We start from the raw sequence: 51,522 nt of genomic DNA, 5'->3' as shown, positions 1-51,522 counted from the left end.
TACCCCCCCCCCCACCCCCTCCCCCGGGGGGAAGGGGCTTTTTGCCCCCCCTCCCCCCCTCGGGAGAAGGTGCCCCGCAGGGGCGGATGAGGGTACGGCCGCACGCCAACCACACGTGCGACGCACCTTCCCGTCAGCGCGACTTCGCGGGCTTGCAATTCCCGCAGATCCGCTCGACCTTGTAGCCGCGCGCGCGCAGGCCATCGACCACGCCGTCCGGCCCGAGCAGGTGCAGCGCACCCACCACCACCAGAGTGTCGCCGCCGCCGTCCTTCAGGCGCTGCTCCAGGCGCGGCAGCCAGGCCTGGTTACGCTCCACGTCGATGCGCTGGTACAGCCGCGGGTAGTCGCGCTTCATCTGCGCGCCGATCTCCTGCCACAGCTGGCGCTCGTCGCCGCGGCGCCAGGCGTCGTGCAGGCGCAGCGTCTGCGCCGCGCCCTGCTCGGCATCGTCCAGCGCCTCGGTCAGCATCTGCTTCTGCTCCACCGGGTCCATACCGTCGAGCAGGTCGATCTGCGCCTGCGCGGTCTCCAGGCCCTCGGCACTCTTGCCGTCCTGCAAGGCCAGTGTCATGAAATGACGATCCAGCCCGGCATCGGCCTCCAGGCCCTGCGCCTTCATGTCGGCGATGCTGATGCTGAGGCCGACGAACCACGGCTCGAAGCCGCTCATCTGCGCCAGCGGCAGGCCGTGACCGGCGGCATAGCGGCGCAGCCGCTCCCAGGTCGCCGGGTCCAGATCGTCCTGCAGCCGCTTGCCGTCGTGGCGCTGCGCCGCCTGCAGCATCTGCGCGCCCAGTTGCGGCGCGTCCACGTCCTTCGGCGCCAGTTCGAACAGCAGCCGCGGCGACGCCGCGTAGGCCGCATCGACTTCGCGCGCCAGCGGATAGTCGTCGGCCTTGAGCATGTGGAACGAGCCCAACAGGTACAGCGTGCCGCGCGGGCCGCTGACCTTCCACAACAGCGGCGTGGGCGGCACCACCGTAGGCGCTGCGGCGGCGGGAGCGACAGGCGTCGCGGCCACCGGCGGCGGCGTGCGGGCCAGTGCCGGCAGCACCAGGCACAGGGACAGGCCCAGCAGCAGGCGGCGCAACAGGCGCGGGAACGGGGTCATCGGCATCCTCGGGTCAATGGGCAGCGGCGTAGGCCTTCTCGCCGGCATCCACCGCCAGGTCGAGGCGGTTCTCCGGCGGCGGCAACGGACAGGTGGCGAACGGGGTGAACGCGCACGGCGGGTCGTAGGCGCGGTTGAAATCCAGCACCACGCTGCCGTCGGCCGCGGGCGGGTCCACATCCAGGAAGCGCCCGGCGGGGTAGCTGCCGTGGCCGCTGGTGCGGTCGGCAAACACCACGAACAGCGGCTGGCCGGGTTCGCCGATCGCCTGCAGGCGGTAGCGCTTGCCGCCGCGCTCGAACTCCAGCGCACCGGGATTCGGCGATGGCGTGGTGACGCCGATGATGTCGACGATGGGCAGGGTCGTGCCCGGTGGATTGGGCACGAAACGCCCGCGCACGCGCCAGGATTCGGCCAGCGGCCAGTACGGCACGCCTGCGAAACCGAGCCGGGTCGGCGCATCGGCGTGCTTGACCCGCAGCGCATAACGGCCGCCACGTTCGATCAGGCTGAGCTTGCCCTTGCCGTCGTCGAAGTCGATCACCGTCGGCTGCGGATCGTGGTCGCTGTACACGCGGATCCGCCCCTGCACCGGCGCGCCGGCGACGCTGAGGGCGGCGCCGCGCTCGGGGGTCAGGTACACCTCGCGCTGCGCCTGCGACACCAGCGCCATCCGCGCCGGCCCCACCGCCAGGCGGATGCCGCTGTCCGGGCCGCTGCCGATGTAGTGCTCCTTCAATTCCAGCCAGTGCAGGCCGACCAGGCTGGTCCAGCCATCCGGCGCCTGCAGTTCGCGCTGGCGCTGCGCGCGCCAAGCCTGCTCATCGGCCACGAACCGTGCGTCCATCGCCTTCGGCGCGGCCGGTGCCGGCGCCTGCTTGCCGCAGCCACTCAAGGCGACGAGCGCCGCCAGCAGCGCTGCCGTCCACATCCGCTTGTCCATCACCGCCCCCGCAGGAACCAACGATCGATCTCGCCCAGGGTGAACCGTGCCCAGGTCGGACGCCCATGATTGCATTGTCCGGAGCGCTCGGTGGCTTCCATGTCGCGCAGCAGTGCGTTCATTTCCGGAATGGTGAGGCGGCGGTTGGCGCGCACCGCGCCGTGGCAGGCCATGGTCGACAGCAGCGCATCGCGCGCGCCGGCGACACGACCGCTGTGACCGTGTTCGCGCAGGTCGGTGAGCACGTCGCGCAGCAAGGCCTCCGGCTCGGCCTGCGCCAGCAGTGCGGGAATGCTGCGCACGTGCAGCGATTGCGGTCCGCTGCGGGTGATCTCGAACCCGAGCGCGGCCAGCGTCTCCGCCTCGCGCTCGGCGGTGTCGGCATCGCGTTCGCCGACTGCCAGGGTGATCGGCACCAGCAGCGGCTGCGCGTGAAGGCCGATGCCATCGTGCGCGGTCTTCAGGCGCTCGTAGCCGATGCGTTCGTGCGCGGCGTGCATGTCGACCACGATCAGGCCGTCGGCGTTCTCGGCCAGGATGTAGATGCCGTGCAATTGCGCGATGGCGTAGCCGAGCGGCGGCACGCCGCTGTCGGCGGCAGTCGGCGGCAGGCCGCCGGCAGGGTCCTGGGTCTGCCGCGGCAGGCTGGCGGCGCTTCCCGCGTCGGCGGTGGGCGCGTACAGCGCCGCGTACGCTGCAGGCGCCTCTTCCACGCGCAAGCCCAACGGCGATTGCGCCGGGCGCCACTGCGCGCCGTAACCGTAGCCCTGCCCGCCACCACCACCACCACCACTGTTCGGCGCGCCTGTGCCCGCCCAGGCCGCAGTACCCGCGGCTGGCGGCGGCAGCGCGGCGTCGGCGCCGATCGCGCCGGGCAGGCTGCCGGCACGGGTCTGCGCCAGCGCATCCTGCAGCGTGCGGTAGACGAAATCATGGATCAGCCGCGCATCGCGGAAACGCACCTCGTGTTTGGCCGGATGCACGTTGACGTCGACCCGCGCCGGCTCCAGTTCCAGGAACAGCACGTAGGCCGGCTGGCGGCCATGGAACAGCACGTCGCCGTAGGCCATCTTCACCGCATGGGCGACACTGCGATCGCGCACCGAGCGGCCGTTGACGTAGAGGTACTGCTGGTCGGCGCTGGCGCGCGAGTAATGCGGCTGCGCGATCCAGCCATGCAGGCGCAGGCCGGCACCGCCGTGGTCCACGCGCAGCGCCTGCTTTGCGAAGTCTTCGCCGAGGGTCTCGCCCAGGCGCGCGTCCGAATACAGATCGCCCGGCTTGTAGCGCCGCGACGGCTTGCCGTTGTGCGAGACGCGCAGCTCCACGTCGGGGCGCGCCAGCGCCAGCGAACGCAGCCACTCCTCGATGTGGCCCAGTTCGGTGCGCTCGGCACGCAGGAACTTGCGCCGCGCCGGCACGTTGTAGAACAGCTCGCGGACCTCGACCAGGGTGCCCGGCGGCAACGCACGCGGCTGCACCTCGCCGACCTTGCCGCCGTCGACCTGCAGCGCCGCACCGTGTTCGTCGCCGGCACGGCGCGAGGCCAGGGTGAAGCGGCTGACCGAGGCGATCGACGGCAACGCTTCGCCACGGAATCCGAGCGTGCCCACCGATTCCAGGTCGTCCAGCGACGCGATCTTGCTGGTCGCGTGCCGCGAGATGGCCAGCGGCAGTTCCTCGGGCGCGATACCGCCACCGTCGTCGCGGATGCGGATCAGGCGCACGCCGCCTTCTTCCAGATCGATGTCGACGCGGTGCGCACCGGCGTCCAGCGCGTTCTCCACCAGTTCCTTGACGACAGAGGCCGGACGCTCGACCACTTCGCCGGCAGCGATCTGGTTGATCAGGATCTCGGGCAGCTGACGGATGCTCATGCCTTCCTCGCTCCATGCGCGCACAGACGCGCGCCGGTCGTGGCGACAGGACGAAAACGACAGCAGAAGAAGAACATCGGCACGGCTCGCGGCGCGGACGCCGTCATCGAGGATCAGCCGTTAATGATAGCGCCTCAGCGGCTGCCGCCGGCCACCGTGCTGGCCGCTTCGGCCTCGGCCTGCGCGCGCGCGGCGAACAGCGTGCCCGGCGGCGGCTGCCGGGTGAAGAAGGTGCTGACGCCATCGAGCACGGCACCGGCGATGCGGCGCTGGTAGGCCGGATCGGTCAGCCGGCGTTCTTCGTCCGGGTTGGAGATGAAGGCGGTCTCGACCAGCATCGCCGGCATGTCCGAGGTGCGCAGCACCGCGAAGTTCGCGCGCTCGATCTCGGGCTTGTGGTTGTTGCCGATCCGCTTGAGTCCGCCCAGCACTTGCTCGGCCGCATCTTCGGAGGACTTCATGTGGCCGCTCTGGGCCAGGTCCAGCAAGACGTTGGCCAGGGTGCTGTCGGTCTTCTGCAGGCGCACGCCACCGATCAGGTCGGCGGCGTTTTCCTTGTCCGCGAGCCAGCGCGCGCGCTGCGAGGACGCGCCCTTGGTCGACAGCACGTACACCGAGGAACCGGTCGCGCTGCGGTTCTCTGCCGCGTCGGCGTGGATCGAGATGAAGATGTCGGCCTTGGCCGCGCGCGCCTTCTGCGCGCGCATCGGCAAGGGAATGAACACGTCGGTAGTGCGGGTCATGTAGGCCTTCATGCCCGGCGTGGCGTTGATCTGGCGCGCCAGTTCGCGGCCGATCGCCAGGGTCACGTCCTTCTCGTGCTTGCCGGTCGGACCGCTGGCGCCCGGATCCTGGCCGCCATGGCCGGGATCGATGGCCACGATCAGCGGACGCATGCCGGGCGCCATCTTCACCCGCGAGGCCGCGCTGGGCATGACCGGCCGCGCTTCGGCGGCAGCTGCCACCGCCGCATCGTCGTCCGCGTCGTCACGCTCGGACGGCGCGTTCGCCGGCGGCGCGACTGTCGCAGGCGCCGGCGTCGGCACAACGCCGGGCATAGGACGGCCGGCCACCGCGGCAGCAACGCTCGGCGCAGAGGCAGCGACGGTCGGGGCTGGCGTGGGCGCGGCGGGCGGCGGCACCGGGGTCGGCGCTGGCTGGCTGGCACGCTGCACCACCGACGAGGTCAGTGCCGCGGTCGCGCGTGCGGCTTCGGCGCGCGCATCCACCGCCGGCTTGGGCGCTGCGACAGGCGTGGCCTGCGGCATCGGGGCCACGGCTGCCGGCGCGTCGGCGGCGACCACCTTGCCCGCCGGGGCCTCGCCCGGCCACTCGATCACCAGCACCGAACTGCCGCCGATGGTCTGCATCTGCGGCTTGAACGCCACCACCGAACTGCTCAGGTCGAACACGATGCGCAAGGTGCCCGGCACCGGATGGCCGGTGCGCACTGCGCTGACCACGCCGCCGCCGGCCGGCAGCTTCAGGCCCTTGGCAGCGGAGGAATCGGGAAGATCGACGACCAGGCGATTGGGATTGGCCAGCGACAGCGTGCTGAAGCCACCGCTGCCCTGCAGACGGATCTCGGCGCGGGTGCCGGTGGCGCCGTTGTCGAGCGAGACCGACTGCACCTGCCCGGCAAACGCCGTCTGCGCCGCCAGGCACCAGCCTGCGGCAGCGGCGAAACTGGCGAAAAAACGGGTCCCCGGGCGCATAACGCGATTCAAACATCGCCGGGAGTCAAAGGCAAGCGGTTTTCCCTTAATAATCCATAACCTGCCTTCACTTTCTAGCGTCAGCCGGCAAAAAGTCCCTGCAAGTCGGCCTGCTGGGCCAGCTGCGCCAGCCAGGCGGTCCCCACATCGGTACGTGCCTGCAGGGCGACACGACGCCCGTCGCCGTGCACCGCCAGGCGCACGTCCAGATCGGCGGGCGCCAGCACGTCGCCGCCGCGCTCCGGCCATTCCACCAGCCACAGCGTGGCCCCGCCCTCGTCCAGCCCGAGGAAATCCAGTTCGCCCGCCGCGCCGATGCGGTACAGATCCAGGTGCCAGGCCTCGCCATCGGCCAGCGGGTAGCGCTCCACCAGGGTGTAGGTGGGGCTGCGGATCGCGCCCTGCACCCCGAGCGCGCGCAGCAGCGCCCGTGCCAGGGTCGATTTGCCGGCACCCAGATCCCCGTGCAGATGCACCGAGGCCTGCGCCGGGCGGGTCGCGGCCAGCGCGCGACCGAGCCGTTCGGTGGCCTGGCTGTCGGGCAGGAACAAGCTGAGGCTCATGGTTCGGATTCCGGATTGGACAGGCGCCGCAGCGCCGGCAACAGGTCGGTGGGCAGCAGGCCGCGCTGGCCGTCGGCGGCCGCGCGATCGCCGGCGCCGGCATGCAGCAGCGCGCCGACGCTGGCCGCCTCGAACGCCGGCAGGCCCTGCGCGCGCAGCGCCGCGACCACCCCGGTCAACAGATCGCCCATGCCGCCGACCGCCATGCCCGGATTGCCGGCGGCGATCACCCGCGGCGTCTGCCCGGGCGCGGCGACCAAGCTGCCGGCCCCTTTCAGCACAATCGTCGCCTGATAGCGTTCGGCCAAGGCCGCAGCGGCCGCGAAGCGATCGCGTTGCACCTCGGCCGTTGAAATGCCGAGCAGGCGCCCGGCCTCGCCCGGGTGCGGCGTCAGTACCGCCTGCGGGACGGGCCGCGGCGCCTGCGCAAGCAGGTTCAATGCATCGGCGTCCAGGATCAGCGCGCGGTCCGAATCGGCCAGGACCGTCTGCCACAGCGCCTGCGCCCAATCGTCCTGGCCAAGCCCGGGCCCGAGCGCAACCACACTGGCCTTGCGCAGCAACGGCGCCAGCGCCGTCGCATCGTCGACCGCATGCGCCATCGCCTCCGGACAGCGCGCCAGCAGCGGCGCCACGTGCGCGCCACGGGTGGCCACGCTGACCAGGCCGGCGCCGCTGCGCAGGGCCGATTCGGCACTGAGCATCACCGCTCCGCCGCTGCCGAGATTGCCGCCGACGCACAGCACATGCCCGGAGTCGCCTTTGTGGCTGTCCTGCCGGCGCGGCGCCAGATGGCGGCGCAAGGCGCCGACGGTCCAGGCCTGTGCGCGCGGCACGCAACCGGCGAACGCAGCCGGCGGCACCTCCAGCGTGGCCAGTGCGCGCTCGCCGACATGGTTCAAGGCCGCACCGGTATGCAAGCCGGCGTGGGCCACGATGAACTGCAAGGTCAGCGTCGCCGGCAACACCGCGCCGGGCACGCTGCCGGACTCGGCGTCCACGCCACTGGGCACGTCCAGCGCGAGTACCGGCGCGCCAAGTCCGCCCAGCGCGCCGAGCAGCGCCGCCAGTTCGGCGTCCGGCGCGCGATTGAGGCCGATGCCGAGCAACGCATCGACCACCACGTCGGCCGGCGCCAGTGCCGCGTCGAACTCCTCGATACGGCCGCCGACGCCGATGTAGTCGGTGCAGGCGCGTTGCGCCAGCGGCGACTGCGGACCGCGCCCGGGCAACTGCAGCACGCGCACCTGGCGTCCGGCGCGATGCGCCAGCCGCGCCAGCACGTAGCCATCGCCACCGTTGTTGCCGCTGCCACAGGCCACCAGGATGCGCTGCGCCTGCGGCCAGCGCTGCAACAGCGTCTGCCACGCGGCCTGACCGGCGCGCTGCATCAGCGTGTAGCCGTCGCCGCCCAGCAGCGCGGTGGCCTGCGCATCGATGCGGCGCGCGTCCGCGGTGGCATAGAGATCGAAGCAGTCGTACATGCACGGGATTCTATACTTGCGCGATGTCCGCCCGCCTCGACATCGCCGATCCCCACACCGCGGCCGCGCGCATCCGCGCGCTGGCGCGCACGTTCGGCTTCCAGCGCTGCGGCATCGCCGGGATCGAGCTGCAGCAGGACGAGGCGCATCTGCGCGACTGGCTGGAACAGGGCCTGTACGGGACGATGCACTGGATGGCCCAGCATGGCGACAAGCGTTCCCGCCCGGCCGAACTCATTCCCGGCACATTGCGGGTGATCTCGGTGGGCCTGGACTACGGCCGCAACGACGACGATTCGGCCTGGGACACGCTGCGCGACGGCGAGCGCGCCTACGTCGCGCGCTACGCGCTGGGCCGCGATTACCACAAGCTGATGCGCAACCGCCTGCAGAAGCTGGCCGAGCGCATCCAGGACGAGATCGGCCCGTTCGGCCACCGCGTGTTCGTCGATTCGGCACCGGTGCTCGAACGCGCCCTGGCGCGCGACGCCGGCCTGGGCTGGATCGGCAAGCACACCTGCCTGATCGACCGCAACGGCGGCTCCTGGTTCTTCCTCGGCGAGATCTACGTCGATCTGCCGCTGCCGATCGACCCGCCGGCCAGCGCCCACTGCGGCACCTGCACGCGCTGCATCGACGTCTGCCCCACCCAGGCGATCGTCGCGCCGTACCGGCTCGATGCGCGCCGTTGCATCGCCTACCTCACGATCGAGCACGACGGCGCGATTCCCGAGGAACTGCGCCCGGCGATCGGCAACCGCATCTTCGGCTGCGACGACTGCCAGCTGATCTGCCCCTGGAACAAGTTCGCCAAGCGCAGCGACGAGCCGGACTTCCGCGCGCGCAACGATCTGGACAAGGCCACGCTGGCGCAGTTGTTCGCCTGGGAGGAAGACGAGTTCCTTCGCCGCACCGAAGGCAGCGCGATCCGCCGCAGCGGGCACGAGCGCTGGCTGCGCAATATCGCCGTAGCGCTGGGCAACGCCCCGACCACGCCGCAGGTGCTGGCCGCGCTAGGCGCGCGCGCGCAGCATCCCTCGCCGCTGGTGCGCGAGCACGTGCAGTGGGCGCTGGCCCGGCATGCAGCCACGTCGACGCAGCCGGCCACAGCTGCCGACGTGCGAGGATAGGCGCCCGTACGCCCTGCACTGCCCGCATGTCCGATCGCGCCGACCAGATCCTCAGCCCCAGCCAGCTCAACACGCTGGCCCGCGACCTGCTGGAGAGCGCCTTCCCGCTGGCCTGGGTGGAAGGCGAACTGGGCAACGTCACCCGCCCCTCGTCCGGCCACCTGTACTTCACCCTGAAGGATGCGCGCGCGCAGGTGCGCTGCGCGATGTTCAAGCCCAAGAGCCAATGGCTGCGGTTCGTGCCGCGCGAAGGCCTGCGGGTGCTGGCGCGCGGGCGCCTGACCCTGTACGAAGCGCGCGGCGACTACCAGTTGGTGCTGGATCATCTGGAGGAAGCCGGCGAAGGCGCGTTGCGCCGGGCGTTCGAGGAGCTCAAGGCCCGGCTTGCCGCCGAAGGCCTGTTCGCCAGCGAGCGCAAGCGCGCCCTGCCCGGCTTCGTGCGGCGCCTGGCGGTCATCACCTCGCCCAGCGGCGCCGCGGTGCGCGACGTGTTGAGCGTGCTCGGCCGGCGCATGCCGCTGCTGCAGGTGGACATCCTGCCGAGCCTGGTCCAGGGCGACAGCGCCGCGGCGCAGATTGCCGCCTTGCTGCGCCAGGCCGACGCCAGCGGCCGCTACGACGCGATCCTGCTGACCCGCGGCGGCGGCTCGCTGGAGGACCTGTGGGCGTTCAACGACGAACACCTGGCACGCACCATCGCCGCGGCAGTCACCCCGGTGGTGTCGGCCGTCGGCCACGAGACCGACGTGACCCTGGCCGATTTCGCCGCCGACCTGCGCGCGCCCACCCCGTCGGTCGCCGCCGAATTGCTGGTGCCCGACCAGCGCGATCTCGGCGCGCGCCTGCGCTCCCAGCATGCCGCGTTGCTGCGCTGGCAGCAGCACCGGCTGCGGCAAGCGCAGCAACGCGCCGACCGCGCCCTGCTGCGCCTGCAGGCGCAGAGCCCGCAGGTGCGCCTGCAGTTGCTGCAGCGCCGCCAGCACGAGATCGGACGACGGCTGGCGGCGGTGTGGCGGCAGCAGCAGGAACGCCGGCATGCCCAGTTGCGCCATGCCGCCGCGGTGCTGCGCGCCGCGCAGCCGCAACGGCGGCTGGCGATGCTGCGGGTGCGCCTGCTGGCGCTGGGCCGACGTCCGCAGGCGGCGATGGCGCGGCAACTGCAGACCGATGCGCAGCGCCTGCGCGCACTGGCGCGTGCACTGGAGACGGTCAGCCCGCTGGCGACCGTGGCGCGCGGCTACAGCATCCTGACCCGCGTCGACGACGGCAGCGTGGTGCGCTCGGCCGCTCAGGTCGCCCCCGGCGATCGGCTGCGCGCACGCCTGGCCGACGGCGAACTGCAACTGCGTGCCGAGCGCGAAGAGTGACCCGTCCACCCGCATCGCCTCGCCGCCCATGACCGACAGCATTCACGAAGGAAGGATCAAGGCGATCCTGCAGGGCATGCGTCGCGCCGAACGACGCCGGGCCGAGCGGCGCGCCGACAGCAGCGACCTGCTGTCGCTGATCGACGGCGCCGCCTATGGCGCACCGGAGGATGCGCAACGCGCACTCGCCTGGCTGGCGCATGACGGCACCCTGGAGCATCTGAACCACGCCGACCTGCACAATGTCGGCGACACCATCTGCGTGGCCTGGAACGGCTGCGGCAGCGATCTGGCGACGCTGGCGCAATGGCTGCGGGAGGTGCGCCTGGCCGATGGCCGCAACGCCCTGCAGGCGCTGCGCGACGGCGACAGCGCAGACCTGCTGGCCGCGGCACTGACGGCATTTCCCGGCTGACGCCGAGCGGTTGCAGCGTCCGTCACACAGGGTGGCCTGCGACGCGTCACCCGGCATGCACGATGCACTGCCAGACAGCAGGCGCCAAGGCGCATCTTCCAGGGCAACGGCCACCGCCGGCGGAAGCAGCCGGCCACAGCGAACTGCAAAGTCGCTGCCCCAAGCGTCGCGCAACGCGCGGCAAAGTCCCAGCGATGGCCCAGTCTTCAGCGCCTGTCGCCCATGCGGCACCGGTTTGCCCGCAAAGACGCGCCGGCAGCGCCCCACTCAGTCCAGCGGCGCGACCACCAGCAGCGGGTCGAGGTCGTACCCCATCGCCACCGCCTTGGCCTTGATGCCCTCGAACACGCTGCGCTGCATGCGCGGCGAGCGCGACAGCACCCACAGGTACTTGCGTCCGGGTTCGCCGATCAGCGCCCATTGATAATCCGGGTCGAGCGCGATCACCCAGTAGTCGGCCCACACCATCGGCAGCCAGGCCAGCCAATCCGGCGCGAAGCGCACCTGCAGCCGCCCGGGATGGCCCTCCACCCGCCGGGCCACACCGTCGGCCGCCAGCGTGTCGCCGCTGGCGGTGCGGCAGGCGTTGCGCACGCCGACCTGACCGTCGTCGCGCAGCACATAGGCCGCGGTGACGTCGCCGACGCATTTCTTCTGGAAGGAGACCGGCAGATGCGCGATCTCGTGCCACTGCCCGGCATAACGGCCGAGATCGAACGCGGCGACCGAGCTCACCGGCTGCGCGGCGCGCAGCGGCGGTGCGAGGCACAACAGGCACGCCAGCAACAGCAGCGCGATCGGCGAAAGGCGCATGCGCAGGTTCCGATGGACGGGAAGCAGCAGCTTATGCAGGAGCGACGCAGCGATGTAAAGCGCGGCGCAAGGCGCCGGCCGTCATGGCGCTGCGGTCAGTTGCTCAGATCGGCCATGGAGTGCTGGTCCGGATGGCTGGCGCACTGCACCGGCTCGCGCAGCACCACGCGCTCGACCACCCCGTCGCGCCGCTGCAGGTAGGTATTGACCATCACGCACTCGGAACCGACCTGCTCGATGTAGGGCGCATCGGCACCGTGACCGCCCTGCTCGCCCGCATGCTCGGTCCGGTCGGAAGGGGCTGCCACGGCGTTGCCGGCCATGGCCAACAGCAGGGCCACGCCGCCATATCTCCGTCCGAATCCGCTGGTCATTGGCAGGTTCCCCCGATTGCCCGTGCCTATGATTACGACAGCCAGCGCCGTTGATTGAGCGGAAGATCCCGAAAAACCGTGAACTGGGTGCAGTTGTCTACGCACGTTGACACGCCTTCTTCACACCCGATCAGGGCAGAGGACAGTCGCAACAGGCCTCGCGCATGCGGAAATCTGCACAGCGCGGGAGATCGGCCCGGACGCCGAATGACGACGCCGTACGCCACCTTCGACGACGGCGACCAAGGCAGCACAACACACCGCCAAGGCATGCAGATGCCGCAAACCCTCGCGGCAAAAGAAAAGGGCCTGCATTGCTGCAAGCCCTGAAAGAATGGTGGCCGAGGACGGAATCGAACCGCCGACACGGGGATTTTCAATCCCCTGCTCTACCAACTGAGCTACTCGGCCACTGCGCAACGCGGCAGGACCGGTGCGAGGACGCGCATCATAGCGAGGTGATCGGGATTGGGCAAGCGCAATGTTGCAGAATTTTCCTACCGACCGCCGCGGCCTGCGCCGACTGCGTCCGATCCGAGGGCACGCGATGCTGGACACGTCCTCGGCATCCGGCCGGCGCACGGCAGGGACGCCTTGGTGATGGCCGCCGGCCGGATCGCCGAGGACACCGACCGGACGCCCGGCCAGCCGCGGTCATTCCGCCGTACCTGAACGTCCGCAGGCACGTGCGGGTCAGCCTGGATGATCTGGTGGGTTGCTGCGCCAAGGGCGATCGGAGGAGCAGCAACGGAGGTGGATGGCATGACGGAACGGGGTGATGGCCGGCCCACAGGCCGGCCGCATGCCGGATTGAGGGCTGACGGCAGATGGCACGACGCGGACGACGCCATCGCGCAGCTAGGTTGGGCGGGCCTGCCATTCCAGTGGCGGAAGCGCTCGACACCAAGCGAAGGCGCCAGTAGAGCGTGTCCGCTGTCCGCCTTGCGTCACGCCACGTCGCGCGCGACCGCCGGCATGCCGCCAGCTTTCCGTAGCCCGCGCAGTCCGGGGGAGGCTCCGCCATCGCTGCGCCACCACGGCAGACAGGGGTGTGGTGTAGTCTTCGCCGGTCTTCCTTTCCGTGGATTCCGCCCATGCGTCACCCGCTCCGCCTCGGCTTGCTCGTGTTGTGCACCGCGTTGCTCGGCGCCTGCAGCGACGGCATCGTGCGGCGTGTGTCGGACCCGGCCGCCAGCGTGCAGCAACTGACGGTCAACATGGACGGCAGCTGGAAGGTGGACCTGCGCCTGCAGAACTACAGCAGCATTCCGATGCGCTACGACACCCTGCGTCTGGACCTCGGGGTGGGCGGCGAAGCGGCCGGCAGTCTGCAGGCCGCACCCGGCATTTCGATCGGCCCGGAGACGGCGGACGTGGTGAGCGTCGCGCTGAAGCCCAGCTCCAGCGCGCGCATGGCCGTCGCCGATGCCCTGGCCGGCCGCCGCAGCCTGGAGTACACCCTGAAGGGCAGCATCGCCGCGACGCCGGAAGACAAGAAGCAGCGCAGCTTCGAGATCGACACCCGCAACATGCTCTCGCCCGCGCCCGGCCTGGACGGCGTGCTGCGTTGACCCGACGGTGGCGCTGAGGCGCCACCTGCCCCCGCTCCCTCCAACGCGACGTCCCGGCTTCCGGGGCGCGGAACGCGCCTGCGCGTCGACCCGCGCTTCACCGGACACAGGCGCTGCCTCGACCTGCCGCGCGGCACGCTAACGCACGGCGCCCTCGGCGCAGACCTGTCCGTGCGCTTTTCCTGAGGCACACCTCCTCCAGCGGGCCGCGTTCAGCCGGCGTTACCGCAAAATTAATACATAAATGTATTATTTACACATGTACAAATCATCGAGCCGCGCATGAGCCGCTTCGCCGCCACCGAGCAGCGCCTGGACGTGACCGCCCGCAAGCATCCGCACTTCCCGCGGCAAGCCGCGCTGGTCCTGCGGTTGATCAAGCTCCTGCACAAGCTCAGCCTCGACCAGAGCAACGAGGTGTTGCGGCCCTATGGCCTGAGCTACGCCGAATACAACGTGCTGATGATGATCGACGCCAGCCCCGACGGAACCTTGAACCCGTCCCAGCTGAGCGACGCGGCGGGGGAAAAGTCGGCCAACATCACCCGTCTGACCAGTCAGCTGGTCGACAAGGGCCTGATCCAGCGCATGCCCAGTGCCGAGGATCGGCGCATGCTGCTGCTTCGGCTGACCGAGGCCGGCGAGCGCCTGATCGAGGCGTTGATCCCCGACCTCTCCGCCCAGCTCAACACGTATGTGCAGCATCTGGATCCGGCGGCGCTGGCGCAGTTGCAGGCGCTGCTGAAGACCCTGCTGCGCGGGGTCGAGGACGCCGCATGAGCGCACAACACCCCAACGCCGCCGCCGCTGCCGAGGCAGCGCCAGGCCTGCGCACCCTGCTGGCCGACGCCCTGCGCGGTGAAGGCGAGGCCTGGCTGTTCGTGCTGCGCACGCTGCTGTCGATCTATCTGGCCGGCTGGATCGCCCTGCGTCTGGACCTGGCCTCGCCGATGACCGCGATGATCACCGTGGTGGTGGTGATGCACCGGCAGACCGGCATGGTCTTCGCCAAGGGCTTCTACCGGGTGCTGGGCACGCTGATCGGCAGCGTCGCGGCGCTGACGATGGTGGCGCTGTTCCCGCAGGAGCCGGTGCTGTTCGTGCTGGCACTGTCGCTGTGGATCGGCGCCTGCACCGGCGGCGCGCTGCTGTACCGCAACTTCAAGGCGTATGCCTTCGTGCTGTCCGGCTACACGGTGGCGCTGATCGCGCTGCCGGCGGTGAACCAGCCGCAGAACGTGTTCAACCTGGTGGTGGCGCGGGTGACCGAGGTGGTGCTGGGCCTGCTGGTGACCGGCATCGTCAGCGACGTGGTGTTTCCCAGCCGGCTGCGCCAGACCCTGCGCGATACCGTGCGCCGTGCGTCCGACGGCTTCCTGGACTTCGTCCGTGACGCCACCGGCGGGGAGCTGCCCCGCGAGGCGATGGAGCAGGCGCACCTGCGCTTCGTGCGCGACGCGGTTACCATCGAGGACCTGCGCAGTTCGGTGGTGTTCGAGGATCCGGAGGCACGGGTGCGCAGCGGCCGCCTGCGCCTGCTCAACCAGCGCTTCATGGCGGTGTCGACCAGCTTCCAGGCGCTGCACCACTACATCAACCGGCTGCTGCGCAGCGGCGATGCGGAGGTGGCCGAGGCGCTGATCGGCCTGTATCGGCCGCTGAAGGCCGCGCTCAGCGACCGCGGCGGACGCGAGGGCGCAGCCGCGACCGCGCGCAAGCTGGCGGCGTGCCGCGATGCGCTGGCGACGCGTGCGGCCGAAGCGCGTGCGATCCTGCCGGCGGCACGGCACGAGGGATTCGACACCGGCGTGTCGCTGCTGCGGCGGTTCTTCGCCGACCTGCACGACTACGTGGCCACCGAGGCGACCCTGGTCGCGCCGCAGCAGTGGCGCACGCCGCAGGACCGCGGCGACACCGCGGTGTTCGTGCGCGGCAACGACTACGCCGCGGCCGCACTGACCGCGCTGCGCAGCGCGTTGCTGGTGGCGACGATGTGCTGGCTGTGGATCCAGGCCGGCTGGATCAGCGGTGCCACCGCGGTGTTCCAGGCAGTGGCGCTGAGCGCGATCCTGTCGTCCAGCGCCAACGCGCCCGCTGCCGCGCGCTCGCTGTTCAAGGGGTTCGTGTTCGGCATCGTACTGGGCGTGATCTGCCAGTTGCTGGTGCTGCCGCAGATGGACGGCTATGTGCTGTTCGTCGCCGGCACCCTGCCGTTCCTGCTGGTGACCCTGTACCTGGCCTCGAAACCGGCGCTGTACGGCTTCGCCACCGGCGCCAACCTGGCCTTCGTTTCGATCCTGGCGGTCCAGCCGACGCCAAGCTTCAACGCCGCGGCCACCTTCAACAGCGTGGTGCCGCTGCTACTGGGGACGCTGGCGGTGAGCGCGACGTTCGTATTCGTGCCGCCGGTGATCGGCACCCGCTGGCAGCGCCGGCGCCTGCTGGAGCGGCTGCGGCGGCAGACCACGCTGGCCGCGCGTGCGCCGCTGCCGGGGCTGGCGCTGCAACTGGAGAGCGTCAACCGTGACCTGTTCCAGCAGATCGTCGCGCACACCCCGCCGGGCAGCGACGAACTGCGCGACCTGCTCGGCTGGGCGCTGTCGGTGCACGAAACCGGGCGCACCCTGGTCGAACTGCGCCGCGATGCGGCCGAAGGCACGCTGCCGCCGGCCCTGGCCACCGCGGTGGAGGCCGCCGTGCAGGCGCTGGCCGACCTGTATCTCGACCCCAGCCCGCAACGGCACCGACACGCCTTGCAGCGGGTGGAGGCAGCGCTGGCCGCCAGCCAGGTGGAAGGCGCGGTACCGCTGCGCTGGAAACCCACCCGCGAGCACTTGTTGTTGCTGCGCGGCGCGCTGCTCGACGCCGATTCCGTTCTCGCCGCGCTGGCCGATACGCCTGCGCCGACCACCGCCACCCCAGGAGCCGACGATGCTGCTGCCCGCTGAACTCTCGATCGCCGGGGTGTACGTGCCCGGCCTGCTGGTGTTGGGCCTGGCCCTGCTGCTGGTGGCCTGGGCGCTGGACGCGGTCGCCGGCCGCGCCGGCCTGTACCGCTACGCCTGGCATCCCTCCCTGTTCCGTCTGGCTATCTACGTCGGCGCCTTCGCCGCGCTCGGCCTGCTCCTTCTTCCGTGAGTCCCGCCATGAAGACCCCTGCCCTGATCCGTTTCGCCCTGACCGCCGTCGTGGTGCTGGTCGCCGCCCTGCTGGCGCATGCGCTGTGGCGCCATTACATGCTCTCGCCCTGGACCCGCGACGGCCGCGTGCGCGCGGAAGTCGTGCGGATCGCGCCGGACGTGTCCGGCCTGGTCGATGCGGTCGCCGTGCGCGACAACCAGCACGTCAAGCGCGGCGACCTGCTGTTCAGCGTGGACCGAAAGCGCTACGAGCTGGCCCTGGAAAAGGCCCGCGCCAACCTTGCGGTCGCGCAGGCGCAGGCGCGTGCGGCCGGCGCCAGCCTGTCCGCGGCGGCCGCCACCCAGGCGGCCAGCGAAGCGGAATTCCAGATGCGCCGCGCCCAGGCCGAACGGCGCGCGCGTGCCGCCGCGGTGATCTCCGCCGAAGCGCGCTCGGATGCAGAAGCCACCGCGCGTTCGGCGCAGGCCGACGTGCACCGCAGCGCGGCGCTGCGCGGCCAGGCCACCGCGGCACAGGCGCAGGCGGTGGCATCGGTGGAACAGGCGCAGGCCGCGCTCGACCTGGCCGAGCTGGATCTGCAGCGCACCCAGGTCCGCGCCACCGCCGACGGCTACATCACCAATCTGGAAGTGCGCGTCGGCGACTACGCCCAGGCCGGCAGTGCGCGCCTGGCGCTGGTCCGCGACGATGCGATGTGGGTCTACGGCTATTTCGAGGAAACCAAGCTGCCGCGGGTCCACGTCGGCGACCGCGCCGACATCCGCCTGATGAGCGGCGGGCTGATGCTGCACGGCCAGGTCGAGGGCATCGCCCGCGGCATTTCCGACAGCGACAATCCGACCGGCACCTCGCTGCTGGCCAACGTCAGCCCCACCTTCAACTGGATCCGCCTGGCGCAGCGCGTGCCGGTGCGCATCCGCATCGATCCGGCCAGCGTGCCGCAGGGCACCCTGCTCGCTGCGGGCATGACCGCCACGGTCAGCGTGCATCCGCGGGAAAACTGATGCCGCGCCTATGGGGCCTCCAGCGATCAGGCGGGCTCACGTGTAGGAGCGGTTTTCGGGGCAGCTCCAACAACGACGAAACGTCATTTGCAGGAGCGGCTTCAGCCGCGACGCGCATTCCTGCTACACCGCGTCGCGGCTGAAGCCGCGCCCACACGTTGCAAGGACAGATCCCGCCGAGCCGCGGCAACAACGGGTTGCCAGTGGCGCGCTCGCAGCGGCAGCAGACGCCTACCGCAGCAAACCAGCACGGCGCAGGCCTTGCGCCTGAGCGCATGCTGTCGCCGCGGTCACCGCAGTCCTCAGTCCTTGGCCTGCCGATTGACGCCGAGGAAGCGCCCGGCGATCACTGCATAGCCGCTGCGCGACACCGTGCTGCCCGGATCGAAGTAGGCATGCAGGGTCGGCTGCAGGTCCTGCGGCCCCTGGGTCACCGCGAAGCGCGCGTTGAGGATGCCGGCATCCAGCGCCAGCTGCACATAGCCGCGCAGGTTGCTCGGGATCGCCGCCACGTCCTCGATCGGCAGGCGCTGGTTGTTGTAACTCACCGACAGCGTGCCGTCGAAGGCCAGCGCCTGCGTCTGCAGGCCCAGCGCCTGCACCAGCGAATACGCCAACTGCAGTTTGCTGACGGCGTCGTTGGGACGGAAATCGCCGGCGACCAGCCCCAGCACCGCGGCCTGGTTCTGCTGCAGGTCGCGCAGCACCCCGCCCTTGCCCACCGCCGCCTCGGCGAACGGATAGGCCGGGTCGTTGCGGCCGAGCCCGCTGAAGCTGGGCGTGGCCGGCAGCGCCTGGCGCACGCCGGCGCCCATCACCAGATAGCGCGCCAACTCCGCGCGCTTGAGCGGATTCTGCGGACGGAACAGGCCGTCGGCGTAGCCGTCCATCAGGCGGTTGGCGACCGCGTACTCCACCGCGCCGCGATCGCGGTCGCCGCTGGCGACGTCGTTGAGGCCGGTGTAGCCGCCGCTGCGCAGGAAATCCAGGGTGCCGCGCACCATGCCCGGGGCCGCGATGCCGTTGCTGCCCTTGGGCGCCACCGGCACGCCACTGATCGAACCGATGCCGCGCACGCTGATGGTCCAGGTGCCCGGCTTGCCCGGCGCACCGACACTGACCGTGCTGCCCAGCAACGGCAACGCCACCGGCGAGCCGTGGCTGACGCCGTCCGGATCGGTCAGCACCAGCGCCTGGGTGTTGGCGTCGATGGTGGCCTTGGCGCTGACCCAGGCGACGTCCTTGCCGACGGTGAACGCCTGCGTTTGCGGCGTACCCACTGGCGAGAACGCCACCTCGAACGGCTGGCTGCCGCCGGGCAGCACCAGCGCATTGCTGTAGAACGGATGCAGGGAATTGACCGTCTTGCCGAAGCCGCTGCGCTGCTTGCTCGCTTCCAACAGCGCGGCATAGGCATTCACGTAGCCCGCGCCAGCCTCCCAGTACGTGCGCCCGGGGATGTTGGTGGCGGTGCGTTCGAGCAGGTCCTTGATCTGGTCCGGAGTCAGGTCCGGGTTGGCCTCCAGCAGCAGCGCGACGATGCCGGCCACGTGCGGGGTGGCCATCGAGGTACCGCTCATGGTGGTGTAGAACGGCAGTTGCGCCGGCGCGATCAGCTTGCTGTCCTTGTCCGCGGCCAGCGGCGGCAGCGCGCCGGTGGAATCGCGGGTGGAGACGATGTCCACGCCGGGCGCGGTGATCGTCGGCTCGTTGAGATAGGTCCAGGTCTTGCCGTCGGCCATGGTGAAGCTGCCGCTCTCGCCGCGCTTGCCGCGCGAGGAGAAGTCGGCCAGCGTGCCGTCCTTCTCGCCCGCGGCCACCGAGATCACCCACGGCGCCTGCGCGTACGGATTGTGGGTGTCCTCGTTGGGGCCGTCGTTGCCGGCGGCGAACACGCTGACGATGCCGCGCTTGTATAGCTCGTAGGTGGCGACGTTGACCGGATTCTGCGGATCGAACTTGCCGGAGGAGCCCCAGGAATTGCTGGTGACGCGGATCGGATCCTTGAAGCTGAACTGGTGCGTGGCCGCATAATCCAGGCCGCCGACCGCGTCCAGGATCAGCAGCACCGCACCGGATCCGTAGCCGACCAGACTGGCGCCGGTCGCCACGCCGCGATAGGCGCCATTGGACTGCGCGCCGGTGCCGCCGACCGTGCCGGCGCAGTGCGTGCCATGGCCGGAGCCGAGGTCGGTATTGGGCACGCCCTCCGCATAGGTGATCGGCAGCATCGCATCGACGTTGGCCAGGTTGGTGGTGCCCAGCACGTTCTGCACGACGCGGGTGCCGTAGGCGAGATCGCGATGGGTGGCATCGATGCCGGAATCGTTGATCATCACCCCGACGCCGCGGCCGCTGTAGGGCAGCGCGCGGCCGAAATCGCCGGGATTGCCCTGCGCGCGGTCCACGCCGGTCAGCTCGCGCGCTTCCTTGTTGAAATAGCGCAGCGGTGCGTTGTAGTAGATCGAGGCGACGTCGTCGCGCTGCGCCAGCGCGCGGATCTCGGCCGGCGTGGCCAGCGCGCCGGCGATCGGCAGCGTGCGCATGGTGATCCCGCGGGTGATGCCCAGCGCATGCAGCGCGGTGAGCTGCGAGGCCGAGACCGGCCCGGACTGATCGTAGGTGATCACGATCTGCAGTGCGTCGCCGGCCGGCGCAGCGGCGAGCTTGGCTTCCAGTACCTGGTCGAGATGGGCGGCGGCCAGGGCGTCGCCGCCGGCGAACACACCGCCGGCGAGGATGGCGCAGATACCGACGGCAAGAACGGGACGGCGAATGGACATTGCGGAATCTCCGGATCGTCGAAGCCCGTAGCGGGCGGTCACCGCAGCGTGCCGGGCGCGCCGATGCGCGGCCAATCCGGTATCGCACCCAGGCCGGCCAGGTGGAAACACCCAGCCGCGGCGCATGCAACTACCACGGGATCGGAGGGTGCGCTCCCCTGTCGCCGCTCGCGGCAGTCGGCACTGCACGGCGAGCCACACGCCAGGGCATGCCACCCGATCCAGCGAACACCGCGGCTGGAACGGCAACAGAGTGCATTGCAGGCAGAGGGCGCCGACATGCGGCAAAAACAGGGTGCGGGAGCGGCGTGCCCGATCCGGCGCATCGGCGCGCGGTGCGGCCGAAAGGAATGCGGGACGTGCGGGGCCCATTCCGATTCCCGGACGCCATTCCGGGGAGCGGTGGAACCCCGCACGTCCAGCACGGGGGATCGCGGTGGCTGCCGACCACGCCGCCGAACGGCGACAGCGTGATCGAAGGCAACCGCGAAAACGTCAACGACAGCAGTCGATCGGACGGCGCTTCATTTGGTCGAAGAACGGCGGCCTCCGGACTGCATCGCAAGCAACGACACGGCGATCGACTGCGCTTGCAGCGGATCGGGCGGACGCTGGCGTCCGCCCGATCCGGTCACTTCTTGCTGGCTTCGCGCAACGCCGAGTAAGCGTTGAGATAACCGGCGCCGACTTCCCAGGACGCGCGTCCCGCCATCGGTGTGGCGGTGCGCTCGATCAGGTCCTTGACCTGGTCCGGGGTCAGGTTCGGATTGGCCTCCAGCACCAGCGCCACCACACCCGCCACATGCGGCGTGGCCATCGAGGTGCCGCTCATGGTGGTGTAGAACGGCAGCTGCGCCGGCGCGATCAGCTTTTCGTCCTTCTGCGCGGCCAGCGGCGGCAGCAGGCCGGTGGAGGCGCGCGTGGAGATGATGTCCACGCCCGGCGCGGTGATGCTGGGCTGGTTGATGTGGGTCCAGCTCTTGCCGTCGGCGGTGGTGAAGGTATCGCGCTCGCCGGCCTTGCCGCGCGAGGAGAAGTCGGCCAGCGTGCCGTCGACGTTGCCGGCGGCGACCGAGATCACCCACGGCGCCTGCGCATACGGGTTGTGGGTGTCCTCCTTGGGACCGTCGTTGCCGGCGGCGAACACGCTGACGATGCCGCGCTTGTACAGCTCGTAGGTGGCGACGTTGACCGGGTCGGCCGGATCGAACTTGCCGGAGGTGCCCCAGGAGTTGCTGACGACGCGGATCGGATCCTTGAAGCTGTTCTGGTGCGAGGCCGCGTAGTCCAGGCCGCCCACCGCATCCAGCACCAGCAGCACACCGCTGGAACCATAGCCGACCAGGCTGGCGCCGGTCGCCACGCCGCGGTACTTGCCGCCGGACTGCGCGCCGCTGCCGCCGACCGTGCCGGCGCAGTGGGTGCCATGGCCGGAACCGGCGTCGGTGTTCGGCACGCCCTCCAGGTAGGTGACCGGCAGCATCGAGTTCAGATTGTGCAGGTTGGTGTTGGCCAGCACGTTCTGCACCACGCGGTCGCCATAAGCCAGATCGCGGTGGGTGGCATCGATGCCCGAGTCGTTGATCAGCACGCCGACGCCGCGGCCGGTGTACGGCACGGTGCGGCCGAAGTCGCCCGGATTGCTCTGCGCGCGGTCGACCCCGGTGGCCTGGCGCGCGTCCTGGTTGAAGTAGCGCAGCGGGGCGTTGTAGTAGATCGAAGCGACGTCGTCGCGCTCGGCCAGCGCCAGAATCTCCTCCGGCGTGGCCAGCGCACCGGCGATCGGCAGGGTCTGCATGCTGACACCGCGGGTGATGCCCAAGTCGTGCAACACGGTCAGCTGCGCCGCCGAGACCGGCTTGGACTGCTTGTAGGTGATGACGATCTGCAGCTCGTCGGTCAGCGGCGTGCTGGCCAGCTTGGACTCCAGCAGGCTGTCCAGATGCGCGGCAGCTTCGGCCTTGCCGCCAGCGAAGACGCCGCTGGCGAGCACGGCGCAAATGCCGATGGCGAGTGCGGGACGACGGATGGGCATCTGGAATCTCCGGTTGGTGGGCCCGGGACGGGCGGGTGACTGCAGCCTGACGCGGCCGCGCGGTGGCGCCTATCCGGGATCGCCCCTACCCCGCATGGGTGGAAACACCCAGGGCCGCGTGCATCGCCCGTACGGATCGGTATGATCGGGACGAAGGCCGCTGCCGCGCGCCGCGGTGCCGGGCGGAACGCAGGCGCGGTGCGCAGTGCCGGCACATGCAACAGGGGGTTTCAGATGCACACGATGTTCGCAAGGGTTTGCCTGCTGTTCTGCGCCGTCGCGGCGTCCGGCGGGCTCGCCGCGCAACCGCTGCCGGTGCAGGTGGACGTGAGCGGCAATGTGGCGACGGCGGCCATCGGCGCCGGCCCGCACCCGCTCGCGGAACTGACGCTGGAGTTCGACAACGCCAGCGGTCTCAGCCCGGCCAACCTCGGTCTGAGCGCAGAACTGCTGACGCCGGCCCAGGTCACGGCCTTGCTGCCGCGGCTGCCCAGCACGCAAACCGGCCAGGTGCCGTCGCAGTTGCCGCTACTGATCACGGTGACACCGCCACCGAGCGGCGGCCTGACGTTCCGGCGCGTCGTGCATGTGGAGCTGCACACCCATGCGCTGGCCTATACCGCCGACAGCACCCTGCGCCTGTTCAAGGCCCCGGAGGGCGGCGATTTCCGCGACATCACCGATGAGATCGCTCCGGGCAGCGTCCGCGCCCGCGGCACCACCGGCGGCTTCTCGCAGTTCATCGTGCTCCACGACCTGCGTCCGACCGCCAACGTGGTGGCCGCCAAGCTGAGCCGGCTGCAGGCGCTGGTGGCGCAGTTGCCCGCCAACGAGGCGGCGCCGCTGGCCGCCATGCTGAACAGCGTACAGAGCGCCCTGGCCAATGCCGACTACACCGCCGCCACGGTCGCGCTGGACGGGTTCCGCGAGCAGGTGTCGTCGCGCGCCGGCCATGGCATCGCGCAAACCTGGAACGCCGGCATGAGCGCAGGCAACCCCGCCGGCGAACTGCTGGCCGGCGCCGCGACGCTGCGCTTCTCCATCGACTACCAACGTCTCTACGCGCCTTGAGCGCTGCGGGACCGGTCGCACCCACCGCGACGGAGGACACGCCGCGATGCCCGCGCGCCTGACTGCCTACCTGCCCGACGCGCCGGCACCGACGCTGCTGCTCGCCGCCGGGCAGACCCTGGCGATCGGCCGCGCGGCCGACAACGCGCTGGCACTGGAACACCCTTCGGTGTCGCGCTGGCACGCGCAACTGCAGCCGCAGGCCGACGGCCACTGGCAGTTGCACGACCTGGGCAGCAAGAACGGCAGCTTCCGCGATGGCGTGCGGGTGGCCGCGCCGATCGCGCTGGAGACCGCGACCTGGCTGCGCTTCGGCGACATCTACGCCGAGTTCGCCCCGCTCAGCCCGGCCGATGCGGAACTGGCCGAACGCCGCCAGCGCGCCCGCTGCGATCGCGCCACCGCCCTCACCCAAGGGCTCGCCCAGATCGGCGGACTCGACGATCTGCTCGGCGCCAGCCTGGACGCGGTGGTCGAACTGGCCCAGGCCGAACGCGGCCTGCTGGTTCTGGCCGAGGCGCACGGCCAGCGCGTCGCGGCCAGCCACGGGATCGGGCCGCTGCCGCTGCAGCACAGCCTCCCCGGCAGCGAGGGCGCCCTGCACCGCGCCCTGCGCGACGGCCAGGCCACCGTGGCCCACGACGTCGGCGGCGTGCCGTGGCTGGCCGAGCGCGCCTCGGTCTGCGCCGCCGGCCTGCGCACCCTGCTATGCCTGCCGCTGCGCGACGGCACCCGCGTGCTCGGCGCGATCTACGCCGACAGCCGCCGCGCCGGCAGCGCCATCGGTGCGCTGGACATGCAATTGCTCGAAGCCTTCTGCGAGCGCGCCGCGCTGTGGATCGCCGCCCGCCAGGCGCTGCGCGACACCGGCGCGGAACAGGGGCCTGGGCCGGCATGAGCGATGCGGCCACCGCCACCGGCCTGTACGCGCAGGAGAGCCTGACCCCGGGCGACGTGCTGGCCGGCCGCTTCCGCATCGAGCGTTTGCTCGGCATCGGCGGCATGGGCCTGGTGTACCTGGCCCACGACCAGGCGCTGGGCATCGACGTCGCGGTCAAACTGCTGCGCCCGGAACTGGCGCAACGGCCGCACGCCTTCGCCCGCTTCCGCCAGGAACTGCTGCTGGCGCGGCAGGTGTCCAGCCCGCACGTGGTGCGCATCCACGACCTGGCCGAACACGCCGGGCGCTGGCTGATCAGCATGGACTACGTGGACGGCGAGTCGCTGGAGGCGCGGCTGCAGCGCGAGGAACGGCTGGACGTCGACACCGCCCTGCGCATCGCCGGCGACATCGCCCGCGGCCTGCAGGCGGCACATGCACGCGGCGTCGTGCACCGCGACCTCAAGCCGGCCAACATCCTGCTGCAGCGTGGCGGCGATGCGCTGATCAGCGACTTCGGCGTGGCCTGCTCGATGGCCAGCAGCGGTCTCGGCGCGACCCTGGGCAACGTCATCGGCACGCCCGCCTACCTGTCGCCGGAACAGGCGCGCGGCGACGCGCTCGACCCGCGCAGCGACCTCTACGCGCTGGGCCTGATCCTCTACGAAATGCTCGCCGGGCAGGTGCCGTTCGCCGGCGGCACCCTGTCCGAGACCCTGGCCCAGCGCATGCTGCGCGAGCCGCCGCCGGTGGACCGGCTGCGCGCGGACGTGCCGGGCTGGCTGGTGCGGTTGCTGCAGCGGCTGCTGCGCCCGCAGCCGCGCGACCGCTTGCAGCACGCCGGCGAGGTCATCGTGGCGATCGAGCGCCGGCAATTGCCGCGCGATCGTCGGCGCTGGCGCCGGGCCGGCCTGGGCCTGGCCGCGACGCTCGCCGGTGCTGCCCTGCTTGGCGTCGGTGCCTGGCAGTGGCAAGCGCAACGCGCCAGCGCCCCGCCGCCGGTGGTCGCCGCGCAACCGCTGCCGCGCCTGCTGGTCCTGCCGCTGGCCGGCGACCCGGGCAGCGCCGAGCAACGCCTGGCGCTCGGCAGCTGGCTGCGCGGCAGCCTCGGCGAAACGCTGACCGTGGTCGATGACGCGCGCACCCGGCAGGCGTTGCGCCAGTACGACCCCACCGGCCAGGCGCCGCTGGACGTGGCGGCGCTGCGCCGGCTCGCTTCGGCGCAGCGCGTGCTGCAGCCGAGCCTGCAACACCAAGGCGCCGGCTGGCGCCTGCAGGCGCTGCTGCACCCGGCCAGCGGCGCGCCGCAACACATCGACGGACCGACCGCCGCCGATCCCGCCGCGGCCTACGCCGCCTGGTTGCCGATCGCGTCCAGGGCGCTGCTCGGCGAAGGCGCCACCCTGCCCGACGACCTGCCCGCGCCCGCCGCCCTGCAGGCGTATGCGCGCGGCCTGGCAGCGCAGCAGCGCGACGACAGCGCACAGGCACTGCAGCAGTTCGCCGAGGCCAGCGCGCAGGCGCCGCAGTCCGCGCCGTTGCGCCTGGCCGAGGTGGTCGCGGCGCAAGCCATCGGCGAAGAACAGAAGGCGCGCGAGGCGCTGGATGCGCGCGCGCCTGCGGCGCCGGCGCGGCCGCGCACCCTGGCCCTGCTGGCGGCGCTGCGCCTGGAAGCCGAAGACGATCTCGCCGCTGCCGACAGCGCCTGGCAGGCGTTGGCCACGGCCCGGCCCGACGACAGCGAGGTGCAGTTGCAGGTCGCGCGCATCCAGGCACAGGCCGGCCACCTGGACGCGGCACGCGATCGCCTGCGTGCGCTGGCGCAGCGCGACCCCGACGACCCGCGGCTGTGGTTGGCGCTGGGCAAGCTGGCGATCCTCAGCGGCAACGCCGCCACCGCGGTGGACGACGACCTGCTGCGCGCGCAACTGCTGTTCCGCCGCGGCCGCGACCTGTATGGCGAAGCGGAGACGGTGAACGCGTTGGGCGTGGGCTACGGCCGGCTCGGCCTGGCGCAGCAGGCACAGGCGCAGTACCTGCGCGCGGTGGAGCTGCGCCGGCAGGTCGGCAATCGCCGTGGCGTCGCCACCAGCCTGCGCAACCTGGCGGGCACGCTGAGCATCGGCGGCGCCTTCGCCGAGGCCGAACAAAAGCTGCAGCAGGCGCAGGCGCTGTACGTCGAACTCGGCGACCGCGACGGCCAGGCCGCCGCCGCCAACGAACTCGGCCTGCTGGCCGAGGAGCGCGGCGACTATCCGCAGGCGCTGCAGGCGTTCCGCAGCGCGCTGACCGCCTGGCGCGCGATCGGCGATGCGCACGGCGTCGCCGAGACGCTCAACAACATCGGCTTCGCGCATTTCCAGTTGGGCGATCTGGACAGCGCGCAGGCGTTCTGGGAACAGGCCGCACGCGCCTATGCCGACCTCAACGACGCCACCGGCCGCGTGCGCACCGCGCAGAATCTCGGCCTGCTGGCCACCGCACGCGGCCACTGGACCCAGGCGCAGACCCTGCTGAGCCAAGCGCTGCGCGAGGCCGAGCGCCACCAGATGCTCGAGGAAGTGGCGGTGAGCCGGCGCAACCTGGCCGAACTGGCGTTCTGGCAAGGCCAGCGCGCGGTGGCGCTGACCGAACTGGACCAGGCGCAGCGGCTGTTCCAGCAGAGCCGCGACCAGCGCGGGCAGACCGACATCGCCCTGCTGCGCGCGCAGGTGTGGCTGGCGCTGGACGACCCGGCGCAGGCGCGGCTGGCGCTGCAGCAGGTGCAGCGGCAAGCGCCCGCCTCGGTGTCCAGCGAACAGCGCGCGAGTGCGGCGCTGCTGCAGGCGCAACTGGCCGAACGCGACGGCGATGACGCCGCGGCCGCCGCCGCGCTGCGCCAGGCCGAGGCGCTGGCACGCGCCAGCGGCACACGCCTGCTGCAACTGCAGGTCCAGGTACACGCGGCGCACGACGAACCCGCGCTCGCCGCGCTGGAGGGCGACGTCGCCCGCCTGGGCAATGCCGGGCTGCGCCTGCGCTATCTGCAGCAGGCGCTGCGCTACGGCGCGGCCGACCAGGTCGCGGCGCGCTATGCGCAGGCGCAGGCCCTGCTGCTGCGCGGCAGCCCGCTGTTCGCCGCCGCCCTGCACACGCAGGCCGCGCAGCGCCTGGACGCGCTCGGCGACCACGCCGCCGCGCAACGCGCCCGCCGCGCCGCGGCGCAGGCCACCGAGGGTTCCGCTGTCGCGCGCGCACAGACCACGCCATGAACGACGCCGCCACGACCGCCGCCGAACGCTACCGCCTGCTGCTGCAGCGGCTGGAAGCCAACGAACGCGAATTCCGCCGCCTCGGCCGCGCCGTGGTCAAGGTGCAGGAGGACGAACGCCGGCGCCTGGCGCGCGAGCTGCACGACGGCGTCGGCCAAAACCTCACCGTGCTCAAGCACCGGCTGGCGCAACTGGGCGCGGCGCTCGGCGCGGCCGACGCCGCGTTGCGCGCGCCGCTCGAGGACGCCATCCAGCTGTGTACGCAGGCACTGGAAGACACCCGGCAGATGTCGCGCTTGCTGCGCCCGCCGATCCTCGACGACCTGGGACTGGAAGCCGCGCTGGGCTGGCTCGGCCGCAGCCAGTCCGCCGCCGGCGCCACCCCGGTCAGCGTCGAGATCGGCCCGCTGCCGACGCTGGACGAAGCGCTGCAGACCCTGCTGTTCCGCAGCGCGCAGGAAGCGCTGACCAATGCGCTGAAGCACTCGGCTGCGCAGTCGGTGCTGTTGCGGCTGGTGGCTCGCGACGGCTGGGCGCATCTGCAGGTGCTCGACGACGGCCGCGGCTGCGACCCGCAGCAGGCGCTGGTGGCCGGCGGCAGCGGCCTGAGCGGCCTGCGCGAACGCCTGCGCCTGAGCGGCGGCAGCCTGCGCCTGCAATCGTCCCCTGGCGAGGGCTGCTGCGTGCAGATCCGGGTCCCGCTGGAGGCCGATTGAACGTGATCGCCCTGCCCCGCCCCGACACCCGCGCGACGCTGCACACGCCGCGACATCCCGCCTGTCGGCGCGCTTGGAGCGCACCGGCATGAGCGCGCCGATCCGGGTCCTCATCGCCGACGACCACACCCTGGTGCGCGAAAGCCTGGTCGCCGTGCTCGACGCGATCGACGGCATCCAGGTGGTGGCGCAGGCCGCCGACGGCATCGAGGCGCTGGCCAAGGCCGAGGCGACCAGCCCGGATGTGGCGATCGTGGACATCTCGATGCCGCGGCTCAACGGCATCGACGTGGTCCGGCGGCTGTGCGAGACCGTGCCGCTGGCGCGGATCCTGGTGCTGACCATGCACGAGGAACACGAATACGTGCTGCACGCGGTGCGCGCCGGCGCCTCCGGCTATCTGCTCAAGGACAGCGCCAGCGCCGACCTGATCGCCGCGGTGCGCAACCTGCACGCCGGCCGCGGCCACTTCTCGCCGCAGGCCGCGCAGGCACTGGTGGCGCAGATGCAGCAGCCGCAGGCGCTGCCGCCCGATCCCTACCGCAGCCTGACCGCGCGCGAACGCGAGGTGTTCCACCTGATCGTGGAGGGCCGCACCACCAAGGAGATCGCGCGGGTGCTGCAGATCAGCGTCAAGACCGCCGAGAACCACCGCTTCCGCGTGCTCAACAAGCTGGGCATGCGCAATACCGCCGAACTGGTGCGCTACGCGGTCCGCCACGGCCTGCTCGACTGAACGGCGCCGCGCACCGGCCGGTTCGGCGCGGCTGCGCATACTCCATACGCCATAGTATCCTGGGCGCCTCGGCCGCGCCGCGGCCCTCGTCACGAGCGATCGCATGAGCACCTATCAAGCCCCGTTGACCGATCTCCGCTTCGCGCTGCACGACGTGCTGCAGGTGGAGGCCTTGTTCGCCCGCCTCGGCCACGCCGACGCCAATGCCGAACTGATCGACGCGGTGCTGGAAGAAGCGGCGCGCTTCACCGGTACCGTGCTGGCGCCGCTGAACCGGGTCGGCGACGAGCACGGCTGCACCCTCGACAAGGCCACCGGCGCGGTGACCACCGCGCCTGGCTTCCGCGAGGCCTACCGGCAGTTCGCCGAGGGCGGCTGGACCGGGCTGACCGCCGCCGCCGAGTTCGGCGGCCAGGGCCTGCCGCACACCCTCGGCGTGCCGCTCAACGAAATGGTCAACGCCGCCAACCTGGCCTGGGGCAACTTCCCGCTGCTGTCGCACGGCGCGGTCGAAGCACTCAAGCAACACGGCGAGGCCTGGCAGCAGGAGGTGTTCCTGAAGCCGCTGGTGGATGGCCGCTGGACCGGCACCATGTGCCTGACCGAACCGCACTGCGGCACCGACCTGGGCCTGCTCAAGACCCGCGCCGAGCCCAACGCCGACGGCAGCTGGTCGGTCAGCGGCACCAAGATCTTCATCACCGCCGGCGAGCACGACTTCACCGACAACATCGTGCACCTGGTGCTGGCGCGGCTGCCGGACGCGCCGGCCGGCGCCAAGGGCATCTCGCTGCTGGTGGTGCCGAAATTCAAGGTCGCCCGCGACGGCAGCGTCGGCGAGCGCAACGCGCTGCGCTGCGGCTCGCTGGAGCACAAGATGGGCATCCACGGCTCGGCCACCTGCGTGATGAACTTCGATGGCGCCGAGGGCTACCTGGTCGGGCAGCCGCACAAGGGCCTGCAGGCCATGTTCACCATGATGAACACCGCGCGCCTCGGCGTCGGCCTGCAGGGCATCGGCCTGTCCGAGCGCGCCTACCAGAACGCGCTGCACTACGCCCGCGAGCGCCTGCAGTCGCGTTCGCTGAGCGGCGCCAAGCTGCCGGAGAAGCCGGCCGACCCGATCCTGGTGCACCCGGACGTGCGCCGCATGCTGCTGACGGTGAAGGCGCTGACCGAAGGCAGCCGCCTGCTGGCGCTGCATGCCGCCACCCTGATCGACATCGCGCACAGCGCCCAGGACCCGGCCGAGCGCGAGCAGGCCGACGTGCTGGTCAGCTTCCTCACCCCGATCTCCAAGGCCTGCCAGACCGAGTGGGCGGTGGAGAACACCTACCACGCGCTGCAGTGCTTCGGCGGCCACGGCTACATCCACGAACACGGCATGGAGCAATTGGCGCGCGACGCGCGCATCACCACCCTGTACGAAGGCACCACCGGCATCCAGGCGCTGGACCTGATCGGGCGCAAGACCGCGTCCAGCCAGGGCGCGGGGCTGAAGCTGTTCCTGGCGCAGATCGAGGCCTTCCTGACCGAGCACGCCGACAACCCGGCGGTGGCCGAATTCGTCGCGCCGCTGCGCGAGAAGGCCGCCGAGTGGGCGGCGCTGACCAAGCGCATCCTGCAGCGCGCCGCCGGCAATCCCGAGGAACTGGGCGCGGCCAGCTACGACTACGTGTTCTATTCCGGCTACGTGGTGCTGGCCTACTGGTGGGCGCGCAGCGTCGCCGCGGCCGAGGCCTCGGCGCATGGCGAGGCGTTCAAGCAGTCCAAGCGCGAGACCGCGCGCTTCTACTACGCCCGCCTGCTGCCGCGCACACTGACCCACGCCGCGGCCATCGACAGCGGCGCCGCGCCGCTGATGACGCTGGCCGACGCGCAGTTCTGAGTCGCGCATCCAGGCCCGAACGCAACCCCGGCATGCACGCCGTGCCGGGGCCGCACGGCCCGCCGCGACCGATACACAAACCGTCACCAATCGGGTATAAGCTGTCTTCCCGATGGAGACAGACACAACAACGCTTGGTCTGATCGATACCGGGGCCTGCGGCGCCTCGGCCGCGGTCCCGTCGCCTGCGGCGTCCCCTTCCCACCTGCCTTCGGTCCGGCTGCTGTCGCTGGACGCGCATGGCCGCGTGCTGGACTGGATCAACTGGCAGGACGCCGCCTGCCTGTACGCACGCGGCGCAGTGGCCTGGACTCTCGGCGAGCCGTGCCTGCATATTCACGGTGGCATCTGTCGCGCCAGCGGCGAGCGCAGCGTGCTGGAGCTGCACCCGATCATCGCCGCGCGCGGCCACGCGCATGCGCGTGCGCTCGACCCCACCCCGACCCTGACCAATACCGCGCTGTTCGCCCGCGACGCGCAACTGTGCCTGTACTGCGGCCAGCAGTTCAGCCGCCCGCAGCTGACCCGCGATCATGTGCTGCCGGTGTCCAAGGGCGGCCGCGACATCTGGGAGAACGTGGTCACCGCGTGCTTCCACTGCAATTCGCGCAAGGGCAACCGCACCCCGCAGCAGGCATCGATGCCGCTGCTGGCGGTGCCGTACCGGCCGAGCTGGATCGAGCACCTGATCCTGTCCAACCGCAACATCCTGGCCGACCAGATGTCGTTCCTGAAGGCGCAGTTGCCGAAGCGCTCGAAGCTCTCGTTGTAGCCGCGCGACCTCACGCCGCCGTCACGCCCGCTGCGACGGATTGCCGCACCCCGGCCGAAACCGGCCATCCACGCGCCCTCGGATGAACGGGTTGATTGCGCGTGCCCGGAATGGAGAGGAAAATGACAGGTCCGCTGAACCTCCATTCCGATGATCGACCCCACCCGCTATCCGCGCCTCTCGCGCATCCAGGTCCCCGCCGAACTGCGTCGCTTCGATGAATCGGAGCTGCCGGCCATCGCCGAGGAACTGCGCGCCTTTCTGATCGAGTGCGTCGGCAAGAGCGGCGGCCATTTCGGCGCCGGGCTGGGCGTGATCGAACTCACCGTCGCCCTGCACTACCTCTACGACACGCCGGTCGACCAACTGGTGTGGGACGTGGGCCACCAGACCTATCCGCACAAGATCCTCACCGGGCGCCGCGACCGCATCCACACGGTCAAGCAGGCCGATGGCGTGGCGCCGTTCCCCAAGCGCGAGGAAAGCGAGTACGACACCTTCGGCGTCGGCCATTCCTCCACCTCGATCTCGGCCGCGCTGGGCATGGCGGTGGCGCTGCAGCGCATGGGCGACGAGCGCAAGGTGGTGGCGGTGATCGGCGACGGCGCGATGACCGCGGGCATGGCCTACGAGGCGCTGAACCACGCCGGCGGCATGGACCCGGAACCGAACCTGCTGGTGATCCTCAACGACAACCGCATGTCGATCTCCGAGGCGGTCGGCGGGGTCACCAAGATGCTGGGGCGGATGAGCGGCAGCAAGACCCTCAACGCCATCCGCGAGGGCGGCAAGAAGATCCTCGGCGACAAGAAGAGCAACCCCACCGCGCGCTTCGTGCGGCGCTGGGAGGAGCACTGGAAGGGCATGTTCGTGCCCTCCACGCTGTTCGAGGAAATGGGCTTCCACTACACCGGCCCGATCGACGGCCACGACCTGCCGGCGCTGCTCGGCGCGCTGAAGACGCTCAAGACCCTCAAGGGTCCGCAGCTGCTGCACGTCATCACCACCAAGGGCAAGGGCTACGAACTGGCCGAGGGCGACCAGATCGGCTACCACGCCGTAGGCCCGTTCGATCCGAGCAAGGGCCTGGTGGCCAAGCCGGGCGCCAAGGCGCCGACCTACACCGACGTGTTCGGCGACTGGATCTGCGACATGGCCGCGGCCGAGCCGGCGCTGCTGGCGATCACCCCGGCGATGCGCGAAGGCTCGGGCCTGGTGCGCTTCAGCAAGGAATACCCGCAGCGCTACTTCGACGTGGCCATCGCCGAGCAGCATGCGGTGACCCTGGCCGCGGGCATGGCCGTGCACGGCGCCAAGCCCGTGGTGGCGATCTATTCCACCTTCCTGCAGCGCGGCTACGACCAGCTGGTGCACGACGTGGCGGTGCAGCAGCTCGACGTGCTGTTCGCGATCGACCGCGGCGGCGTGGTCGGCCCGGATGGCGCCACCCATGCCGGCAACCTGGACCTGAGTTTCCTGCGCTGCGTGCCGCACCTGGTGGTGATGGCGCCGGCCGACGAAGCCGAGTGCCGGCAACTGCTCAGCACCGGCCTGCGCCATGCCGGTCCGGCCGCGGTGCGCTACCCGCGCGGGACCGGCCCCGGGGTCGCCCCCGGGACCACGCTGGAACCCCTGCCGATCGGCAAGGCGCAAGTGCGCGCGCAGGGCCACTCGGTGGCGCTGCTGGCGTTCGGCGCGACCCTGGCGGCGGCCGAACAGGTCGGCCGCGAGCTCGGCCTGAGCGTGGTCAACATGCGCTTCGTCAAGCCGCTGGACCGCGCCCTGCTGCTGGAGCTGGCGCAGAGCCACGAAGGCTTCGTGACCATCGAGGACAACGTGGTGGCCGGCGGTGCCGGTTCCGGCGTGGCCGAGCTGCTCAACGCCGAAGGCGTGCTGCGCCCGGTGCTGCACCTGGGCCTGCCCGACGCGTTCCAGCACCACGCCAGCCGCGAGCAACTGCTGGCCGAAGCCGGCATCGACGCCGCCGGCATCCGCGCCGCGGTGCTGAAGCGCTGGCCGCAGCTGGGCGCCAGCGCACCGCGTACCGCGGCGGGCTGACCCGTCGCGATTGCGAGCAGAGCAACGGCACGGCGGTTGGCGCATGCCGTGCCTGCTTGCGGCATTGCGCACGGTTCTCGATGTGCCGCATGCCGCTTTCGATTGCGCCGGCGTCTCCAGCGCGTGACCTAGGGCATGTCATCAATCCCCGAGCATGCCGCGCCGCGATTGCGCGCGCCTGTGGCAAGGAAGAGCGAGGAAGTGGACGTCCGTCCACGCCCGAGCGATGACGCGGCCATGGGCGCGCGCAATCACGGCCCTCCGGGTTGGGCCTGGCGGGCGCGCGGCCGGCGCCGCGCGGCTTGACCTGACGGCCAGTCAGGCGCTGCGCCACGCAACGCCGGCCGCGCGCCTGCCAGACCCAACGCGGCATACTCGGGAATTGATGACACGCCCTAGGGCGCGATCACCTCGGCGCCACTGGCGCGTAGCCGATCCAGCGGCCCGCCCGGCTCCTGCAGGGTCTGCATCGGCAACGCCGCGAAACTGGAGCGGTTCTGCGCCAGCGCCCGCTCGGCCGCCTGCAGCCAGGCCGCCTGCGCACGCTGGCGCACATCGCCCAGGCCCAGCTTGCGCGCGATCGCCGCTTCGCCGACCGCGTCCAGGCACACCCGGTACTGATCGTTGGCGGGCAGCCTGGCCAGCGTGTCCAGATCGCCTTCGGACCACGCATTGGCGCGCTGGCGCATCGTCTCCAGGTCGCGATCGATGACCTGCAAGGTGCGCGCGAAACAGGCGCTGTCGTTGAGCGAGGTCGCCCGGAACTCCTGCAGCGCGCGCTTGGCGTCGGGCACCTTGACCTCCACCACCACCGGCACGATCGGCACCCTGGCGCGCTTGGCCGCACGCGCGATCACCGGCTGCACCACGCTGCCCAGGCTCAGGCCGGAAGTGCGCATCGCCGCTTCGTACAGCTCCTGCGCCGCGAACACCGGCCGCCAGCGTTCCACGCTGCCGTCGCGGCCCAGGTAGCGCGCCTTCAGCGGCAGCCAACGCGCATATAGCTCCGGCGGCAGCACCTGCTGCAGGGTGCGGTCGTCGGGATTGCGCCGCGCCTTGAGCAAGGACGGCAGCAGCATCAGGCTGCGGAACATGCCCAGGCCCGAGTCCAGGGTGAGGGTCGGCGCCGCGATCACCTGTTGCGATTGGGCGATCACCCGCTCCACTTCGCCCGATTCCCACTGCATGCGCTTGGGCAGCGGCGACACCGTGCCGAGGATCCACAGCACGTGGTCGCCGCGGCGCACCTGCCACAGCCCCGGGCCGGGCTGGCGCCCGCTCACCAGCACCGCCTCCAGGTCGACCACCGGCGGATGGGCTGGTGCGGCCGGCGTCGCGGTCTGCGCCTGCACGGCGGGAATGCCCGCCGCCAGCAACGCCGCCGCCAGGCACAACGCCGGGCCGAGCCGGCGCGCGACGGTCCCCGGCGCGGTCGCTGCGCGCACCCCGCGCCGCCCCGGCATCAGTCCGCCAGCTTCGGCAGGTGCGTGGCCAGCGGGTCGGTGTCCGCCAGCAGTTCGAAGCGCTCCCACAGGAACCCCGGCGCCACCACGCAGCGCACCAGGCAGTAATCGGCCAGCGGACGCGCGGCCTGCCAGGTGCCGGCCGCGATCACCACCGACGGCATGCCGCCACGCTCGCTGGCATCCAGGCGGTAGCGCTGCAGGCCATGCTGCGGATCGAAGCCCAGCAGTTCCAGAGCACCGCCCTCTTCCCATTGCCAGGTCTCGTCGGCATCGATGCGGTGCCAATTGCTGACTTCGCCCTGCGCCAGCAGGAAGCGGATCGCGGTGCAGGCCGGGCGCAACGTCTGCTCGTGCTGCACCATCAGGGCAGAGGTATGCACGCGCGCGTAGCGCCCGCCTTCCGGGTGCGGCAGCAGCGACAGGTCGCGCACCAAGGCGGCGATTCGGAAAGCGGCGGCGCTGGACATGCGTCCAGTCTAATCCTGGGCATGGCCGCGCGAATGTCAGGCAACGCCCTTTTGTCGGCGACAGCCGGTCGGCGTCACGAGGGCCGCAGCGAGTCCCGGACAGGCGGCGTGGCGCCCAGGCGCCGGCCGTGGCGCAGGCACACCGCGAAGAACACCAGCAGATCCCAGCTGTACCGCTTGAGCAGGCGCCGCGGCTCGCGCAGCAAGCGGTAGATCCATTCCAGGCGCAGCCGGCGCACCCAGGCCGGCGCGCGCCGCGCGGTGCCGGACAGGAAGTCCAGCAACGCGCCCACGCCGAACGCCAGCGGCACCTGCAGTTGCCCCGCCTGCTGCAGCAGCCAGCGCTCCTGCAGCGGATTGCCGAACGCCACCAGCAGCACGTCGGCGCCACTGGCGTTGATGTGTGCGGCCAGCCCGTCCCCGGCCGCGGCGAACTCGGCATAGCCATCGCAGGTACCGACCACCTGCTGCCCCAGCGACTGCCGCAAGGTCTGCGCCGCGGTATCGGCCACGCCGGGCCGGCCGCCGAGCAGGAAGAAGCGCAGCGGCCGCGGGCTCTGCCGGCACAGCGCCGGAATCAGATCGGTGCCGTTGAGGTTGCCGGCGAAGCGGCGGCCGTGCACCAGCAGCGCGCCCAGGTCCATGCCGATGCCGTCGTTGACGATGCACACGTCCGGCGCAGCCAGTTGCGCACGCAGGGCCTGGCACTGCACCACGAAGTTGGTGTTGGCGAAGAACACCTGGCGGCGCTCGCCGCGCGCCAGCGCCTGCAGCAACGCGGCAACGAACTCGGTCTCGGTGCTGCGCAGGATCGGATAACCGCCCAGCGCCAGCACCTCGCCGGTCGCGCGCTCACCAGAGGTCATGCGGAAAGCTCTCCAGCAGGCCGCGTTGCACCGCGGCCAGGTCGAACACGGTATTGCCGCCCAGCGCCACGCATTCCTCCACCGTGTGCCCGGCATGCCAGCGGCTGCGGCCGGTGCCGGCGTAGTAGTCGTCGTACTTGAAGCGGTCCTCGCCGTTGCCCCAGTCCAGGTACACCGACGGCACGCCGTAGGCCTCGGCCAGGATCAGGCCGTGCAGGGAGCTGGACACGACCAGGTCGGCGCCGAGCAATTGCCGCACGAAGGCGGCCGGCTGGCGGTTCGGCAGCACCAGGTGGTCCTTGTACTGCGCATACTTGTCCAACGGTTCGTTGAAGTGCGGCACCACCAGGAACGGCTGCCGCGCCGATGGCGCCAACAGCGCCTCGCGCGGGAAGAACAACGGCATCAGCAGACCCGGATCGCCGTAGACCTCCGGCACCTGCAGGCCGCGCTCGCGCAGGAACGCGCGGGTCTTGGGGCCGCGCACCGCACGCACGTCGAGCTGGCGGAAGGTATGGCGGTCGGCGGGAATCTTGCCGTTGACGCCGCTGCCCCACACGGTGTCGCCGTCGCGGGCGAAATGCAGCACCGAGCCGATCGCGATCAGCCGCGTGCGCTTGTCGCGCTTGTCCAGCAGCGTACGGTCGCGCTGGCCGAGCACGTTGGAGACGATGATCTTGGAAAGATGATCGCCCACGTTGATCTCACCGTTCTTCGGCTTCCACCAGAACAGCGCCCGGCGCTCTTCGTAATCGATCCATTTTTGCAATGCGGACATCGGTCCTCCTTGGTTGCGCGGGGGGTACGGCGGACAAGCCGGGGCGTGGACTCAGGCCACGCCGTCGGCGAACAGACGGGTCTCCGGGTAGGCGGCCGGGTCCAGCACCCGGTCGGTGGTATCGGACCAGCTCAGGCACTGCCGATGGCGCACGTGCGGCGCCTGCAGCGCCTGCCCGATCGCGGCGACGATCGATGCCTCGTCGCCCGGGGTGTAGCCGAAGCGCGACGGATAGCGGCCGACCACGGCATTGGGGCAGACGGCCGGCAGGCCGAAGAAGTCGTACTGCAGCAGCTTCATCGAACTGTCGGCCAGATACGCCGGCACCTGCTCGGACGCGTACGGGGCAATGCCGAAGCGGGCGTGCTTGATGTAGCGGATGGTCTCGGCGTGCTTCATCTCGCCGTACACCACCACGTTGTCGCCATAGCCCGGCGCGCGCCCCATGCCCGAGCCGATCACGTGGAAGGTGACCTGCGGAAAGGTGCGGCTGGCGGCGACGAAGAACTCGGGATCGAACAGCATCGAGCCCACCGCCACCGCATGGATGCCCTCGCCGTACGGCGACGGGTCGCCCAACGTGTGCAGATCGTGGTCCACGCCGTGGCCGACGTGGTACACGTTGTGGCGGCTGGCGACCTCCTCGGCCATCGCCGGCGACACCAGCGCGATCACGTCCAGGCTCGGCGCCACGCGGTCGAATTCGCGCTCGATGTAGTCGGCGACGTTGATCGTGCTCAAGCCGTCGGAGGCGCGGTACACCTTGCGTGCGGTCGGGTTGATCCGCGCCGCCAGCGCGATGAACGCCACCGCGATGCCGCTTTCGAACACGATCACGTCGGCCTCGCGCATCCAGCGGATCAACGTGGCCGGCGCGCGCGCCGCGTACAGCTTGAACATCAGGTCTTCCAGCGGCCGCAGCCAGCGCCGCCGGGTGTTGAACGGATGCAGCAGCGCGCGCCACAGATAGCAGTCCACGCCGTTGTGGCGGACCACCTGGTTGGCGGTGGCGTCCAGCGGCAGGCGCAGGTCGCCCTTGAGCCGCGACAGCAGGCTGTAGCGCAGCGAGAAGAAGCGCGTGGTGCCGCGCTTGGCCAGCTCGTCGGCAATGAAGTGGATGTTGGCGCGACGCGGCGTGCGGTAGTCGTGCGCCGACAGCACCAGGTAGCACGGCGCACGCCCACTGGTGGTTGCGGCCGGTGCCGATGCGGGCAGCGCCGCCGCTGCGGAAGAATCGCTCATGCGCTCGCTCCTGTGCGGGTGAAAGGGAAAGAAAAACGCGGCAGTCCGGTGTTCATCGCGGCCCACGCGCCTGACGCAACAGCGTGCGCATCTGCAGGATCGCCAACACGTCGCGGCGGAACGCCGGCCACAGCGCGAACACCAGCAGGCAGCCCAGCGCCATCGCCACCGCGCCGACGATCAGTTGCAGCCACAACGACGCGCCACCCCACTGCTGTGCGGCAAAGTACGCGGCAACGCCGCAGACGCCGTAGCCGAGCACCGCGCGCAAGGCGTTGTTGAACAGCTCCCAGGCCGGGATCTGCGGCGCGATGCGCGCGATCCAGATCACCGACAGCGGCCACATCACCAGCAGACCCAGCGTGTAGCCCACGGTCACGCCCATCACGCCCCACAGCGAGCCGGCGAAGATGCAGGCGATCAGCATGACTCGCCCGACCACCGAATAAACCAACTGCTGACGCATCAGGCCCAGCGCCAGGAACACCCAGTAAGTGGCGTAGGACGCGGTCTGGAAGATGCCGCCGAGGGTCAGCACCTGGAACAGCGGCACCGCCGGCCGCCACTGCTCGCCCAGCACCAGCACGATCAACGGCATCGCCAGCGCGCAGGCGAAGGAGAACAGCGCGACGATCAGGTGCACCATCACCGTCTGCCCGCGCAGCAGGAAGTTGCCGAAGCGCGGCGGATCGTCCTGCAGCTGCGACAGCACCGGCAGCGCCACCGAAGTAGCCGGCGCGTTGATCTGGTTCAGCGGCATCATCAGCAACTGGAACGCGCGGTTGTACAGGCCCAGCGCTTCGGCGCCGATGCGGTGGCCGATGATCACCTGGCCGACGTTGCGGCTGGCATAGCCGAGCAACTGCGCCGCCATCAGGTTCCAGCCGAAGCTCAGGAAGGTGCGCATCGGCGCATCGCGCCGGTAGCCGCGCGGCAGCCAGCGCGCGCAGGCGCCGGCGATCAGCAGATTGACCAGCGCCTGCACCACCTGCTGCCAGACCAGCGCCCAGTAGCCGTAGCCGGCCAGGGCCACGCCGACGCCGGCCAGCAGGCCCAGCACCTGCGCGCCGACGTCGCTCAGCGAGACCTGGCCGAAGCGCAGCGCGCGGCTCAGGTGCGCGCGGTATTGCGTGGTCATGCCGTTGAACAGGAAGGTCACCGCCAGCGCCTGCGAGATGCCGAGCAGGGCCGGCTCACGGTAGAAGTGCGCGATCCACGACGAGGACAGGAACACCACGATCGCCAGCGCCAGGCCGATGCCGCTGTTGATCCAGAACAGGTTGTCGCGCTGCTCGCGGCTGACGTGCTTGGCCTGGATCGCGGCCGAGGACAGGCCGAAGTCGCGCAGGATCTCGGCCATGCCGACGATCGCCGTCACCATCGCCATCAGGCCGTAGTCGTAGGGGGTCAGCAGCCGCGCCAGCAGAATGATGCCGCCGAACTGCACCACCATCTTGGCCAGCTGCCCGGCCATGGTCACGGCTGCGCCGCCGGCGGCGCGGGCGCCCAGTCCGGGTTGCGGCGCTGCCGGCCGCGGGGTCTCGGCGCTACTCATGCGTCCTCCCCGCGGCGCACGGTCAGCGCCTGCAGATAGCTGCGGTAATGCTGCAGGCCGATGCCGTTCCAGTCGCGCCGCGACAGGTCCGGCACGGCGTCGGCCGGCAACCGCTGCGCCTGCGCCAGGGCCTGCGCCAGTTGCGCCGCATCCAGCTCGCCGCGGTACAGCTGCACCCACTGCGCGCCGACCTCGTCGGCGATGGCGGCATTGGCCTCGTTCCACGGCGCCAGCACCGGGCGCGCCAGCGACAGCGCCAGCAGCAGGGTGCCGGAGTTGTGCATCTGCCGGTACGGCAGCACCACCAGTTCCGCCTCCCCGACCTCCTGCGCCAGCACCGCGTCCTCCACGTACTGCAGGCGCGCGCTGATCCGCGGATCCTCGGCGCAGGCGCGCTCGACCACACCGCGGATCTGCGCATCGATCGGATTGCCGGCGATGCGCAGGCGGAGTTGCGGATCGGGCAATGCGCCGAACGTCGCGATCAGCGTCTCCACGCCCTTATACGGGCGCAGCAGCCCGAAGTGCAGCAGGCGCCCGCGCACCCGCGGCGGTTGCGGCAGCGGCGCGTACCAGTCGCGGTAATGGCCGTGCAGGATGGTGTCGGTGGCCGGCGTGCGTTCGGGCGTGGTCGCATTGATGCGGATCCAGCGCGCGGTCTGGCGGTCGATCCAGCGCAGCAGCAGGCGTTCGCGCCAGCCCTTGTCCTCGTGCGGCGCCACGTTGTGCAGGGTGCGCACCAGCGGCACGCCGGCCAGGCGCAGGCGCAGCAGCAGAACGGCGACACAGAGCTGCTTGGCCAGCGTGCCGAGCGCCGTGCGATGCCGCAGCAGGTACTCCGGCCAGTGCAGGTGCAGCACGTCGTAGCGCGACAGCAGCGCCGCGCGCATCGAGAAGAAGCGCAGCTGCACCTGCGGCGGCAGCGCCGCGTAGAGCTGGGTCAGATAGGGATTGGTGGTCGCGGTCGGGCGCTCGGTGGACAGCAGCACGGTGACCGCCGGCGCGGCCTGCTGCGACGTGCCGTGGCGCTGGCTCTCGCCGCTCATCGGCCGCCCTCCGCGCCGCCCAGCGCCAGGCGGTATTCGTCCAGATAGGCGCCGACCACGCGGTCCCAGTCGTAGCGATGCGCGTAGGCCATCGCCGCTGCGCGCTGCGCGGCGAAGTCCGCATCGGTGCCGGCGGCGAAGGCGCGCACCGTGGCCGCGGCCGCCTGCGCATCGGCCGGGTCGACCAGCACACCCTGCCCCGACTCGCGGTGCAGGCGCGCGAACGGCGGGATATCGCTGAGGATCGGCAGCAGCCCCGCGCTCATCGCCTCCACCGCGGCCAGGCCGAAGCCCTCGTGCCGCGACAGGCACACGAAGTACTGCGCGCTGCCGAGCAACTGCGCCAGTTGCGCCTGGGTCGGCGCCACCTGCAGGCGCACCCGCTGCTGCAGGCCGCGCTCGGCGATCGCCTGCTGCAGGTCGGCCACGCTGAAGTCGTATTCGCGCCCGGCCACGATCAACTGCCAGGCCGGATCCTGCGCGGCCAGCGCGCGCAGCAGGTCCAGGGTCTCCAGCAGGCCCTTGTTGACCGACCAGCGGCCGAAGTAGATCAGCGTGCGCCCCGGCATGGCGCTGCCCTGCCCGGCAAATTTGTCCACGTCCACCCCGTTCTCGATCACCCGCAGCCGCTGCGGCGCGACCACCTGCGAGAACAGCCGGCCATCGTTCTCGCTGGTCGCCACCACCCGCGCGTAGGCAAGTGCGGAGGCACGGGTGAGGGTCTTGAACCAGAGCATCTTCAGGCGCGAGGCATAGGTGGTATGGAAGAAACCGCCATGGGTGGAGACGATCATCGGCACACGGTGCAGCGGTCGGGTCAGGGCCAGGAAGTCGTAGAAGAAGTCGATGCCGTGCACGTGCAGCAGATCCGCGCCGCGCACCGCCGACAGCACCGACGGCGCCAGCGGGTAGCGCGAGGAGCCGCGGTACGGCAAGCGCACGATCGGCACGCCCTGATGGTTGTCGCGCGGCGCCAGGCGCTGCTGCGGATCGGTGAACACCCGCTCCAGGCTCACCACTTCGACCTGGTCGCGGCCCTGCTGCAGATGGCGGCGCGCGATATTCAGCACCACCTCCTCCATGCCGCCGACCGACGGATGGAACTGGCGCACCACATGCACCACCTTCATGCCCGGCCTCCGTCGCGCCCGTGCGCGGCCCGCAGCGCCGCCGTCATGCCGTCGCTCCCGCGACCGCACTGCGGCGCACGCCGATCATCCACGGCGCGATCCGCACCAGCACCGCGCGGATCGGCACGCTGGCCAGCACCGCCAGCACGCTCACCGACACTGCCCAGGCCGGTCCCCACGCATCGCCGCGGACCAGACCGGTGCGGGCGGCGACGCCGGCCATCACCGAGAACAACAAGGTATGCGTGCACAGGATCAGCAAGGTGTTGCGTCCGATCCACTGCAGCCAGCCCCAATGCTGCACCAGCCCGGCGACGCACAAGGCCATGGCGCTGCCGAGCAGGCTGGCGGCCAGGAAGCCCAGCGGGGAATCGCCGAACTTGAGCATGTTCACGTCCACGCGGCCGTTGTGCCAGGCGATCGCGAACCAGGCCGCGCCCAGCAGCACCGCCGCCAGCGCATTGCCGGCAGGCCGTGCCGGCCACCAGTGGGCCCGCGTCGCGGCGAGCGCGCCGATCGCGAAGAAGCACAACGCCACCGGCAGCACGTCCAGGGAGAACGGCAGGCGCATGTCCTGCCCCGGGAACCAGCACGCCCAGCCCCAGGCCAGCGGCAACGACAACCCGACCAACACCGGCAACGACAGCGTACGACGCAGCGCCAGATAGGCCAGCGTGGTCACGAACAGCGCAGGCAGGAACCACAGCGCGGGCATCACGTAGAGCTTGGGCCCGATGCCGGTGACCAGGCCCAGCAGCGGCTCCCACCAGGGCCGGTCGCCCCACAGTTGCGCCTTGCTGCCGATGTGCCGGGTCAGCATCCAGTACGCGTAGGCAACGAAGAAGAACGCCACATAGGGCAACAACAGGCTGCGCGCCAGCTTGCCGACCGTGGCCAGGCTCAGCGGGCGATTGCCGAAGGCCTCGCCGACCCAGCCCGACAACAGGAAGAACATCGGCACGTGGAAGCTGTAGGCCAGGATCACGTAGGCGTGCGGAATGCCCTTGGCATGCCCGAACACCACCAGCAGGATCGCGATCGCCTTGGCCGCATCGATGCGCATGTCGCGCGGCGCGCTCGCCCGTGCGCCGCGCCCCTGCGCCGGCACGGACGCGGAGACGGCCGTGGCGGGCGCGCTCATGCCGGCACCGCCGGGATGCGGGGAGCCGGCGTTGCCGCGGTCGTCGGCAGCGCCGACGCATCGCGCAGGCGCGGCGTCATCTGCCACAGGCACCCACAGACGAACCACCACAGCGCCGCGGTCTTGATCGAGAAGTAGCCGTTGGAGACCAGCAGGCTCAGCGAGAAGGCGAAGATCAGCAGGTTCTTGAACAGCTGCCCTTCGATGGTGCGCATCAGCATCGCGAACGAGTACGCCAGCAGGAACGCCAGCACCAAGAGCACCGACTGCGAGGAGATGAAGTAGGCGATGCCGCTGTCGAAGTAGCGGTACGGCTGGTCCACGTCCAGCCCCATCCACGCATCGGCGCTCATCCTGCGGATCGAATCGACGGTGAAGAACACCCGCCCCAGCGTGGTGTCCTCGTAGCTCTGGATGCCGGAGGCCCACACCAGCAGCCACGCCCCGCCCATCACCGCGAAGAAGATCAAGAAGCCCAGGCGCTGGTCCATGCGCAGCAGCAGCGGACTCAGCAGCGCCATCATCACGCAGGTACCGGCGGCCAGGCGCCCGTCCGAGGCCACGATCAGGAAGCCGATCATCGCCACCGAGGCGACGATCGCCAGCGGCCGCATCCAGCGCCAGAACGTCAGCAGGATCGCGGTGAAGAAGATGATGAAGTTGCCCATCGTCACCGGCTCGATGAACACCGAGGAGGCGCGCGGCAGGTTCGAGGACGGCAGGAAGTTGCGCGCGCCGGGCCTCGTGGCGCTGACGAACAGGTTGCTGTCCTGGTTCCAGAAGCTCGACGCGCTGGCGCCGCGCGCGTTGACGAAATAGCTCTTGGGGTTGACCACGTCGCCGTAGACCTTGGGCAGCGCCAGTTCGAACACCGCCACCAGCGACACCAGCAGCGCCATGCGCACGAACATGCGCGGCAGCGAGCCGGTATAGGCCGCGCCGAGCATCAGGAAGGCGAACGGGATCAGCGCATCGCGGAAGAACTTCGGATCCAGCGTCCACGCCATGAACAGGCGCACCAGCATCAGCAGCGCCAGCAGGGCGATGCCGGTGAACACCATCGCCATGCGCTTGCGGTCCAGCGCGCGCATACCTAGCAGGAAGCAGGCGGCGTACACCGCCAGCTCCACCGCATAGGTCATCGCCGGGCTGACCCGGAACACCTTGGCGTTGATCACCGCCAGCACGAAGTTGTAGCCGACGGCGAACAGCAGCACCAGCTCGATCAGCAGGTTGCGGCGCTGCTCGCGCAGCGGCATGTCCGGCACGCTCAGCATGCGCACCTCGCTGCGGCGACGGCGCGTTGCACGCCAACGCGGCCATCGGCTGCCGTCACGCGCGGCAGAAACGTGTCGCGCGCCACGTCATTCGACGCAGGCAGCACGGGAACGACGGCGACGCGGAGGCGGCGCCGGCGCTGTACACGGTCGGCGGGAAGAAGACGCATCGGGCGCATCAGTAGGCGGTCTTCTGCCCGAGCACCTTGAACGCGGTCAGCACGATGATCCGCGTGTCCAGCCACAACGACCAGCGGCGGATGTAGTCCAGGTCGTACTGGATGCGCTTCTTCATCGTGCGCAGTTCCGGCGTCTCGCCGCGGAAGCCGTTCACCTGCGCCCAGCCGGTGATCCCCGGCTTGACGTAGTGCCGCTGCATGTAATGGTGGATCAGCTTCTCGTAGTGGGTGTTGTGCTGCGCCGCGTGCGGACGCGGGCCGACCACCGACATGCTGCCACCGAGCACGTTGAACAGCTGCGGCAGCTCGTCCAGGCTGGTGCGGCGCAGGAACGCACCGAAGCGGGTCACCCGGCTGTCGCCGCGCGTGGCCTGCACCACCACGTCGCTGGGCTCCTGCTGCACGCGCATGGAGCGGAACTTGTACATGTAGAACTCGCGCCCGCCCAGGCCGTGGCGGCGCTGGCGGAAGAACACCGGACCCGGCGAGCTCAGCTTCACGCCGACCGCGATCGCCAGCATCAGCGGCCACAGCACGGCCAGTGCGGCCAGCGCCACCAGCTTGTCCTGCAGCGCCTTGGCGACCACGAAGTAGGTGTTGCGGTCCACCCCGCCCTGGCGCAGGTTGATCACAGGTACGTTGCCGATCTGGTCGCCGGACTGGTTGAGCATGCCGAAGTCGAACAGATCGGGAATCAGCCGGACCTGGATCGGATAGCGGTCCATGCGCTGCAGCAGCTGCTTGATGTGGTCGCGCTCGCCCAGCGGCAACGAGATCCACACCTGCTCGACCTGGTGGTCGTCGAGGTAGTCGATCAGCGCGTCTGCGGTGCCCTCGCCCAGGCACTGCAGCTTCTGCGGATGGTCGGCCACCGACAGGTCGTAGTCGCTGCTGAAGTAGCCCACCACCTGCATGCCCACCCAGGGATTGCGGCTCAGGTAGTTGTGAATCTTCACCACCGGATGGCGCAGACCCACCACCACCACCCGCTGCACGTCCACGCCTTCCGAGCGCAGCCGGTTGAGCACGCCGCGCACCAGGGTGCGCGAGAGCAGCAACGTACCCAGGCTGGTGACGAACCAGGTGCCGATCCACAGCCGCGAGACCTGCTGGCCGAACTGCACCACGAAGGCATGCATGGCGAACAGGGCGAACACGCCGCCACAGGCCAGGCTCAACACCATCATCTCGCGCAGCAGGCCGCGCCCGCGCCAGCTGCGGTACAGCGGGAACAGCGCGAAGCAGATCACCGCGTACAGCAGGGTGGTGCCGATCGCCACCCGGTAGGCCGGTTCCGGCATCCAGGTGCCGAACAGCAACCGGTGGGTGAGCAACGCGCCGCCGACCATGACGGTCAGGTCGGACACGCGCAACAGGATGTCTGCCGCGGCCGCGTACTTGGACAACATGCGCGGCGAGGAGGTCGTATAGGTGGCGCTACTCAGGTCTGCCAAAAGCATGATCGGGATTCCTATCCAAACCCGGTCGATCGGCATGCGGGGGAACATGCGACGCCGCCGGGCCTCGATTTCGCCTGCCTGTGGACCGCTGCGGCGCCTCCCTCGCCGACCCCAGGTCCACGGCAGCCCGTGATTACTTCAACAGAACAACGTCTTCGTACAACCGCGCTGGAAAATAATGGAGTACCTCATTGCCTAGCTGAACCACGTATCACCTCACTGAAGACTGTGCGTCGAACCGATGCCGTTGTGTGCGGTGCGGCACGCACCCACGCCTCGCACGGTGCGGCGCGCCATGACACCGCGACATCACGCCGATGCCGCCGCCGCGGCTTCGGCCTCGCGGATGAAGTAGCGCACCAGCGCCACCGCCACAGCCAGGAACAGGCCGAACACGAAGGCCAGCGCCAGGCCGAGCAGCTTCTTCGGCGAACTCGGCTTGCCCGGCACATCGGCGCGGTCGACGATCGAAATGTTGTTGGTGCCCACGTTGCCGACCACGCCGATCTCCTTGTAGCGCTGCAGCAGCGCGTCGTAGAGCTGGCGGTTGGTGTCGGCCTCGCGGCGCAGCATGGTGTAGCGGATGCTGCGGGTCTGCAGGTCCAGTTCGTCGTTCTTCAGGGCGGCGATGCGGTCGGCCAGCAAGGTTTCCTGCTGACGCGCCGACTCGTAGTCGTTCTTCAGCGCGCTGCGGATATTGGCGACCTCGTCGGCGATCTGGCGCTTGGTCTCGGCGATCTGATTCTGCAGGCGCTGCATCTCCGGGTAGCCGGGCTGGAACGTCGCCAACTTCTGCTGGTAATCGGCGGTCATCTTGGCCTGCTCGGCGCGCAGATTCTGGATCAACGGGTTGCTGACCACCTGCGGCAGGCCCATGCCGTCGCCGATGCCGGCCTGGCGCCAGGCCGCCTCGGCCTTGATCCGCGCATCCTGCGCCGCGGCCAGGCGCACATTCAGTTCGCTCATGTTCTGCGTGGGCAGCGACGGCTTGTCCTCGCCCATCGACACGATCTGTTCCTGGCTGGAATAGTCGACCGCGTTCTTCTCCGACTCCTCGACCTTGTCGCGCAGTTGCGCCAGACGCTCGGACAGGTAGCGCGCCGCGAACGAGGACGCCTGCAGCCGGCGTTCCTGGGTCGAGGCGATGAACATCTTGGCGTAGGTGTTGGCCACGCGCGTGGCCAGCGCGCGGTCGGGCGAATCGAAGTTGATCCGCACCAGCCGCGAGTCGCGCACCGGCTCGATGGTCAACGCATCCAGCACCGGGCCGACCAGCGCGTTCTCTGCCGCGGCAGCGCGCGCCTGCGGCGTCGGCGCGCGCCCGTCGCCGTTGTCCTGCAGCTTCTCCAGGGCTTCGTCGACCAGCGGCTTGAACGCCGGCGCTTCGGTCAGCTTGGCCTCGCGGATCACCTGCCGCGCCAGCGACCGGCTGCCGAGCAGTTCGTACTGGGTCTGGTAGAAGTCGCGATCCTGCGGCGATTCGACCGGCATCAGGTTGGCGACGTTGGCGACATTGAGCGATTCGCGCTCGATCTGCAGCACGCTGGTGGCCCGATACTTGGGCGTCATCAGCAGGAGGACCAGCAACGCCAGCAGGACGACTGCCCCGGTGATGCCGACGATCAGCCAACGCTGCCGGTACAGCGCATTCCAGTAATCCAGCAGGCCGATGTCGGCCGGGCTCAGCGGGGCACCCACAGGACGCGGGCGCCGCGCGGAAGCGGGAGGCAAGGTGGAGGCGCTCATCGGTAGGCCCTCCACACCATCACGAACGGGGTCAGCTGCACCACGGTGCGCAGCAAGACCAGCGCATCGGAGCGGTACACCACCACGATGTCGCCGCCGTAGATCGCCGGATCCGGCGCGGCGCCCTTCTGGATCTCGCGCAGATCGAAACGCGCCAGCATCTTCTGTCCACCGACGGTGCGGAACACCACCACATTGCCGCGGCTAGCCACGTCGCTGACGCCCTTGCCCAGCGACAGCGCCTGCTGCAGGGTCAAGGCGGAGCCCTGGATGGGATAGATGCCCGGCTCGCTGACCGCGCCGGTGACCGTGACCCGGTTGCCGGTGAACTCGTCGACCAGCACCGACACCTGCGGGTTCTGCAGATAGCCATTGCGGTAGCGGTCGGCGATCTCCTTCTGCAGCGCATTGACGCTGGAGCCGGCGGCCTTCACGTCGCCGATCAGCGGCAACGAGATGCGGCCCTCGTTATCGACCCGCACCTGCCGTTCCAGATCGTCGACCTGGAACACCTTGACCGTGAGCAGGTCGCCCGGGCCGAGCAGGTATTCCGGCTTGCCCATTGAAGCGGCAAGCGGATCGCCCGCCGGCAGGTCGGTACGCATCGCCGGCCCGCTGCTGCATGCAGACAGCAGCCCCAGGCAGAACAGGGCCAGCGCCCAGTGGAAGGTCACGGAAAGTTTACCCATGCGCGATGCTGATGCCCTCTGTCGATTGGTTTTCGAAGCGCCGCACTCCCCCAGCCGGCCAGGGTTCCGTTCCCGGTCGGAGGATGATTGCGGTGTCAATTCCTGCCTGGGACGAACGGCCCTGGCCAACAGCGAAGCTTCGTGTTGCAACGCACTATGGCACAGGCATCTGCCGCCACCAAGGCGTTACCCGACATTTTTTTGACGCAGTAACGCGAGGGTTCAACTACATGTCCGGCTATTCAGCGTAGCAAGGACCCGTAAACGTTCCATCGACGCGATGTTAACGTGATCAATGTCAATGCATTGACGCTGCGTAGCTCCCAGTTCCCATGGGGCTTTCCGCGCTGGTGGGGCGACGACCTCGTCGCGGGACAGCGCAATCCCGCGCATTTTGTCTACGGCGACGCGCCCGCCTCCCTGCGCCGATACAGATCGCCCTATGTCGCGATACCGACACGCATTGCCATCCCGGCGGGCAGCCCATTGCCGACACCGGCCGCACGCGCGCCGCCGATCCGACGCGCCCAAACAAAAAGGCCCATGTCGCAGACATGGGCCTTCGAAAGATGGTCGGGGTAGCCGGATTCGAACCGACGACCACTAGTCCCCCAGACTAGTGCGCTACCAGGCTGCGCTATACCCCGGTGTGTTGCGTCTCCGCCGTCGTGGCGGACCCGCCTTGCGGCGAGCTGGCGATTATAGCGGGTTTGCCGCGGCCATTCCTAGCGGCAGCAGCGCCGCCATGGCTCACCGCCGCAGCAACTGCAGGACTTCTTCCAGCTCCTGCCGCACCTGCTTGATGATCTGGTTGCTCAGCGCCGATTCCTGGCGGGCACCCTCGCCTTCCAGGCGCAGGCGCGCACCGCCGATGGTGTAGCCCTGTTCGTACAGCAGGCTGCGGATCTGCCGCACCATCAGCACGTCGTGGCGCTGGTAGTAGCGCCGGTTGCCGCGCCGTTTGACCGGTTCCAGGCTGGGGAATTCGGTCTCCCAGTAGCGCAGCACATGCGGCTTGACGTCGCACAGCTCGCTGACCTCACCGATGGTGAAGTAGCGCTTGGCCGGAATCGGCGGAAGTTCGCGGTTACTGCCCGGGTCCAGCATAAGCCTCCACTCGCTCCTTGAGCTTCTGTCCGGGGCGGAAGGTCACCACCGTCCGCGCCGAAATCGGGATCTCTTCGCCGGTCTTGGGATTGCGGCCGGGCCGTTGGTTCTTGCGGCGCAGGTCGAAGTTGCCGAAACCGGACAGCTTCACCTGCCGCCCCTGCTCGAGCGCATCGCGCAGCACGTCGAAGAACGCATCGACGAATTCCTTGGCCTCGCGCTTGTTCAGCCCGACTTCGTCGAACAACCGCTCGGCCATTTCCGCTTTGGTCAACGCCATCGCCCTGCTATCCCCTGTCCTTCTCAACCACGCATCCGCGCGTCGTGTTCCCGCGCCAGCGCGGCCACCGCATCGGCGACCACCGCCTCCACGTCGCGGTCTGTCAGAGTGCGCGTGTTGTCCTGCAAAATCAAGCCCATAGCGAGACTCTTGCAACCAGCCTCGACCCCCGCACCGACGTAGCGGTCGAACAGCACGACCTCGCGCAGCAAGGGCCCCACCGCCGCGCGCACGCTGCGCGCCAGCGCCGCCCAACTCACCGCGTCCGGCACCACCACCGCCAGGTCGCGACGCACCGACGGGAACCGCGACAGCTCGGCGGCGCGCGGCAGGGCACGCGCGGCCAGCGGCGCCAGGTCCAGCTCGAACGCCAGCACATCGACGTCGATCTGCATCGCCTGCAGCAGCCGCGGATGCAGTTGGCCGATCCAGCCGATCCGCACGTCGTCGCGATAGACGTCGGCCGACCGGGTCGGATGCACGAACGGATGCGTCGACGGCCGGTAGTCCAGGCGTGCGCTGGAGGCCGCGGCCAAGGCGTCCAGGTCGCCCTTGAGGTCGTGGAAATCGACCTTGCGCGCCGGCAGGCCCCATTGCAGGGCGTCGGCATCGCCGCACACCGCCGCCGCCACCCGCTGGGTTTCGGTCGGCGCGGCGCCGGCTTCCGCCGCCGCGGCGAACACCTTGCCCAGTTCGAACAGGCGCACGCGCCCGGCCTGGCGCGCGGCGTTGCGGCCCAGCGCGGCGACCAGCCCCGGCAGCAGCGACGGACGCATCACCGCCAGTTCGGCACTGAGCGGATTGGCCAGGGCCACGCGCCCGTCGTGCAGGCCCCACTGGTCCAGCAGCGCGGCATCGACGAAGGCGTAATTGATGGTTTCCAGCAGATCGCGCGCCAGCAACTGCCGGCGCACGCTGCGCTCGTCCAGCTGGGTCTCGCTGTCCATGGCGATGCGCGTGGCGCCGCCGGGCAAGGTGGTCGGCAGGCGGTCGTAGCCGTGGATGCGCGCCAGTTCCTCGATCAGATCCTCTTCGATGGCGATGTCGAAGCGGCGACTCGGCGCGGTGACCTGCCAGCCGTCGGCCGAGGCGACCACCTCCATGCCCAGCGCGCGCAGGATGCGCTCGACGTCGGCGTCGGCGATCTCGATGCCGAGCACGCGCAGGATGCGCGCGCGGCGCAGCGCGATCGGTGCCGGCGCCGGCAGGAATTCGGGCAAGGCGGCCTCGACCACCGGACCGGCGCGCCCGCCGGCCAGCTCCAGCACCAGCCGCGTGGCCAGCTCCAGCGCCTGCCGCGGCAGCGCCGGATCCACGCCGCGCTCGAAGCGGTGACCGGCATCGGTGTGCAGGCCGAGCTTGCGCCCGCGGCCCATGATCGCGGCCGGCGCG

The 51,522-nt window shown here is 70.4% G+C and carries 43 protein-coding genes and 2 tRNA genes (1 of these 45 cut by a window edge); 17 read left to right on the top strand and 28 right to left on the bottom strand.

All coding sequences use genetic code 11. The features are described from left to right. Positions 1–133: 133 nt before the first annotated feature. The 6 genes from CEK69_RS05870 to CEK69_RS05845 form a co-directional block, all read right to left on the bottom strand. Positions 134–1,114 (bottom strand): TraB/GumN family protein, encoded by a 981-nt coding sequence (locus CEK69_RS05870; RefSeq protein ID WP_152244385.1) that lies wholly within the window; start codon positions 1,112–1,114, stop codon positions 134–136. A 13-nt stretch (positions 1,115–1,127) separates the two neighbouring features. Beyond that, positions 1,128–2,057, bottom strand: a complete 930-nt coding sequence (locus CEK69_RS05865; protein ID WP_017916695.1) for a DUF1684 domain-containing protein — start codon at positions 2,055–2,057, stop codon at positions 1,128–1,130. Further along, positions 2,057–3,934, bottom strand: a complete 1,878-nt coding sequence (gene mutL, locus CEK69_RS05860; protein WP_152244383.1) for a DNA mismatch repair endonuclease MutL — start codon at positions 3,932–3,934, stop codon at positions 2,057–2,059. Before mutL ends, CEK69_RS05865 begins: the two co-directional genes overlap by 1 nt. A 134-nt stretch (positions 3,935–4,068) precedes the next feature. Next, the gene (locus tag CEK69_RS05855; RefSeq protein ID WP_152244381.1) at positions 4,069–5,649 is read right to left on the bottom strand and encodes an N-acetylmuramoyl-L-alanine amidase; all 1,581 of its coding nucleotides are present in this window, start codon (positions 5,647–5,649) and stop codon (positions 4,069–4,071) included. An 80-nt stretch (positions 5,650–5,729) separates the two neighbouring features. Then, complete coding sequence (gene tsaE / locus CEK69_RS05850; RefSeq protein WP_152244379.1) at positions 5,730–6,212, bottom strand: tRNA (adenosine(37)-N6)-threonylcarbamoyltransferase complex ATPase subunit type 1 TsaE; 483 nt, start codon at positions 6,210–6,212, stop codon at positions 5,730–5,732. Continuing rightward, on the bottom strand, positions 6,209–7,696 hold the full coding sequence (locus tag CEK69_RS05845; RefSeq protein ID WP_152244377.1) for an NAD(P)H-hydrate dehydratase: 1,488 nt from the start codon (positions 7,694–7,696) through the stop codon (positions 6,209–6,211). Before CEK69_RS05845 ends, tsaE begins: the two co-directional genes overlap by 4 nt. Before the next feature lie 23 nt (positions 7,697–7,719). Here CEK69_RS05845 and queG point away from each other — a divergent pair, with 23 nt between their 5' ends. From queG to CEK69_RS05830, 3 genes are read left to right on the top strand one after another with little or no spacing between them, the layout of a single operon-like run. Continuing rightward, positions 7,720–8,826, top strand: a complete 1,107-nt coding sequence (gene queG / locus CEK69_RS05840; protein WP_152244375.1) for a tRNA epoxyqueuosine(34) reductase QueG — start codon at positions 7,720–7,722, stop codon at positions 8,824–8,826. A 26-nt stretch (positions 8,827–8,852) separates the two neighbouring features. Next, on the top strand, positions 8,853–10,193 hold the full coding sequence (gene xseA / locus CEK69_RS05835; RefSeq protein WP_152244373.1) for an exodeoxyribonuclease VII large subunit: 1,341 nt from the start codon (positions 8,853–8,855) through the stop codon (positions 10,191–10,193). A 28-nt stretch (positions 10,194–10,221) separates the two neighbouring features. After that, entirely contained in the window at positions 10,222–10,608 is a 387-nt protein-coding gene (locus CEK69_RS05830) for a hypothetical protein (protein WP_152244371.1), read from the top strand. 267 nt (positions 10,609–10,875) lie between these two features. On the opposite strand, the gene CEK69_RS05825 is transcribed toward CEK69_RS05830, so the two are convergent. After that, positions 10,876–11,421 (bottom strand): lipocalin family protein, encoded by a 546-nt coding sequence (locus tag CEK69_RS05825; RefSeq protein WP_043092287.1) that lies wholly within the window; start codon positions 11,419–11,421, stop codon positions 10,876–10,878. A 95-nt stretch (positions 11,422–11,516) separates the two neighbouring features. Next, positions 11,517–11,795, bottom strand: a complete 279-nt coding sequence (locus CEK69_RS05820; RefSeq protein ID WP_226975056.1) for a hypothetical protein — start codon at positions 11,793–11,795, stop codon at positions 11,517–11,519. A 207-nt stretch (positions 11,796–12,002) separates the two neighbouring features. Between CEK69_RS05820 and CEK69_RS21400 the strand changes: the two genes are divergently transcribed. Next, positions 12,003–12,125, top strand: coding sequence for a hypothetical protein (locus tag CEK69_RS21400; RefSeq protein WP_255424809.1), 123 nt, complete (start codon positions 12,003–12,005; stop codon positions 12,123–12,125). A 5-nt stretch (positions 12,126–12,130) separates the two neighbouring features. Here CEK69_RS21400 and CEK69_RS05815 read toward each other — a convergent pair. Continuing rightward, positions 12,131–12,206: transfer RNA gene (locus CEK69_RS05815), tRNA-Phe, on the bottom strand. 683 nt (positions 12,207–12,889) lie between these two features. Between CEK69_RS05815 and CEK69_RS05810 the strand changes: the two genes are divergently transcribed. The 5 genes from CEK69_RS05810 to CEK69_RS05790 all read left to right on the top strand — a co-directional run bounded on the left by CEK69_RS05810 (position 12,890) and on the right by CEK69_RS05790 (position 17,511). Then, on the top strand, positions 12,890–13,366 hold the full coding sequence (locus CEK69_RS05810; RefSeq protein ID WP_152244369.1) for an LEA type 2 family protein: 477 nt from the start codon (positions 12,890–12,892) through the stop codon (positions 13,364–13,366). 282 nt (positions 13,367–13,648) lie between these two features. Next, the gene (locus tag CEK69_RS05805) at positions 13,649–14,146 is read left to right on the top strand and encodes a MarR family transcriptional regulator (RefSeq protein WP_152244367.1); all 498 of its coding nucleotides are present in this window, start codon (positions 13,649–13,651) and stop codon (positions 14,144–14,146) included. Then, on the top strand, positions 14,143–16,314 hold the full coding sequence (locus CEK69_RS05800) for an FUSC family protein (protein WP_152244365.1): 2,172 nt from the start codon (positions 14,143–14,145) through the stop codon (positions 16,312–16,314). Before CEK69_RS05805 ends, CEK69_RS05800 begins: the two co-directional genes overlap by 4 nt. Next, positions 16,298–16,504, top strand: coding sequence for a DUF1656 domain-containing protein (locus CEK69_RS05795; RefSeq protein ID WP_017916033.1), 207 nt, complete (start codon positions 16,298–16,300; stop codon positions 16,502–16,504). Before CEK69_RS05800 ends, CEK69_RS05795 begins: the two co-directional genes overlap by 17 nt. Before the next feature lie 8 nt (positions 16,505–16,512). Beyond that, on the top strand, positions 16,513–17,511 hold the full coding sequence (locus tag CEK69_RS05790; protein WP_150411076.1) for an HlyD family secretion protein: 999 nt from the start codon (positions 16,513–16,515) through the stop codon (positions 17,509–17,511). A 302-nt stretch (positions 17,512–17,813) separates the two neighbouring features. On the opposite strand, the gene CEK69_RS05785 is transcribed toward CEK69_RS05790, so the two are convergent. Together CEK69_RS05785 and CEK69_RS05780 are read right to left on the bottom strand one after the other, a co-directional pair. Next, entirely contained in the window at positions 17,814–20,294 is a 2,481-nt protein-coding gene (locus CEK69_RS05785) for a S8 family serine peptidase (protein WP_152244363.1), read from the bottom strand. 631 nt (positions 20,295–20,925) lie between these two features. Continuing rightward, entirely contained in the window at positions 20,926–22,329 is a 1,404-nt protein-coding gene (locus CEK69_RS05780; RefSeq protein ID WP_017912698.1) for a S8 family serine peptidase, read from the bottom strand. A 243-nt stretch (positions 22,330–22,572) separates the two neighbouring features. Here CEK69_RS05780 and CEK69_RS05775 point away from each other — a divergent pair, with 243 nt between their 5' ends. The 8 genes from CEK69_RS05775 to dxs all read left to right on the top strand — a co-directional run bounded on the left by CEK69_RS05775 (position 22,573) and on the right by dxs (position 33,701). Beyond that, positions 22,573–23,400, top strand: a complete 828-nt coding sequence (locus CEK69_RS05775) for a DUF6689 family protein (protein ID WP_226975055.1) — start codon at positions 22,573–22,575, stop codon at positions 23,398–23,400. A gap of 46 nt (positions 23,401–23,446) precedes the next feature. After that, a complete protein-coding gene (locus CEK69_RS05770) occupies positions 23,447–24,298 on the top strand; it encodes an FHA domain-containing protein (RefSeq protein WP_150411079.1) in 852 nt (283 codons plus the stop codon). Beyond that, on the top strand, positions 24,295–27,531 hold the full coding sequence (locus CEK69_RS05765) for a serine/threonine-protein kinase (RefSeq protein WP_152244359.1): 3,237 nt from the start codon (positions 24,295–24,297) through the stop codon (positions 27,529–27,531). The genes CEK69_RS05770 and CEK69_RS05765 overlap by 4 nt, the downstream gene beginning before the upstream one ends. Then, positions 27,528–28,247 carry a sensor histidine kinase gene (locus CEK69_RS05760; RefSeq protein WP_017915806.1) on the top strand — a complete coding sequence of 240 codons (720 nt, stop codon included), beginning with the start codon at positions 27,528–27,530 and terminating at the stop codon, positions 28,245–28,247. The genes CEK69_RS05765 and CEK69_RS05760 overlap by 4 nt, the downstream gene beginning before the upstream one ends. An 88-nt stretch (positions 28,248–28,335) precedes the next feature. Then, positions 28,336–28,983, top strand: a complete 648-nt coding sequence (locus CEK69_RS05755; protein WP_017911263.1) for a response regulator transcription factor — start codon at positions 28,336–28,338, stop codon at positions 28,981–28,983. A 103-nt stretch (positions 28,984–29,086) separates the two neighbouring features. Beyond that, a complete protein-coding gene (locus CEK69_RS05750; protein ID WP_152240184.1) occupies positions 29,087–30,871 on the top strand; it encodes an acyl-CoA dehydrogenase C-terminal domain-containing protein in 1,785 nt (594 codons plus the stop codon). A gap of 112 nt (positions 30,872–30,983) precedes the next feature. Further along, positions 30,984–31,643, top strand: coding sequence for an HNH endonuclease (locus CEK69_RS05745; RefSeq protein ID WP_026143548.1), 660 nt, complete (start codon positions 30,984–30,986; stop codon positions 31,641–31,643). A gap of 150 nt (positions 31,644–31,793) precedes the next feature. Next, positions 31,794–33,701, top strand: coding sequence for a 1-deoxy-D-xylulose-5-phosphate synthase (gene dxs, locus CEK69_RS05740; RefSeq protein WP_152244357.1), 1,908 nt, complete (start codon positions 31,794–31,796; stop codon positions 33,699–33,701). 395 nt (positions 33,702–34,096) lie between these two features. Here the strand turns inward: dxs and CEK69_RS05735 are convergent, their stop codons facing one another. The 17 genes from CEK69_RS05735 to pheT all read right to left on the bottom strand — a co-directional run. Further along, entirely contained in the window at positions 34,097–35,146 is a 1,050-nt protein-coding gene (locus CEK69_RS05735) for a TraB/GumN family protein (protein ID WP_226975054.1), read from the bottom strand. A gap of 17 nt (positions 35,147–35,163) precedes the next feature. Next, positions 35,164–35,634 carry a cupin domain-containing protein gene (locus tag CEK69_RS05730; protein ID WP_017916102.1) on the bottom strand — a complete coding sequence of 157 codons (471 nt, stop codon included), beginning with the start codon at positions 35,632–35,634 and terminating at the stop codon, positions 35,164–35,166. A gap of 74 nt (positions 35,635–35,708) precedes the next feature. Further along, positions 35,709–36,500 carry a WecB/TagA/CpsF family glycosyltransferase gene (locus CEK69_RS05725; RefSeq protein ID WP_152244353.1) on the bottom strand — a complete coding sequence of 264 codons (792 nt, stop codon included), beginning with the start codon at positions 36,498–36,500 and terminating at the stop codon, positions 35,709–35,711. Then, positions 36,487–37,278, bottom strand: a complete 792-nt coding sequence (locus CEK69_RS05720; protein ID WP_017914098.1) for a polysaccharide pyruvyl transferase family protein — start codon at positions 37,276–37,278, stop codon at positions 36,487–36,489. Before CEK69_RS05720 ends, CEK69_RS05725 begins: the two co-directional genes overlap by 14 nt. 51 nt (positions 37,279–37,329) lie before the next feature. After that, the gene (locus CEK69_RS05715; protein WP_152244351.1) at positions 37,330–38,520 is read right to left on the bottom strand and encodes a glycosyltransferase; all 1,191 of its coding nucleotides are present in this window, start codon (positions 38,518–38,520) and stop codon (positions 37,330–37,332) included. 52 nt (positions 38,521–38,572) lie between these two features. Then, positions 38,573–40,075, bottom strand: a complete 1,503-nt coding sequence (locus tag CEK69_RS05710; RefSeq protein ID WP_017910242.1) for a lipopolysaccharide biosynthesis protein — start codon at positions 40,073–40,075, stop codon at positions 38,573–38,575. After that, positions 40,072–41,121: a glycosyltransferase gene (locus tag CEK69_RS05705; protein WP_152244349.1), complete on the bottom strand. Its 1,050-nt coding sequence runs from the start codon at positions 41,119–41,121 to the stop codon at positions 40,072–40,074. Before CEK69_RS05705 ends, CEK69_RS05710 begins: the two co-directional genes overlap by 4 nt. Continuing rightward, on the bottom strand, positions 41,118–42,251 hold the full coding sequence (locus tag CEK69_RS05700; protein WP_152244347.1) for a glycosyltransferase family 4 protein: 1,134 nt from the start codon (positions 42,249–42,251) through the stop codon (positions 41,118–41,120). The genes CEK69_RS05705 and CEK69_RS05700 overlap by 4 nt, the downstream gene beginning before the upstream one ends. Positions 42,252–42,294: 43 nt before the next feature. Beyond that, a complete protein-coding gene (locus CEK69_RS05695) occupies positions 42,295–43,392 on the bottom strand; it encodes an acyltransferase family protein (RefSeq protein ID WP_152244345.1) in 1,098 nt (365 codons plus the stop codon). Next, complete coding sequence (locus tag CEK69_RS05690) at positions 43,389–44,669, bottom strand: polysaccharide biosynthesis protein GumE (protein WP_152244343.1); 1,281 nt, start codon at positions 44,667–44,669, stop codon at positions 43,389–43,391. Before CEK69_RS05690 ends, CEK69_RS05695 begins: the two co-directional genes overlap by 4 nt. 178 nt (positions 44,670–44,847) lie before the next feature. Beyond that, entirely contained in the window at positions 44,848–46,308 is a 1,461-nt protein-coding gene (locus CEK69_RS05685; protein ID WP_017916111.1) for an undecaprenyl-phosphate glucose phosphotransferase, read from the bottom strand. A 309-nt stretch (positions 46,309–46,617) separates the two neighbouring features. Beyond that, entirely contained in the window at positions 46,618–48,054 is a 1,437-nt protein-coding gene (locus CEK69_RS05680) for a GumC family protein (RefSeq protein WP_152244341.1), read from the bottom strand. Continuing rightward, positions 48,051–48,743 (bottom strand): polysaccharide biosynthesis/export family protein, encoded by a 693-nt coding sequence (locus CEK69_RS05675; protein ID WP_026143621.1) that lies wholly within the window; start codon positions 48,741–48,743, stop codon positions 48,051–48,053. Before CEK69_RS05675 ends, CEK69_RS05680 begins: the two co-directional genes overlap by 4 nt. A gap of 570 nt (positions 48,744–49,313) precedes the next feature. Further along, positions 49,314–49,390: transfer RNA gene (locus CEK69_RS05670), tRNA-Pro, on the bottom strand. A gap of 103 nt (positions 49,391–49,493) precedes the next feature. After that, positions 49,494–49,850 carry a MerR family transcriptional regulator gene (locus CEK69_RS05665; RefSeq protein ID WP_009597860.1) on the bottom strand — a complete coding sequence of 119 codons (357 nt, stop codon included), beginning with the start codon at positions 49,848–49,850 and terminating at the stop codon, positions 49,494–49,496. Then, positions 49,831–50,130, bottom strand: coding sequence for an integration host factor subunit alpha (locus tag CEK69_RS05660; RefSeq protein ID WP_003466661.1), 300 nt, complete (start codon positions 50,128–50,130; stop codon positions 49,831–49,833). Before CEK69_RS05660 ends, CEK69_RS05665 begins: the two co-directional genes overlap by 20 nt. Positions 50,131–50,153: 23 nt before the next feature. Further along, positions 50,154–51,522, bottom strand: the 3' portion of a protein-coding gene (pheT, locus tag CEK69_RS05655) for a phenylalanine--tRNA ligase subunit beta (RefSeq protein WP_152244339.1). It continues 1,010 nt past the right edge of the window; the window shows 1,369 of its 2,379 coding nt (coding positions 1,011–2,379); its start codon lies beyond the right edge, outside the window; the stop codon is at positions 50,154–50,156.

The organism is Xanthomonas sp. LMG 12462 (genome assembly GCF_009192885.1).
GTDB classification, from domain to species: Bacteria; Pseudomonadota; Gammaproteobacteria; order Xanthomonadales; family Xanthomonadaceae; genus Xanthomonas_A; species Xanthomonas_A sontii.
The sequence above is the reverse complement of the archived record's forward strand: the minus strand, read 5'-3'. Positions and strand labels throughout refer to the sequence as shown.

Coding starts and splice junctions, on each gene's coding strand:
- CEK69_RS05690 (WP_152244343.1), bottom strand. CDS start 44,669: ATGCTGAGCGTGCCGGACATGCCGCTGCGCGAGCAGCGCCGCAACCTG.
- CEK69_RS05680 (WP_152244341.1), bottom strand. CDS start 48,054: ATGAGCGCCTCCACCTTGCCTCCCGCTTCCGCGCGGCGCCCGCGTCCT.
- CEK69_RS05700 (WP_152244347.1), bottom strand. CDS start 42,251: ATGAAGGTGGTGCATGTGGTGCGCCAGTTCCATCCGTCGGTCGGCGGC.
- mutL (WP_152244383.1), bottom strand. CDS start 3,934: ATGAGCATCCGTCAGCTGCCCGAGATCCTGATCAACCAGATCGCTGCC.
- CEK69_RS05755 (WP_017911263.1), top strand. CDS start 28,336: ATGAGCGCGCCGATCCGGGTCCTCATCGCCGACGACCACACCCTGGTG.
- CEK69_RS05750 (WP_152240184.1), top strand. CDS start 29,087: ATGAGCACCTATCAAGCCCCGTTGACCGATCTCCGCTTCGCGCTGCAC.
- CEK69_RS05785 (WP_152244363.1), bottom strand. CDS start 20,294: ATGTCCATTCGCCGTCCCGTTCTTGCCGTCGGTATCTGCGCCATCCTC.
- CEK69_RS05770 (WP_150411079.1), top strand. CDS start 23,447: ATGCCCGCGCGCCTGACTGCCTACCTGCCCGACGCGCCGGCACCGACG.
- CEK69_RS05695 (WP_152244345.1), bottom strand. CDS start 43,392: ATGAGCGCGCCCGCCACGGCCGTCTCCGCGTCCGTGCCGGCGCAGGGG.
- CEK69_RS05765 (WP_152244359.1), top strand. CDS start 24,295: ATGAGCGATGCGGCCACCGCCACCGGCCTGTACGCGCAGGAGAGCCTG.
- CEK69_RS05865 (WP_017916695.1), bottom strand. CDS start 2,057: ATGGACAAGCGGATGTGGACGGCAGCGCTGCTGGCGGCGCTCGTCGCC.
- CEK69_RS05810 (WP_152244369.1), top strand. CDS start 12,890: ATGCGTCACCCGCTCCGCCTCGGCTTGCTCGTGTTGTGCACCGCGTTG.
- CEK69_RS05745 (WP_026143548.1), top strand. CDS start 30,984: ATGGAGACAGACACAACAACGCTTGGTCTGATCGATACCGGGGCCTGC.
- CEK69_RS05705 (WP_152244349.1), bottom strand. CDS start 41,121: ATGAGCGGCGAGAGCCAGCGCCACGGCACGTCGCAGCAGGCCGCGCCG.
- dxs (WP_152244357.1), top strand. CDS start 31,794: ATGATCGACCCCACCCGCTATCCGCGCCTCTCGCGCATCCAGGTCCCC.
- xseA (WP_152244373.1), top strand. CDS start 8,853: ATGTCCGATCGCGCCGACCAGATCCTCAGCCCCAGCCAGCTCAACACG.
- CEK69_RS21400 (WP_255424809.1), top strand. CDS start 12,003: ATGACGACGCCGTACGCCACCTTCGACGACGGCGACCAAGGCAGCACA.
- CEK69_RS05845 (WP_152244377.1), bottom strand. CDS start 7,696: ATGTACGACTGCTTCGATCTCTATGCCACCGCGGACGCGCGCCGCATC.
- CEK69_RS05790 (WP_150411076.1), top strand. CDS start 16,513: ATGAAGACCCCTGCCCTGATCCGTTTCGCCCTGACCGCCGTCGTGGTG.
- CEK69_RS05780 (WP_017912698.1), bottom strand. CDS start 22,329: ATGCCCATCCGTCGTCCCGCACTCGCCATCGGCATTTGCGCCGTGCTC.
- CEK69_RS05760 (WP_017915806.1), top strand. CDS start 27,528: ATGAACGACGCCGCCACGACCGCCGCCGAACGCTACCGCCTGCTGCTG.
- CEK69_RS05665 (WP_009597860.1), bottom strand. CDS start 49,850: ATGCTGGACCCGGGCAGTAACCGCGAACTTCCGCCGATTCCGGCCAAG.
- CEK69_RS05725 (WP_152244353.1), bottom strand. CDS start 36,500: ATGACCTCTGGTGAGCGCGCGACCGGCGAGGTGCTGGCGCTGGGCGGT.
- CEK69_RS05795 (WP_017916033.1), top strand. CDS start 16,298: ATGCTGCTGCCCGCTGAACTCTCGATCGCCGGGGTGTACGTGCCCGGC.
- CEK69_RS05730 (WP_017916102.1), bottom strand. CDS start 35,634: ATGTCCAGCGCCGCCGCTTTCCGAATCGCCGCCTTGGTGCGCGACCTG.
- CEK69_RS05825 (WP_043092287.1), bottom strand. CDS start 11,421: ATGCGCCTTTCGCCGATCGCGCTGCTGTTGCTGGCGTGCCTGTTGTGC.
- CEK69_RS05820 (WP_226975056.1), bottom strand. CDS start 11,795: ATGACCAGCGGATTCGGACGGAGATATGGCGGCGTGGCCCTGCTGTTG.
- CEK69_RS05675 (WP_026143621.1), bottom strand. CDS start 48,743: ATGGGTAAACTTTCCGTGACCTTCCACTGGGCGCTGGCCCTGTTCTGC.
- queG (WP_152244375.1), top strand. CDS start 7,720: ATGTCCGCCCGCCTCGACATCGCCGATCCCCACACCGCGGCCGCGCGC.
- CEK69_RS05710 (WP_017910242.1), bottom strand. CDS start 40,075: ATGAGTAGCGCCGAGACCCCGCGGCCGGCAGCGCCGCAACCCGGACTG.
- CEK69_RS05855 (WP_152244381.1), bottom strand. CDS start 5,649: ATGCGCCCGGGGACCCGTTTTTTCGCCAGTTTCGCCGCTGCCGCAGGC.
- CEK69_RS05660 (WP_003466661.1), bottom strand. CDS start 50,130: ATGGCGTTGACCAAAGCGGAAATGGCCGAGCGGTTGTTCGACGAAGTC.
- CEK69_RS05775 (WP_226975055.1), top strand. CDS start 22,573: ATGTTCGCAAGGGTTTGCCTGCTGTTCTGCGCCGTCGCGGCGTCCGGC.
- CEK69_RS05800 (WP_152244365.1), top strand. CDS start 14,143: ATGAGCGCACAACACCCCAACGCCGCCGCCGCTGCCGAGGCAGCGCCA.
- CEK69_RS05870 (WP_152244385.1), bottom strand. CDS start 1,114: ATGACCCCGTTCCCGCGCCTGTTGCGCCGCCTGCTGCTGGGCCTGTCC.
- CEK69_RS05830 (WP_152244371.1), top strand. CDS start 10,222: ATGACCGACAGCATTCACGAAGGAAGGATCAAGGCGATCCTGCAGGGC.
- CEK69_RS05685 (WP_017916111.1), bottom strand. CDS start 46,308: ATGCTTTTGGCAGACCTGAGTAGCGCCACCTATACGACCTCCTCGCCG.
- CEK69_RS05720 (WP_017914098.1), bottom strand. CDS start 37,278: ATGTCCGCATTGCAAAAATGGATCGATTACGAAGAGCGCCGGGCGCTG.
- CEK69_RS05805 (WP_152244367.1), top strand. CDS start 13,649: ATGAGCCGCTTCGCCGCCACCGAGCAGCGCCTGGACGTGACCGCCCGC.
- tsaE (WP_152244379.1), bottom strand. CDS start 6,212: ATGAGCCTCAGCTTGTTCCTGCCCGACAGCCAGGCCACCGAACGGCTC.
- CEK69_RS05715 (WP_152244351.1), bottom strand. CDS start 38,520: ATGAGCGATTCTTCCGCAGCGGCGGCGCTGCCCGCATCGGCACCGGCC.